Source organism: Plantactinospora sp. B5E13 (assembly GCF_039871775.1).
GTDB lineage: Bacteria > Actinomycetota > Actinomycetes > Mycobacteriales > Micromonosporaceae > Plantactinospora.
Genome location: NZ_JBDPLT010000006.1, coordinates 173,015 through 230,685, shown reverse-complemented (window position 1 = coordinate 230,685; position 57,671 = coordinate 173,015). Strand labels below are relative to the sequence as shown.

At 72.5% G+C, this 57,671-nt stretch carries 42 protein-coding genes (2 of these 42 running past the window's edge); 21 read left to right on the top strand and 21 right to left on the bottom strand.

The annotated features are described in order from the left end of the window. Both ABGB05_RS08390 and ABGB05_RS08385 read left to right on the top strand, forming a co-directional pair. Positions 1-167: the final stretch of an SAM-dependent methyltransferase gene (locus ABGB05_RS08390; RefSeq protein WP_347652623.1), read on the top strand. It extends 685 nt beyond the left edge of the window; 167 of the gene's 852 nt are visible here — the last part of the coding sequence; its start codon lies off the left edge, out of view; its stop codon occupies positions 165-167. Positions 168-325: 158 nt separating this feature from the next. Further along, positions 326-1,357: an SAM-dependent methyltransferase gene (locus ABGB05_RS08385; protein ID WP_347652622.1), complete on the top strand. Its 1,032-nt coding sequence runs from the start codon at positions 326-328 to the stop codon at positions 1,355-1,357. Between the two features lie 76 nt (positions 1,358-1,433). Here the strand turns inward: ABGB05_RS08385 and ABGB05_RS08380 are convergent, their stop codons facing one another. Next, a complete protein-coding gene (locus ABGB05_RS08380; protein WP_347652621.1) occupies positions 1,434-2,369 on the bottom strand; it encodes a peptidoglycan DD-metalloendopeptidase family protein in 936 nt (311 codons plus the stop codon). A 268-nt stretch (positions 2,370-2,637) separates the two neighbouring features. Here ABGB05_RS08380 and ABGB05_RS08375 point away from each other — a divergent pair, with 268 nt between their 5' ends. From ABGB05_RS08375 to ABGB05_RS08350, 6 genes are all read left to right on the top strand, one after another. Further along, positions 2,638-3,744: an L-dopachrome tautomerase-related protein gene (locus ABGB05_RS08375; RefSeq protein ID WP_347652620.1), complete on the top strand. Its 1,107-nt coding sequence runs from the start codon at positions 2,638-2,640 to the stop codon at positions 3,742-3,744. 242 nt (positions 3,745-3,986) lie between these two features. Further along, positions 3,987-4,247: an acyl carrier protein gene (locus ABGB05_RS08370; RefSeq protein ID WP_347652619.1), complete on the top strand. Its 261-nt coding sequence runs from the start codon at positions 3,987-3,989 to the stop codon at positions 4,245-4,247. Further along, positions 4,237-5,475: a beta-ketoacyl synthase N-terminal-like domain-containing protein gene (locus ABGB05_RS08365; protein ID WP_347652618.1), complete on the top strand. Its 1,239-nt coding sequence runs from the start codon at positions 4,237-4,239 to the stop codon at positions 5,473-5,475. Before ABGB05_RS08370 ends, ABGB05_RS08365 begins: the two co-directional genes overlap by 11 nt. Then, positions 5,459-6,685 carry a beta-ketoacyl synthase N-terminal-like domain-containing protein gene (locus tag ABGB05_RS08360; protein ID WP_347652617.1) on the top strand — a complete coding sequence of 409 codons (1,227 nt, stop codon included), beginning with the start codon at positions 5,459-5,461 and terminating at the stop codon, positions 6,683-6,685. The genes ABGB05_RS08365 and ABGB05_RS08360 overlap by 17 nt, the downstream gene beginning before the upstream one ends. Further along, positions 6,589-8,931 carry an AMP-binding protein gene (locus ABGB05_RS08355; RefSeq protein ID WP_347652616.1) on the top strand — a complete coding sequence of 781 codons (2,343 nt, stop codon included), beginning with the start codon at positions 6,589-6,591 and terminating at the stop codon, positions 8,929-8,931. Before ABGB05_RS08360 ends, ABGB05_RS08355 begins: the two co-directional genes overlap by 97 nt. Positions 8,932-9,046: 115 nt before the next feature. Then, a complete protein-coding gene (locus tag ABGB05_RS08350) occupies positions 9,047-9,769 on the top strand; it encodes a hypothetical protein (RefSeq protein WP_347652615.1) in 723 nt (240 codons plus the stop codon). A gap of 25 nt (positions 9,770-9,794) precedes the next feature. Here ABGB05_RS08350 and ABGB05_RS08345 read toward each other — a convergent pair whose 3' ends face one another. The 10 genes from ABGB05_RS08345 to ABGB05_RS08300 form a co-directional block, all read right to left on the bottom strand. Next, positions 9,795-10,655: an ABC transporter permease subunit gene (locus ABGB05_RS08345; protein WP_347652614.1), complete on the bottom strand. Its 861-nt coding sequence runs from the start codon at positions 10,653-10,655 to the stop codon at positions 9,795-9,797. Continuing rightward, positions 10,655-11,602: a sugar ABC transporter permease gene (locus tag ABGB05_RS08340; RefSeq protein WP_347652613.1), complete on the bottom strand. Its 948-nt coding sequence runs from the start codon at positions 11,600-11,602 to the stop codon at positions 10,655-10,657. The genes ABGB05_RS08345 and ABGB05_RS08340 overlap by 1 nt, the downstream gene beginning before the upstream one ends. Next, a complete protein-coding gene (locus ABGB05_RS08335; protein WP_347652612.1) occupies positions 11,599-12,840 on the bottom strand; it encodes an ABC transporter ATP-binding protein in 1,242 nt (413 codons plus the stop codon). Before ABGB05_RS08335 ends, ABGB05_RS08340 begins: the two co-directional genes overlap by 4 nt. A gap of 39 nt (positions 12,841-12,879) precedes the next feature. Further along, positions 12,880-14,094: an extracellular solute-binding protein gene (locus ABGB05_RS08330; protein ID WP_347652611.1), complete on the bottom strand. Its 1,215-nt coding sequence runs from the start codon at positions 14,092-14,094 to the stop codon at positions 12,880-12,882. A 112-nt stretch (positions 14,095-14,206) separates the two neighbouring features. Then, complete coding sequence (locus ABGB05_RS08325; RefSeq protein ID WP_347652648.1) at positions 14,207-14,635, bottom strand: hypothetical protein; 429 nt, start codon at positions 14,633-14,635, stop codon at positions 14,207-14,209. Between the two features lie 208 nt (positions 14,636-14,843). After that, complete coding sequence (locus tag ABGB05_RS08320) at positions 14,844-15,416, bottom strand: VanZ family protein (protein ID WP_347652610.1); 573 nt, start codon at positions 15,414-15,416, stop codon at positions 14,844-14,846. Position 15,417: 1 nt separating this feature from the next. Next, on the bottom strand, positions 15,418-16,287 hold the full coding sequence (locus ABGB05_RS08315; RefSeq protein ID WP_347652609.1) for an NAD(P)-dependent oxidoreductase: 870 nt from the start codon (positions 16,285-16,287) through the stop codon (positions 15,418-15,420). A gap of 199 nt (positions 16,288-16,486) precedes the next feature. Next, a complete protein-coding gene (locus ABGB05_RS08310; RefSeq protein ID WP_347652608.1) occupies positions 16,487-17,332 on the bottom strand; it encodes a hypothetical protein in 846 nt (281 codons plus the stop codon). After that, positions 17,329-18,069, bottom strand: coding sequence for a hypothetical protein (locus tag ABGB05_RS08305; protein WP_347652607.1), 741 nt, complete (start codon positions 18,067-18,069; stop codon positions 17,329-17,331). Before ABGB05_RS08305 ends, ABGB05_RS08310 begins: the two co-directional genes overlap by 4 nt. Before the next feature lie 67 nt (positions 18,070-18,136). Then, positions 18,137-19,804: a metallophosphoesterase family protein gene (locus tag ABGB05_RS08300; RefSeq protein ID WP_347652606.1), complete on the bottom strand. Its 1,668-nt coding sequence runs from the start codon at positions 19,802-19,804 to the stop codon at positions 18,137-18,139. Positions 19,805-20,053: 249 nt separating this feature from the next. On the opposite strand from ABGB05_RS08300, the gene ABGB05_RS08295 reads away from it, so the two are divergent. Then, positions 20,054-20,536 carry a hypothetical protein gene (locus ABGB05_RS08295; protein ID WP_347652605.1) on the top strand — a complete coding sequence of 161 codons (483 nt, stop codon included), beginning with the start codon at positions 20,054-20,056 and terminating at the stop codon, positions 20,534-20,536. A 38-nt stretch (positions 20,537-20,574) separates the two neighbouring features. On the opposite strand, the gene ABGB05_RS08290 is transcribed toward ABGB05_RS08295, so the two are convergent. Then, a complete protein-coding gene (locus ABGB05_RS08290) occupies positions 20,575-21,363 on the bottom strand; it encodes a glucose 1-dehydrogenase (RefSeq protein WP_347652604.1) in 789 nt (262 codons plus the stop codon). A gap of 349 nt (positions 21,364-21,712) precedes the next feature. On the opposite strand from ABGB05_RS08290, the gene ABGB05_RS08285 reads away from it, so the two are divergent. Continuing rightward, entirely contained in the window at positions 21,713-22,168 is a 456-nt protein-coding gene (locus tag ABGB05_RS08285; RefSeq protein ID WP_347652603.1) for a DUF296 domain-containing protein, read from the top strand. A gap of 237 nt (positions 22,169-22,405) precedes the next feature. Continuing rightward, positions 22,406-23,449: an LD-carboxypeptidase gene (locus ABGB05_RS08280; RefSeq protein WP_347652602.1), complete on the top strand. Its 1,044-nt coding sequence runs from the start codon at positions 22,406-22,408 to the stop codon at positions 23,447-23,449. A gap of 55 nt (positions 23,450-23,504) precedes the next feature. Here the strand turns inward: ABGB05_RS08280 and ABGB05_RS08275 are convergent, their stop codons facing one another. Next, on the bottom strand, positions 23,505-24,461 hold the full coding sequence (locus ABGB05_RS08275) for a methionyl-tRNA formyltransferase (protein WP_347652601.1): 957 nt from the start codon (positions 24,459-24,461) through the stop codon (positions 23,505-23,507). A 200-nt stretch (positions 24,462-24,661) separates the two neighbouring features. Between ABGB05_RS08275 and ABGB05_RS08270 the strand changes: the two genes are divergently transcribed. From ABGB05_RS08270 to ABGB05_RS08260, 3 genes are all read left to right on the top strand, one after another. Next, positions 24,662-26,050, top strand: coding sequence for a SidA/IucD/PvdA family monooxygenase (locus ABGB05_RS08270; protein ID WP_347652600.1), 1,389 nt, complete (start codon positions 24,662-24,664; stop codon positions 26,048-26,050). A gap of 135 nt (positions 26,051-26,185) precedes the next feature. After that, positions 26,186-27,661: a polyprenol phosphomannose-dependent alpha 1,6 mannosyltransferase MptB gene (gene mptB, locus ABGB05_RS08265; protein ID WP_347652599.1), complete on the top strand. Its 1,476-nt coding sequence runs from the start codon at positions 26,186-26,188 to the stop codon at positions 27,659-27,661. A gap of 22 nt (positions 27,662-27,683) precedes the next feature. Then, positions 27,684-28,337, top strand: coding sequence for a hypothetical protein (locus ABGB05_RS08260; RefSeq protein ID WP_347652598.1), 654 nt, complete (start codon positions 27,684-27,686; stop codon positions 28,335-28,337). Between the two features lie 16 nt (positions 28,338-28,353). On the opposite strand, the gene ABGB05_RS08255 is transcribed toward ABGB05_RS08260, so the two are convergent. Beyond that, positions 28,354-29,862 (bottom strand): hypothetical protein, encoded by a 1,509-nt coding sequence (locus ABGB05_RS08255; RefSeq protein WP_347652597.1) that lies wholly within the window; start codon positions 29,860-29,862, stop codon positions 28,354-28,356. 6 nt (positions 29,863-29,868) lie between these two features. Beyond that, complete coding sequence (locus tag ABGB05_RS08250) at positions 29,869-30,186, bottom strand: hypothetical protein (protein ID WP_347652596.1); 318 nt, start codon at positions 30,184-30,186, stop codon at positions 29,869-29,871. Between the two features lie 287 nt (positions 30,187-30,473). Between ABGB05_RS08250 and ABGB05_RS08245 the strand changes: the two genes are divergently transcribed. Further along, positions 30,474-30,761 (top strand): transcriptional regulator, encoded by a 288-nt coding sequence (locus ABGB05_RS08245; RefSeq protein ID WP_347652595.1) that lies wholly within the window; start codon positions 30,474-30,476, stop codon positions 30,759-30,761. 181 nt (positions 30,762-30,942) lie between these two features. Here the strand turns inward: ABGB05_RS08245 and ABGB05_RS08240 are convergent, their stop codons facing one another. The 3 genes from ABGB05_RS08240 to ABGB05_RS08230 form a co-directional block, all read right to left on the bottom strand. Then, a complete protein-coding gene (locus tag ABGB05_RS08240; protein WP_347652594.1) occupies positions 30,943-32,511 on the bottom strand; it encodes a trypsin-like serine protease in 1,569 nt (522 codons plus the stop codon). A gap of 201 nt (positions 32,512-32,712) precedes the next feature. Continuing rightward, complete coding sequence (locus tag ABGB05_RS08235) at positions 32,713-34,092, bottom strand: cellulase family glycosylhydrolase (protein ID WP_347652593.1); 1,380 nt, start codon at positions 34,090-34,092, stop codon at positions 32,713-32,715. Positions 34,093-34,100: 8 nt separating this feature from the next. After that, a complete protein-coding gene (locus ABGB05_RS08230) occupies positions 34,101-35,180 on the bottom strand; it encodes a LacI family DNA-binding transcriptional regulator (RefSeq protein WP_347652592.1) in 1,080 nt (359 codons plus the stop codon). A 400-nt stretch (positions 35,181-35,580) separates the two neighbouring features. Between ABGB05_RS08230 and ABGB05_RS08225 the strand changes: the two genes are divergently transcribed. From ABGB05_RS08225 to ABGB05_RS08210, 4 genes are read left to right on the top strand one after another with little or no spacing between them, the layout of a single operon-like run. Beyond that, a complete protein-coding gene (locus ABGB05_RS08225; protein ID WP_347652591.1) occupies positions 35,581-36,579 on the top strand; it encodes a sugar ABC transporter permease in 999 nt (332 codons plus the stop codon). Next, positions 36,572-37,444 (top strand): carbohydrate ABC transporter permease, encoded by an 873-nt coding sequence (locus tag ABGB05_RS08220; protein ID WP_347652590.1) that lies wholly within the window; start codon positions 36,572-36,574, stop codon positions 37,442-37,444. The genes ABGB05_RS08225 and ABGB05_RS08220 overlap by 8 nt, the downstream gene beginning before the upstream one ends. Positions 37,445-37,500: 56 nt before the next feature. Then, a complete protein-coding gene (locus ABGB05_RS08215) occupies positions 37,501-38,793 on the top strand; it encodes a sugar ABC transporter substrate-binding protein (protein WP_347652589.1) in 1,293 nt (430 codons plus the stop codon). Then, positions 38,790-41,003 carry a hypothetical protein gene (locus tag ABGB05_RS08210; RefSeq protein ID WP_347652588.1) on the top strand — a complete coding sequence of 738 codons (2,214 nt, stop codon included), beginning with the start codon at positions 38,790-38,792 and terminating at the stop codon, positions 41,001-41,003. The genes ABGB05_RS08215 and ABGB05_RS08210 overlap by 4 nt, the downstream gene beginning before the upstream one ends. Positions 41,004-41,031: 28 nt before the next feature. Here ABGB05_RS08210 and ABGB05_RS08205 read toward each other — a convergent pair whose 3' ends face one another. The 3 genes from ABGB05_RS08205 to ABGB05_RS08195 form a co-directional block, all read right to left on the bottom strand. Further along, on the bottom strand, positions 41,032-41,823 hold the full coding sequence (locus ABGB05_RS08205) for an ABC transporter ATP-binding protein (protein ID WP_347652647.1): 792 nt from the start codon (positions 41,821-41,823) through the stop codon (positions 41,032-41,034). Positions 41,824-41,932: 109 nt separating this feature from the next. After that, positions 41,933-42,997 carry an iron chelate uptake ABC transporter family permease subunit gene (locus tag ABGB05_RS08200; protein WP_347652587.1) on the bottom strand — a complete coding sequence of 355 codons (1,065 nt, stop codon included), beginning with the start codon at positions 42,995-42,997 and terminating at the stop codon, positions 41,933-41,935. Between the two features lie 5 nt (positions 42,998-43,002). Further along, positions 43,003-44,073, bottom strand: a complete 1,071-nt coding sequence (locus ABGB05_RS08195) for an iron chelate uptake ABC transporter family permease subunit (RefSeq protein WP_347652586.1) — start codon at positions 44,071-44,073, stop codon at positions 43,003-43,005. 436 nt (positions 44,074-44,509) lie between these two features. Between ABGB05_RS08195 and ABGB05_RS08190 the strand changes: the two genes are divergently transcribed. Both ABGB05_RS08190 and ABGB05_RS08185 read left to right on the top strand, forming a co-directional pair. Further along, the gene (locus ABGB05_RS08190) at positions 44,510-45,532 is read left to right on the top strand and encodes an iron-siderophore ABC transporter substrate-binding protein (RefSeq protein ID WP_347652585.1); all 1,023 of its coding nucleotides are present in this window, start codon (positions 44,510-44,512) and stop codon (positions 45,530-45,532) included. Between the two features lie 70 nt (positions 45,533-45,602). After that, positions 45,603-57,671: the 5' portion of an amino acid adenylation domain-containing protein gene (locus tag ABGB05_RS08185; protein WP_347652584.1), read on the top strand. Its footprint extends 5,448 nt past the window's final position; 12,069 of the gene's 17,517 nt are visible here — the first part of the coding sequence; the start codon lies at positions 45,603-45,605; its stop codon lies off the right edge, out of view.

Sequence of the window (57,671 nt, the reverse complement as noted above, 5' to 3'; positions counted from 1 at the left end):
CCGGCTGGGATGCGGTGGAGCCCGGCCTGGTCGACGTCAAGACCTGGCGGCCCGATCCGGGCCAGCCGCCGCTCGCGCCGGTCGACGAGGCGCTCCGGCCCTACCTCGGCCAGGGTGCGAACGAGACCCGGTTCTTCGAGTACGGCGGCCTGCTGCGCCGTCCCTGACCGGCGCCGCGACCCGGCCGGCCCGGGCCCACGGCAGGTTCACGCTGTCCTGGCGCAGGTTTCACCTTGTTCGTGCGCCCCGGTTAACCGTCCATCGGTTCCGCCCACCTCGTCCTCTACGATCATCCCGGCCGTTGACCAAGAATGCTGCAGGGGACATGGGCACATACACGTTGTTGATTCTTCCGTCGTCGAACCGGGTCTACGCGGACGCCTCGGTGGCGCTGACCCGCGCGGAACTGGCGGTGTTCAACCGGGCCGTCCTCGGCGGCCGGTTGTCGGAACCGGCGGAAACGATTATCGGCGGTGTCCGTTACGTCACCTTCACCGCCGACGGCCTCACTGACCGGGACGTGGCGTTCCTGGCCAACCTCTCGTCGATCTACACCCTGTTCGAGGTGGTCGACGGCCTGCTCCGTCCGGTCGAGTTGCACCGGCTCGACCGTTTCGACGACGATCTGGTGACCATTCCGAAGTATCCCGGGAAGACGAACGAGCAGTTCACCAAACTGCTGTTGAACGTGACGCTGCTCTCCTCGGACCTGGCCCCGGAAATGTTGGACCGCAGATTTCGGGTGCTCGATCCGCTCTGCGGTCGGGGCACCACCCTGAACCAGGCACTCATGTACGGTTTCGACGCCGCCGGAGTCGACCGCGACCAGCAGGATTTCGAGGCGTACGCGACGTACATCCAGACCTGGCTCAAGCGGAAGCGGCTCAAGCACCGGGCCGAGTCCGGGCCGGTGCGCCGGGAGCGGAAGGTGGTCGGCCGCCGGTTGCAGGTGTCGCTCGCGGCCGACAAGGAGGCGTACCGCGCCGGCGACACCCAGCGGCTGGACGTGGTGAACGCGGACACCACCCGGAGCCTGGAGTTCTTCCGGCCCGGCAGCCAGGACCTGCTCGTCGCGGACGCGCCGTACGGCGTACAGCACGGCAGCCGCAGCGGCGACCGGCTGGTCCGCAGCCCGCTCGAACTGCTCGCCGCGGCCGCGCCGGTCTGGGCCGACCTGCTCCGGCCCGGCGGGGCGCTCGGGGTTGCCTGGAACACCAACGTGGCCCGCCGGGAGGAGGCGGTGGCCGTGCTCGCCGACGCCGGGCTGGAGGTCATGACCGCGGACCCGTACCTGGACTTCGTGCACCGGGTCGACCAGGCGATTGTCCGGGACATCGTGGTGGCCCGGAAGCCGTAGCGCCGCCACTGTCAGGAAGGGCCCCTCCCTCGCCACCAGCTACCGCCCGGCGACCGGAGAGGCCCCTCTTGGCGGCTCAGTAGCTGCACCCGCTGGTGGGCAGGCTGCTCGCGGCCGGCGGGGTGACGCCGTCGTAGAGGGCCAGCAGGTACGCCTGCGGGCAGCGCAGGGTGCTGCCGGTCCGGATGCCGAAGTGCAGGTGCGGTCCGGTCGAGTTGCCGGTGTTGCCGGTCGTGCCGATCCGCTGCCCGGCGGTGACGGTGGCCCCGCTCGCCACCGACCAGGCGGAGAAGTGGCAGTACGTGTAGACCGCCCCGTCCGTACCGGTCAGGTTGATTCCCTGGCCGCAGCTGCTGTCGTTGACCCGGACCACGGTGCCGGCCCGGACCGCGTATGCCGGGGTGCCGGTCGGCACCGGCAGGTCGATCGCCGGGTAGTCGTGGTGCGGGTCGTCGTACTCGCTGCGGGGCAGGGCGGTCCGGGGCAGCGGCATGGCGAAGGTGGTGCCGCCGGTGGCCGAGGTGATCCGTACCGCGTCGGCGACGACGTAGCCGGTGCCGCTGGTCCACCGGCTGACCCCGACCGCGTTGTAGTCGCCGGCGGCCAGCGGGAACGTGCCGAGGCTCACCCAGCGCCCGCCGTTGCCGCGTTGGTCCACCGGAATCGTCTGGTTGCCGCCGGTCGTGACCACGACAAACGGCGTCGCGCTGTTGTAGCCGGGATCGGCGGGGTACCAGACCTCGACCAGGTAGCTGCCGGCGGCCGGTACGGCGATCTTGAACCAGGCGGCGTCGCTGGCCGTGGTGTCCGGGGTGGCAAACCGGTAGTCGGGGCCCTGGCGCTGGCTGGACCAGGTGGACGTACCCCAACTGGTGCTGGCGGTGAAGCGGCCGGCGGTGGCGTTGTCGACAGTCACGGTCGCCGCCGCGGCCGGGCTGGCCGGGACCAGGGCGACGGCGGTGAGCGCGGTGGCGAGCAGGACGGTGAGGCCGCGGGTGTATCTGTTCGGCATGGTGATCCTTCCCGACGCAGGGGAGCCTGACGTGAAGGTATCTAACCAATTTTAATCTGCTATGGTAAGACTCTTACATAGACCGATCTCGCTGCGCCGGCCCTCGTGTCCGGTACGAACTCGCCGATTCCGGTCATGGCGCAGCCGGTGCTGACTTAGGGTTGGCCCGGTGGTCGGGTGGGCGGCCCGAGGTCCCGGCGGGGTCGGCGGCCCGGAGTCCGGGTCGGACACGTTGGTTCCCGGCCGTGACGTCCGAGGAGAGGTCCGGATGAGCGACCAGTTGGCCGGCGCCGAGCCGATCGGTGAACTCGAGGTGGTGCACACCTTCACCGGGGCCATGCCGACCGGCGTCACCGTCTCCCGACGCGGCCGGATCTTCGTCACCTTTCCCAAGTGGGGCGACGACGTCGAGGCGACCGTCGCCGAACTGCGCGACGGCACCTGCCGGCCCTACCCGGACCAGGCCTGGAACAGTCCGTCCGGCGACGACGACGCCGGCGCGTTCGTCTCGGCGCAGAGCGTCGTGGTCGACCCGGCCGACCGGCTCTGGGTACTGGACACCGGCAGCCCACTGCTCCAGCCGGTCCGCACCGGTGGCGCCAAGCTGGTCCGGATCGACCTCGACACCGACACCGTCGCCCAGACGATCGTCTTCCCGCCCGACGTCGCGCTCCCCACGTCGTACGTCAACGACGTCCGCTTCGACCTGCGGCGAGGGCCGGCCGGCACCGCCTTCGTCACCGACTCCGCCATGAACGGGCCGAACGGGATCATCGTGGTCGACCTGGCCACCGGCGAGTGCTGGCGCCGCCTGCACGACGACCCGTCGACCAAGGCGGCACCGTTGTCCACGTTCCGGCCCATCGTCGAGGGGCGGCCCTTCCTGCAACGCCCGGCCGACGGTCCGCCGAGCCCGCTCACCTTCGGCGCGGACGGGATCGCCATCTCGGCCGACGGCAGCCGACTCTTCTACTGCCCGCTGATGTCCCGGCAGTTCTACAGCGTCGCGGTGCACGCCCTGGTGGACCGGTCGATGGACGACGAACAGGTGCAGGCGACCGTCCGGGACGAGGGTGACAAAAGCAGCGGCTCCGACGGACTGGAGAGCGACGACGCCGGCCGGCTCTACCTCACCGCGTACGAGCAGAACGCCATCCTGCGCCGTGAGCCGGACGACGGCTTCGAGACCCTGGTACACGACCCGCGGCTGCTCTGGCCGGACACCATGTGTGTCGCCGCCGACGGCTTCCTCTACGTCACCGCCAACCAGTTGCACCGACAGGCGACGTACTGCGGCGGGGTGGACCGCCGTCAGAAACCGTACGTGCTGTTCCGGGTCCGCATCGACGCCAAACCCGTGGCACTGCTGCCCTGACCTGCGGCGTCGGGTCGGCCACGAATGTCGCGGACCGGCCGGCGGGCCGTCGCGGGCCGCCGTTGTCGATGCGGTGCATCGACCTGATCGGATCGCGGCAACCGCCTGTTCGGTCAGCTCGATCGAACGATCCGGTCGCATCCGAAGTGAGTCCCGGTCGTTGGCCCCTCGGAAAACCCAGAGCGGAGCCGACCCGCAACTTCCACGGACGTGGCACGCGGTGATCGGGAGAGGAGCCGGACTTGGCACACAGGGACGCGGTCTCGGCCGCCGTACTACGGAACCTGGCGGCCGAGATCTTCGAGGTCAGCCCGGACGAGATCACCGAGCGGGCGGCCTTCTACGAGGATCTCGGCATCGACTCGGTGCAGAAGGTGGAGTTCGTGGTCCGCGTCGAGCGGCAGTTCGGGGTACGGCTCACCGACGAGGAGGCGGCCGGTCTGCAGGACTTCGGCGACGCGCTCACCGTACTCCGGAATCGGGGCATCTCCGTTGGACCGTGACCGCACGCGCGCCGCCCGGCGTCCCGCCGTGGTGGTCTCCGGGGTCGGCGCGGTCTCCGCCGCCGGGCTCGGCAGCGAGGCGCTGTGGCGGGCGGTGACCGAGCGGCGGGTGCTGACCGGACCGGTGACCCGGTTCGACCTCTCCGGCTACCCGGCGCGGTCCGCGGCCGAGGTGCCGTCGGAGACGCTGGCCGCGCTCGCCGCGCTGGTGCCGGCTGCCGGTTCGCTGGCGGCCCGCTACCTCGTCGCCGCCACCCTGGAAGGCCTCCGGGACGCCGGGCTGCCCGCCCGCACCCGTCGGCACCGGCTCGGTCTGTTCGTCGGCACGGTGATGGCGACCCGGCCGGGTCTCGACCGGGGCATCGGCCCGGGTCGGCTCGTGGTGCCGCCCGACGGCGGCTGGGCCCGCCCGGACGACCTGCTGGCGCCGGTGCGCGCGGCGGTCGCGGTCACCGGCCCCACCGTTCTGCTCGCCCCCGGTTGCGCGGCCGGGAACAGCGCCATCGCCGCCGGTTGCCGGGCGATTGCCGCCGGCGAGGTGGACGTGGCGGTCTGCGCCGGGGTCTCCGAACTCTCCCTGGAGATCCTCGCGATGTTCACCTCGTTGCGGGCGCTCGAACCGGAGACGGTCCGGCCGTTCGACGTCAACCGGCGGGGCACCATTCCGGGCGAGGGAGCGGCCGTGCTGGTCCTGGAACCGGCCGACCGGGTCGTGGCCCGGGGGCGCCTCCCCGCCGCCGAGGTGCTGGCCTGCGCCGCCGCGGCGGACGCGCACAACCCCACCCAGCCGCACCCGGAGGGGCACGGCCTGGTGACGACGCTGCGTGGCTGCCTCGACCGGGCCGGACTGACCGCCGACGACGTGGACTGGATCTGCGCCCACGGCACCGGCACGCCGGCCAGCGACGGGATCGAGGCCAGGGCGGTGGCTCGGGCGCTGCCCGGGCCCCGCCGCCCGGTGGTCTCCTCGGTGAAGGGACAGTTCGGCCACGCGGAGGGGGCGGCCGCCGCCCTGGAGGCGGTGATCGCGGTACGCGCCCTGGCCGAGGACCTCGTGCCGGGGAACGTGACCCTGGTCGAGCCCGACCCGGACTGTGCCGGCATCGACCTGGTGGAGCCCGGCGGCCGGCGTACCCCCGTGCGGGCGGTGCTCAGTCAGGCGTTCGGGTTCGGTGGCGGCGTCTCGACCGTCCTGTTCGGAAGGCCGAGCGGTGCGACGACCGGCTGACGGGCGGTGCGCCGACGGCGACTGGCTGGCCGTCACCGGCCTGGGACTCCGGCTGGCCGGCGTGACCCGGCCCGAGGCGCTCGGCCGGCGCTTCGGCGCGGCGGAGCCACCGCCCCCGGTGCGGCACCGCTACGACGCCCCGGGGACGGACCTGGCGCCGGTCGAGTGGCGGGTGACCGCGCCGGTCGAGCCCGATCTGCCGGCGAGCGTTCCGGCCCGGGGACTCCGTGCCCTGCCGCACGAGTCCCGGCTCGCGCTCGCGGCGGCGGTCTCGGCCGAGGAACAGACGACCCGTCCGGTCAGGGGCCAGGCGGCGATTCCGGCCGGGAGGCAGGCGGACGGCCCGCCGCCGGCGCCGCCCGGGGCCGGCCCGGAGGCAACCGCGATCGCGTCGGGGCCGGCTGCGGTGCTCTGGGCCAGCTCGACCTCGGGGCTCGCCGAGTACGGCACCGTCTGCGTCGAGGCGGCCACCCTGGAACCGGGGCTGTGCAACCCCACCCTCGGCCCGGCCTCCTCGTTCAACGGTCCGGCCGCGACGGTCTCGATCCGGCTCGGCCTCGACGGCCCGAACGAGACGGTCACCGGTGGCCCGACCGCCGGACTGTCCGCCCTGGTCGAGGCGGGACGCCTGGTCGCCGACGGCGCGGCGGTCCGGGCGCTGGTCGGCGGCTCGGCGACGGTGAGCCGGTGGAGCCTCGCCGCCCACAGCGGGCACCTCGTGGCGGCGGAGGGCGCCGGCTGCCTCGCCGTACGGCCCTGGCGCGACGTCGAGCCGGGGGTGCGACTCGGCCGGTTCCACCGGACCGGCCTGGCCGCCGGCGACCTGGTCAACCAGGCACGTGACCTGGTCCGGGGCGCGGTCGTCCCGGACGGGCCGGTACCGGGTCCGCTGGTCGTCTCGACCCCGGACGTCGAGCTGGTCGAGGCCCTGGCCAAGGACCATCCCCAGCCGGTCTGGCACCTGGAGCGGGTGCTGGGCGACTTCGGCGCGGCCGGGGGTCTGATCGCCGTGACCTGTGCCGTGGCCCACTGTCTCAACTCACCCTCGCCGACGGCTCTGCTCGTCCTGGCGGTCGAGCCGTGCGGAAACGCGGCCATCATGGAGGTGTCATCGTGGGGAGCGTCAACCTTGTCGAGCGGCTGCTCGGCCGACAACTCGCACTCGGACGGGGCGAGCGGCCGGCGTACGTCGACCCGGGCGGTGAGCTGAGCTACGCCCAGCTGTACCGGGCCGTCCGGTGGTATGCGGCGCGGCTCGCCGCGGCCGGGGTCCAACCCGGAACCCGGGGACTCGTGCTCGCCGACGACTCCGTCGCGACCGTCGTGGCGGTCCTGGCCCTGTGGTGGCGGGGCGCGGTCGCGGTCCCGGTCAGCCCGATGCTGACCGGAACGGAGATCAGCTTCATCGCCGGGAACTGCCGGGCGGGCTTCCTGCACGCCGACGAACGCGGCGCCGACCTGGCGGTCCGGGCCGGACTGGCCGGGTTACCCCGGGGCGGCGCCGACTGGACGGAGCCGGGCGCCGACCCGGCACCACCGCCGGCCAGCCATCCGCCGGCCGAGGTGCTGCTGATCCAGTACACCTCGGGCAGCACCGGCGACCCGAAGGGCGTACTGCACGCGGCCTCCGGGGTGGACGGTGTGCTGGACGGCTTCGGCCGGCTGCTCGACCTGCGCCCCGAGGACACCGTGCTCTCCACGGCGAAACTCTCCTTCGGCTACGGGTTCGGCAACTCTCTGCTGTTCCCGCTCGCGGCCGGTGCCCGGGTCGTCCTCCACCAGGGGCCGCCGGACGTGTTCCGGTTGGCCGCGACGATCGCCCGCCACCGACCCACGGTGCTCTGCGCGGTGCCGCGGATCTACGCCGCGCTGCTGGACCGGGCCCGTCGGTCGGAGACCGCCGAGCCGGGCCGGGAGCCGGCACTCGACCTCGGTTCGGTACGGCTCGCCGTCTCGGCCGGGGAACACCTGCCGGCCTCGCTCTGCGTGGACTTCGACCGGACCTTCGGTGTCCCGCTGCTCAACGGGCTGGGCGCGACGGAGGTGCTGCACATCGTGGCGTCGACCCGGAGCAGCCGGCCCGGTTCGACCGGGCGGGCGGTGCCGGATACGACGCTGACGGTACGCGACGACGCCGGCCGGGTCCTGCCGGTCGGCGCGGAGGGACGGTTGCACGTCGCCGGCCCCTCGGTCGCGGTCGGCTATCTCGACCGACCCGAGGCGAACGCCCGGACCTTCGCCGACGGCGGTGCCTACACCGGTGACATCGTCCGTCAGGAACCCAACGGTGAACTCGGGTACGTCTGCCGGCACGACGACCTGATCAACCTCGGCGGCTACAAGGTCTCTCCGCTCGACGTCGAGGCGGCGGTCCGCGACCTGCCCGGGCTGGCCCAGTGTGCGGTGGTCGGCGGGCGCGACGACACCGGGCTGGAACAGGCGGTCGCGTACCTCGTGCCGGCGCAGGGGACCGGACCGGAGGCGCTGCGCCGGGCGGCCAGGGCGGCGTTCCGGGCGAACCTACCGGCGTTCAAACGACCGGCCGTGGTCGAGGTGGTCGACGAGTTGCCGGTCACCTCCACCGGCAAGCTGGCCCGGTTCCGGCTCCGGACCCGCCCGGGTCCCGGTGCCGACCCGGTGACGCGTCCCGCCGTCCCCGCCGCCCGGCCCGGCGGGATCGCGCACCGGCCCGGCGAGGTCGGGGGAGCGGCTGGCGGGTCCGGAGGACCAGGTCAGGAGGCGGGGCAGGGCGGTGGGGCCGGACCCGTGGCGGTCCGGATGCGGATGCTCCGGGACGGGCCGGGCCGGACCCTGGTCTGCATCCCGTACGCCGGCGGCTCCTCCGGAGCCTTCACCCGACTGGCCCGCCACCTGCCGGAATCGTGGCGGGTGGTGGCGGGGGAGGCGGTGTACCACGACGGCGCCACCGTCAACGACGCGGCTCGGGCCTGGTGGCAGGCGGGCGCCCCGTACCTCGGCGACCGGTCGGTGCTGTTCGGCCACAGCCTCGGCGCGGTGCTGGCGGCGGCGGTGGCCGATGCCGCCGGTGACGGACTGGGCGGCGCACAGGTGGTCCTCTCCGCCCCGCCGGTGCTGACCGCGGGGCCGGACCGGCCCGTGCTCGTCTCGGACGACGACGACGTCCTGCTGGCCGGGCTGCGTGACGCCGGGCTGCTTCCGACGACCTCGCTGAACGCGGAGGAGATCAGCCGCCTGCTGCTGCCCCGGTTCCGTCGGGACATCTCGCTGGCGCCCGACGGCTTCCAGGGGGTCCGCAGCCGTCCGGTGCACGTGCTGCTCGGCACGGACGACCGGCTCTGCACCCGGGAGGCGATCGCCGCGCTGCTGCCCGCGCAGCGGATGGCGAGCCTGCACCTGGTCAGCGGCGACCACTACTTCGTGGCCAGCAACCCGGAACAGACCGCCCGGATCCTCGCCGGGATGTTCACCGACTGAATCCGCCGGCCCGTCCGGGCGCACCGAACACAGTGGAGTGATCGCAAGAGGTGACGAGATAAACTCGCTCTGTAGTAGGAGGTTCTGCGCGTACCCCCTGTCGCGAAGGGCTGCCATGACCCAGCCGGATCCGTCCCACGTCCCGCTCACGGCCGAGACGTCCGCGACCGTCGAGCCCGCACCGCCCAACGCCCCGCCGACGGCGTCCGTGGTGGTGGCATCCGGCGGGGCCGGCGGCTGGCGGACCGCGTCCCGGCACCTCGCCCGAACGCGTCACCGTCTCGCCCGGCTGCCCCGCCGGCTCGGCACATTCGCCAGGGAACACAAGGAGATCGCCGCCGCCGTTGTCGGGGGGCTGCTCGCCATTCTCGGCACCATCGTCACCAACGGGCTGCCCGGCGGTGCCGACGCCCCGTCCGACGCTGACCGGACGGTGGGCGCGGCGCCGCCCGCCGGCCCGGAGGTCGTGGTCACCGGCAACGCCTCGCCGGCTCATGCCGCTGTCGTCACGGCGACCGTGGTCAACACCGGTGGTGACGGCGTGTACACGTACGCGGGACCGAACACCCGGTCCCGGTACCGCGACGGGTACCTCGACAACGACCTCGTCCGGGTGGTCTGCCAGGAGCGGAACGGGCAGCTTGTCGCCGACGTGGATCCGGCGCCCGGCCAGCCGGCGCGGTGGCCGGTCTGGAACAGACTGGAGGACGGCCGATGGATACCGGACCTCTGGACGAACCTGCCCAAGGAGCCCGGGCCCGACCCGCCACACGGACTCCCCACCTGCCCGGCGACGCCGCCGGACACGACCGGCGCGAGCGGCGACCCGGGCGGTTGACCTCCGCCACCCGGGCCGCCACCGCTCACTCGACGTCCTCCTTCACCCGGGCCACCAACTGGGTCGGATTGACAAAACGCAGCGCGATCACCAGCAGCACCAGCATCATCGTGGTGTACATGACCGCCATCGCGTCGATGGACTGCTGGGCCCGGATCCCGGCCGCCGACATCGAGTAGTACAACGCCACCACCAGGGTCTGCGAGTCCGGCCCGGCGGTGAGGAAGGTCAACTCGAACATCCCGACGGTGCGGACCAGCACCAGGATCGACGCGGCGAGGATCCCCGGGGTGAGCAGCGGGGCGAGGATCCGGACGAAGATCTGCCGGGTCCCGGCCCCGCACATCCGGGCCGCCCGCTCCAGCGCCGGATCGATCTGCTCGATGAACGGCGTCATGGTGAGGATGACAAACGGCACCGACGGCACCAGGTTCGCCAGCACCACCCCGGACAGGTGCCCGGCGAAGCCGTACTTGTAGAGCACCGTGGCCAACGGGATGCCGTAGGTGATCGGCGGCATCAGGATCGGCAGCAGGAACAGCAGGTAGAGCAGCCGCCGGCCGGGGAACGACCGGCGGGCGAGCACGTACGCCGCCGGCACCCCGATCAGGACGGAGATGCCGACGACCAGCAGCGACACCTGCAGGGTCACCAGCAGGACCTGGAACAGCCCGAACTCCTGCCAGGCCTGGCCGTACCAGCGGGTGGTGTAGTCCTGCGGCAGCCAGGTGTCGTACCAGCGGCTGCCGAAGGAGCTGACCAGCACCGAGCCGATCAGCCCGGCCAGGTTGACGAAGAAGAAGACCACCGCGCCCCAGATCAGCCAGCCGGCCGGGCTGGCCACCAGGCGCCGCCGGCGGCGGGCGGGGGCGGGTACCGAGACCATCAGCCCTTCCCTCCCGCCGTCGAGCCGGTGTAGAGCAGTGCCCGCCAGCCGAGCACCGCCGCGATGACCAGCAGCTCCACCAGACCCATCAGCACCGCGATGGTGGCTGCCAACGGGTAGTCGTACCGGACGTACGCCGCGTCGTAGGCGGCGATCGAGATGACCCGGGTCGTTCCGGCCGGGTCACCGACGAGCACCGCCGAGGGGAAGACGCTGAACGCCAGGACGAACGTGAGGCAGAAGGTGGTCGCCAGCCCCGGCGCCAGCAGCGGCAGGGTGACCCGGCGGAACCGCTGCCACCAGCCGGCGCCGAGGGTCGCCGCCGCCCGTTCCAGGGTCGGGTCGATCCCCGACAGGTACGAGAGCACCAGCAGGAAGGCGAACGGGAACCCGGTGATGACGATGGAGAAGAAGACACCCCAGTAGTTGTTGGTCAGGCGTACCGGGTCGTCGGTGAGTCCGACCGTCATCAGGATCCGGTTGAACCACCCGGTCGGACCGAGGAAGTTCAGCAGCCCCTGGGCGGTCAGCACCGTGCCGAGGGTGATCGGCACCACCAGCACCGTGGTGATCAGCCGCTTGCCCCGGAACCGTCCCCGCAGCCGGTACGCGATCGGCACCGAGGCCGCGACGTTGAGCAGCGCCGCCGGCAGCGACAGCCGCAGCGTCGTCCAGATGGTGTCCCGCTGGTACGGGTCGGAGAAGAACTCCTGGTACGCCGCGAACGGCCCACCCTCGGTGGGCTGGAACGACAACCCGACGCCGTACCCGAACGGGTAGATGAACAACACCAGGATGAACACGGCGGCCGGGACGAGCAGCAGGAGTTGCCGGTCCACGCCACGCTCGGCGAGCCGGTGCCGCAGCGCGACCCGGGCCCGGGGCCGGACGTCCAACCGTTGCCCGGTCGGCTCGTCGGTCCGTCCCGGCGTTGTGGTCGCGCTCACCGGGTCCCCCCGATGCTGGCCCCGCCCGCCGCCTCGCCGGCGGCAGCGCCCTCGACCGGCCCGGCGGCAGCGCCCTCGACCGGCCCGCCTGCGGCGGCCTCACCCGCCGGCCCGGCAGCGCCGGTCGCGGCCGCCCCCTGCGGAGCGGCCATCTCCGCAGCCGCCCCATCCGCAGCCGGCGCGTCCGGATCCGCTGGAAAGACCAGCAGCCGGGCCGGGTCGACGCTGATCCCGATCCGGTCGCCGACCGCCGGCCGCTGCTCGGTACGCAGGTTGAACTGCACCCCGTCGGTGGTCCGTGCCTCGACCGCCACCTCCCGGCCCTGGTACTCGACCACCTCGACGGTGGCCGGCACACCCGTTCCCGGGTCGGTGATCCGCAGGTCCTCCGGGCGTACCCCGGCGATCACCTCGGCCCCGGCGGCGACCGTCCCCACCGCGGTACCGACCAGGCGCAGGCCCTGGCCGGTCACCACCACCTCGTCGCCGGTACGCTTCCCGGCCCGCAACCGGAACAGGTTGCGGTAGCCCATGAAGTCGGCGACGTGCCAGTTCGTCGGCCGGGTGTGCAACTCCTCCGGACTGCCGACCTGCTGCACCCGGCCCGCCCGGAGCACCACCAGCCGGTCCGCAAGGGAGAGCGCCTCCTCCTGGTCGTGGGTGACGTAGACCGTGGTCAGCCCCAACGACTGGTGCAGGCGTCGGATCTCGGTCCGCATCTCCAGCCGCAGCTTGGCGTCCAGGTTGGACAGCGGCTCGTCCATCAGCACCAACGACGGCTCCAGTACGACCGCCCGGGCGATCGCGACCCGCTGCTGCTGACCGCCGGAGAGCTGACCGGGGAGCTTGTTGGCGTGCTCCTCCAGCCGGACCAGCCGGATCGCCTCCTCGGTACGACGGCGGACCTCGGCCCGGGGCAGCCGGCGCATCTGCAGCCCGAACGCCACGTTCCGGCGTACCGACATGTGCGGGAAGAGGGCGTAGTTCTGGAAGACCATGCCGAAGCCCCGCCGCTCCGCCGGTACGGTGTCCAGCCGCGTGTCGTCGGACCAGATGCTGCCCCGGGTCAGCGGCAGCAGCCCGGCGAGACAGTTCAACGCCGTCGACTTGCCGCAGCCGGACGGCCCCAGCAGGGCGATGAACTCTCCGCGTCGGACCGTCAGGTTCAGGTCGACCAGGGCGTCGTGGCCGGCGAAACTGCGGGTCACGTCCTCCAGCCGCAGCTCAGCAAAGTTCACTGAATCCCACCTCTTGCTCGCGACCGCCGGGCTCGCGCCTCACTTGGACACCTTGGCGCCGCCGATTTCGCGGTCCCACCGGCTGAACGCCTCGACCAGCGCCTTGGCGTCCAGCGGTACCTCCAGTGGGTTGTTGGCGATCAGTTGCTCGTACTCGGGGCGGCCGTACCGCTCGATCGCCTTGCGGCTCTCCTCCGGCGCCATCGACAGCGGCACGTCCCTGATCGCCGGCCCGGGGTAGAAGTAGCCCTGGTCGTACGCCTTCGCCTGCTGCTCGGGGGTGAGCATCCAGTTCAGCAGGGCGAGGATCGCGGCCTGCTTGTCCGTCGAGACGCCCTTCGGCACGACGGCGTAGTGCGCGTCGGTGACCCAGTGGAAGCCGGCCAGGGTGCCGATCCTCGCCTCCTCGGGCACGGTGCCGAGCACCCGCGGGTTGATGTCCCAGCCGGTCGTACTGACGATGACCTTCGCGGAGCCGTTGGCCAGGTTCTTCATCGTGTCGCCGGTGCCGGACGGGTAGAGCTCGACGTACTTGTTCAACTCGGCCAGGTACGCCCAGGTCTTGGTCCAGCCGTTCACCGGGTCCTTCGGGTTCGAGTCACCCAGCAGGTACGGCAGACCCATCAGGAAGGTCCGGCCCGGCCCCGAGTTCGACGGGCGGGCGTACTGCACCGCGCCCGGGTTCGCCTTCGCGTACTCGAGCAACTCTTCCGCGCTCTTCGGCGGGTTCGGCACCTTCGACGGCAGGTACTCGATCAGCGGACCGGACGGGTAGTAGGTGACGGTCACCCCGAAGTCGCCGGCCAGCTTCTGCATGTTGGCCGCGCCGGGCAGGTAGTTCGCCATCCCGGTCAGCCGGTTGGCGTGGGTGGGCAGCAGCGGGGTCCAGAGCGACTGGTCGATACCGGCGGCCAGACCGTCCACCCCGGTCAGCACCAGGTCGATCTCCACCCGGTTGGCGTCCTGCTGGGCCTTGACCTTGCCGACCAGTTCCGGCGCCGGGGACTTCGAGTACGTCACCCGGGAGACCGTGTCCGGGTTCTTCGCCGCGAACTCGTCGATCATCCCCTGGGTGAGCTGCAGGTTTCCGGCGACGTCCAGGATGTTCAGCACCACCGGCGAGCCGGGCTTGTCGGGCACCGGGCCGCCGGTGGACGCCGGACCCGATCCCTCCGGCGCGCCACATCCGGCGACCAGGCCCAGAGCGGTGGTCAGGGCCGTGGCGGTGAGCAACCGCCGCAAACTTCGACGCATGCCGATCTTTCCTTTCCAAGTGGTGTGCGGCCCGCCCCGACCCTCTCGGATCGGAACGGACCGCGTGGTTGGTGTTGTCGGCTGAGGTGTCGGTACGGGGGACTGAGACGTTTTAGTGGCCGGCCCGGAAACTCTCCGGCGGGCCCAGGTAGCTGGGCCGGAGTCCGCCGGTGTCCACCACCAGGTGCTGCAGCACCACGGTCGGGTCGACCATCCAGAACGTCAGGGTGTGCCGCCCGGGCCGGTCGACCAGGTGAGTGGTGGCGGTGACGTTGACGTTGTCGGAGGTGTTCCGCTCCCACTGCCGGTTCATCGAGGTGTCGTTCGCCCCGGTCGCCGTGGTCACGTTGACCACCTGCGGCGGGCCGTCGTCGAGCGACACCGCGTACCGGAGCCCTTGGGCGGGCAGCACGTTGTTGCGCGGTGACAGGTACGTCAGCACTCGCACCGGCCCGGTGGTGGTGAGGGTCAGGTCGTACTCCAGCCGGGGACCGTCGCCGCCCGGGACGCGACCGGGCGCGGTCAGCGGTACGGGCGAAATTTTCAGAAGCGTTCCGGAATGAGAAATCTAAACACATCTCCGGGTGGGGTCAAGGCCACTGTGGATGCTCCGCCGTCACGTACCGCCGTCACCTGCGACAACCGCGGCACCGTCCGGACGGGAGAAGTCTTCGGCACCTTCCGGTGGATACTCGGTCTGGATTGTTCCCGGAGCGGCTCAGAAATAGTTCAGAGTGTGATGTCCGGGTTCACCGAACGGAGTGTTCGACGCCCGCCCCTGTCGTGGTCGGCGTGGGGGTATCGCTGCTCCGGCATCGGAGGGACCGGGTCGCCCACGCGGCCAGCCCGGCCCCGGCGGCGTTCAGCAACACGTCGTCGACGCTGGTCACCCGACCGATCTGCGCGGCGTACTGGAGCGCCTCCACGGTGACCGAGGCGCCGGCGGCGACGACCAGCACGGTGCGGACGCCGATCCCCCACCGTACCGGGGCGAGCGCGCCGAAGGCGGCGAAGACCAGCAGGTTGCCGCCGATCTGCACCACGGCGGTGCTGGGGTCCCCGGCGAGCTGCGCGACCAGTTCACGCAGCGGCACCGGGGACAGGGCCCGCCCGTCACCCCGGGGCGTCAGGATCATCCAGAGCCACGGCGCCGTGCCGAGCAGCATGCCGAGCTCGGTCAGGGTCGCCCGGCGGGCCCGCTCGGGTGACACGCCGGCGGCGCGACGGGTGGCGACGATCAGCGCGGCGAGCAGCGCGGTGACCGGGACGGCCAGCGCGGAGACGGTGAGTACGTCGCCCCACTCGGCCCAGACCTGACCCACGTCAGTGCTGGAGCGCGCGGGTGATCACGGTGACGTCCTCGTCGCCGAGGCCCCGGTCCACCGCCCGCTGCCACTGCCCGGCCAGGCTGCCGGCCACCGCGAACCGGTCGACGTCGACCTCACGCAGGGCGAGTCTGACGTCCTTGAGCCCGAGCGCCAGCGAGTACTGCGGGTGGTACTCGTCCCGGCCGATCCGGTCCAGTTTCTCGGCCGCCCACGGCGAGACGAGCGGGCTGCCCCGCAGCGCGCCGAGCACCGCCGACCGGTCCAGGCCCAGCGTCTCACCGAGCGCGACCGCCTCGGCGATGCCCTCGGCGAGAAAGGCGAGCAACAGGTTGTTGACCAGTTTGATCCGGGAGCCGGCTCCGACCGGACCGGCCCAGACCGTCCGCTGGCCGAGCACGTCGAACACCGGTGCTATCCGGTCCCGGACCTGTTCCGGTCCGGAGGCGAGGATGACCAGCTGACCCTGCGCGGCCGGGCCGCGGCTGCCGGCCACCGGTGCGTCGAGCAGGACGACGTCGGGGCGTTGCTCGCTGACCAGTCGGGCGAGGCGTTCGGTGCCGGCGACCCCGATGGTGCTCATCTGGGCCCAGATCGCGCCCTCCGGCATCGCGGCCAGCATGCCCTGGTCGGCGGCGATGGCCTGCACCGCGTCCGCGTCGGTGACCATGGTGATCACCACGTCCGCGTGCCGGACCGCCTCGGCCGGGCTGTCGGCGACCTCCGCCCCCTGCCCGCCGAGCTGTCGGGCCGGCCCGGGGCGGCGGTTCCAGACGACGGTGGACAGGCCGGCCCGGATCAGGTTGGCGGCCATCGGCTGGCCCATGCCGCCGAGCCCGAGTACGGCCACCCGCAGTCCGTCCGCCATCGGTTGTCGCCTCCTGGAATACGCGGTTGTCCTCTCCGGCAGCCTAGGACACGGTCCGGGATCGCCGACCGGGAATCCGGCCCCTGCCGGGCGGGTGCCCGGTGTTGCTCCGACTGCCGGTTCGACCCTGCCGTTCGGGCAGTGACGTCAGCGCGGGAGGTCCGGGGGATGCCGGGCCGCCGCGCGGGCCACGGCGGTCCTACCCGGCCGGACCGGAGAGTACGGAGATCGCGGCGACCAGATAGAGGCAGCCGCCGACACTCACCGCGACCCCGGCGACCGTCGGCAGCCACGCGATCGCGGTTGTCGCCGCCGGCCAGCGCCGGAGACCACCGGAGATCAGGGCGGAACCACGGATCGTCACCACCCCGACACCGGTGAGGGTGTCGGCCATCCCGATACCGAAGGCGAGGACCAACAGCACCGCGTCGACGGCACGGCCGGTGAGCAGACCGCTGACCAGGACCAGGAAGGCCGACGGCGAGGGCAGGAGCCCGCCGGAGAGGGCGAGTACCACCAGCCCTCGCCGGGACCAGGGGTCGGTCAGCAGGGTCGGGTCGTGCTGATGACCATGCCCGGGGACGGGGACGGGGACGGGGACGGGGACGGGGACGGGGACGGGCGGACGGTCGTGGGTCGGGTGGGTCTGGGCCGGACGGGTGTGCTTGTGCGCGTCGTGGTGACCGCTGCGGCGCAGGTGTCGCCAGGTGAGGTGGGCGCCGACACCGATCACGAGCAGCCCGGCGGCCACCTGCATCCAGGCGGTCAGCGTCTTCGTACCCAGACTCGCCACCCCGCTGAGCCCGACCCAGACGAGCGCCAGCACCAGGACGGAGAAGGTGTGCATCACCGCCACGATCACGCCGAGCCGGACGGCGTCACGGTGCCGACCCCGGGTGCCGAGCAGATACGCCGCCGTGATGCTCTTGCCGTGGCCCGGGGCGAGCGCGTGCGCCGCCCCGACGCCGAGTGCCACCAGCAGGGCCAGCCAGAACACCCCTCGACCGTCGAAGAGCGTCACCAGTCGCTGGTCGAGCCCGTTCACGGCCGGCTCCGGGACCGGCGTAGCAGCCGTACCGTGACCAGGGTGGCCAGCGCGGTGAACAGGGCGACGCCGCCGCCGACCAGGGCACCGCGTCGGCCGGCGCCTCCGCTGTCCGCCCCGTCCGACGTGAACCGCAGTCGCTGGGTCGGCTCCGTCGAGGTGAACAGGGTACGGCCGGGGTCGGCCGGGGTCTGACTGGTGAGCATCGTCCGGTACGCCTCGTTCAGATCGGTCAGCGCGCCGAGCGTGACCTCGACGTCGACCACCTCGGTGGGGCAGTCGAAGTCGAGCTGGGCGCCCTCGTCCAGCAGCCGGTCGAGCGCGGCGAGCCGGCCGGGGCACGGCACACCGTTCTGTCGGATGGTGATCCGGTCCAGCAGGTAGTCGTGGACCCGGGTGGAGCGTTGCAGCTTCTGCTCGCCGGTCAGCTCGCCCGCCACCGCGGCTAGCGCCGGATCGTCGAAGGCACCGAGTGACCGGCCGAGGGCGACCCAGTCGTCCTCGGCGGCGATCCAGGCGATCGCCACCCGGGAGCCCTCGACACTGATCCGCGCCGTGGACGGCGGGCCGAACGGATGGGCGCCGGCCGGGTCGGCCGGTCCGGCGAGGGAGATCAGGGCGCTGGCGCCCAGCGCGACGGCAACAGCGGCGGCGGTGCGACCGGCGCGGTGGGCGGCACCGGCGGCGCGAACGGTGCGGCGGGTGGTGACCGGACGGGTCCGGGTACGGGCAGTCACGGGCGCGTTCTCCTGAGCGGCGGGACCGGGCGCGGCCGGCCGACCGGCCGACCGCGCCCGGTGGGGATCACTTGGTCACGGTGATGACCGGGCTGGTGATCTGCTGGTTCTCGCTCTCCAGGTAGACCACGTGGGTACTGTTCTTCTTCGCCGACGGCGGCAGCGCGAAGCCGTACTCCAACCGGCCCAGCTCGTCCGCCTTCCGGTAGCCGATGAAAACGCCGTCCTTCTCGGCGCCGTCCCTGGTGTCGCGCAGGTAGACGGTGACCTCCTCGCCCGGGTCGTAGCCGTACGCGGCGACCTTCACCCGGCCCTTGGCCTCGACGATGGTCTTGTTGACCGTGGCCTGCTCGCCGGTGGTGTTCTCCGGGGTACGGAACTCGTTGACGGTTCGCTCGCCGGCTGCGTTCTTCCGGATCGTGACGCCGTCGTGGAGTTGGCCGTTGGCGTACCGGGCCTCGTACCGGATGGTGTCACCGGTGACGTCGATCAGCTGGTAGAGCTGCTTGTCCTCGGCCTGGCTCATGATGTCGGCGCCGTTGCCGGTCCAAACCGAACCGTCGACGTCGTACATCTTGCCGCCGGAGACCGAGACGGCGTACACCGTGCTGTCGTGCACCGACAGCGACCTGCGGGAGGAGCTGACGCTGCCCCGACCGTAGGTGTGGTCGTGACCCTGCAGGACCAGGTCGACACCGTACTTCTCGAACAGCGGACCCCACTGCGCCCGGACGACCGGGTTGTTCCGACCCTCCGCCGTGGAGTAGACCGGGTGGTGGAAGGTGACCACGGTCCACCGGTTGGGGTTGTTCTTCAGCTGCTGTTCCAGCCACGCGGTCTGGGCGGCCATGATCTCCGGAATGCCCTGCACGTTCGTGTTCAGGCCGATGAACCGTACGCCCTGGTAGTCCACCGTGTACGCGGTCCGGTCCAGCTCGGCCGGCCAGTCCGCCGGCCCGTTGTCCGGGTACGGGAACTGCGGCGCCCAGAACGAGGAGAGCGCACCGCCGCTGTACTCGTGGTTACCGGGGATCGAGATGTTGTTGATCTGGCCGTCGATGAAGCCGCCGGCCTGGTACCACTGCCCCCACTGCTCCTCGCTGTTCGCCGAGTCGATGAGGTCACCGGCGTTGACGATCAGCTTCGCCTCGGGTCGGTCGGCGAACGCCTGCCGGAACACCCGGGGCAGCGCCGAGTCGAGGTAGTTCTGCGCGTCGCCGTAGTAGATGAACGAGAACGGCTGGAGGTCCGCGGCGGCGGTGGTGAAGTCCGTCCACGCGCTCCAGTTGGTGCCGTCACCGACCCGGTAGGTGTACCGGGTCCCGGGCTTGAGGCCGGTGAACTCCACCGTGTGGTACGTCGAGTCGTACCCCAGCGAGGTGGTGACCGGCGTGGTCGCCATCGCCCTGACGACGGTGACCGCACCGGCGGCCGGCGCCACCTGGCCGAGCGCGGCCGGCGCCGCCAGGATCTCCGCCTGCGCCCACTCGGCGCTGGCCTCGGCCCGCCACGTCACCCGCTGTGAGGTGGACGGCGTGCTGGTGGGGGTGAGGATGATCCGGTCGGGCACCGGGGACGGCCGGTGGATCTCCGCCGCCGGGTACTTGCCGGGCGCGGCGTCACCGAACGCCACCGGGGTCAGGGCGAAACCGCCGACGAGCAGGGCCGCGGCGCCGATCGCGGTCAGCCGCGCCCGTCGCGAACCCACGATCCAGGGTCGCTTGACGTCACTCAACGAAAGCCACCTTCCAGGTGAGGTTGGCACTCGCCACCGGCCGACGGCCGGTGGATCACGCGCATTCACCCAGAGACGATCAAAAGTCCGTGGACGTCAATCTGACCGGAACGTGAACTACCGTCGTCCGCCGTCGACACATCGGGAAGCTTCACGCTCCGGGCGAGCTCCCGTCATCCGCGGGTGGCCGACGGTTCACCCGGGCCCACCTACGATCACCGCCGTCGCCGGTCGAGAGTTCGGAGCCCGATGAACCTGCCGTCCCGCCGCTGGGCGGTGGCCGCCACCGTCGGCGCCCTCGCCGCGCTCTTCGCGATCGAGCCGTCGGTGTCGGCGCCGCTGACCAAGACGGACACCTTCATCACCGCGGAGACCAGCGGCATCCTCACCATCGAGGGCGGGGAGTGTTTCACCGACCCGGCCTACTCGGCCCGGGTGGCCGAGGTGATGGTCCGGTACCAGCCCTGCGAGGAGGGTGCGGACAACCAGTCGTACGCCTTCCTGCGGGCCGCCGACGGGCCGTGGGACCGACCGACCCTGGCGGCGTACGCCTGGCAGGGCTGCGGCGGGTTCTTCGACCGACGCTGGCCGGACGGTGACCGGGGCACGCTCGACTTCTATCCGGTCCTGCCCACCGCCCAGACCTGGGCCGACGGCGACCGTACGGTGATGTGTGCGGTCTACCGGCCGGGCGGGCGACTCACCGACTCGGTCCTGCCGCTGCGCCGCTGACCGGGCCGCCGGCCCCGACCGGGTGGAATCGGCCGTGCCTAGGCGCGCAGGCCGCCGTCGACCGGCAGACAGACGCCGGTGACGAACGAGGCACGGTCGCTGAGCAGCCAGGCGGCCACCTCGGCGATCTCCTCCGGTTCGGCGGCCCGGCGCAGCGGGGTCAGCGAGTTGAGCCGGTCGACCGCGGCCGGTTCCTCCTCGGCCCAGCGACGGATGACCCCGGTCATGGTGGTGCCGGGGGCGATCGCGTTCACCCGGATCCCCTCCGGGCCGTACTCGGCGGCGGCGGTCTCGGTGAGGCTGTTGACGGCCCGCTTGGTGGCCGCGTACGGCCCGAGGCCCGGAGCGCCCCGGAAACTGCCGACGCTGCTGTTGTTGACGATCGCCCCGGAGCCGGCGGTAGCCCGGATGGCCCGGATCTCCGCGGTCATGGAGAGGAAGACACCCTTGTAGTTGACGGTGGTGACGAGGTCGAAGTTCTCCGTCGTCGCGTTCACCATCGGGGTGTGCGGAATGGAGACCCCGGCGTTGTTGAAGGCGACGTCGAGCCGGTTGTGCAGCCGGATCACAGCGTCGACGGCGGTCTGCACGCTGCCCGGATTGGTCAGGTCGGTGAGTACGTAGTCCGCGGTCCCGCCGTCGGCCCGGATCAGGTCGACCACGTCGGCGAGCTGGTGTTCGGTGCGGGCGGCGAGCACCACCGCGGCACCCTCCCGGGCGAAGAGCCGGGCGGCGGTCGCGCCGATGCCCCGGCCGGCGCCGGTGACGAACGCGACCTTGCCGGCGAGCAGCCCGCCCGGGCTGCCGAACGGGTTCGTTCCTGTCATGGCCCACTCTCTCGTGCAATGGTGCGCCTGTGCCCGTAGGGCCGAGAGGCCGCGGCTGCTGCTGTCCGTCAGCCTAGGCAGCATCCGCCGGGCGACGGCGGGGAAACCGGAAGCTGGCGACCGGCGGGTGTCCGTTCCGGGCGGCGCACGCCCACCCGTCCCCACCGCGCCGTTTCCGTTGTCCGGCGTCGGCCTGGGACGGTTTCGCCGGTTCGGGTCGTCCGACCCTACGGCGCCGGTCCTCCACGGGACGCCAGGGCAGGCATGTGGTGGGCAAAGCCGGGCAGAAGGGGAGGGGACCCGTAGCGGCGATGGGCGGGCGGCTGACGGACGCGCGGAGGAGGACGGGATGCGGGACGTGGAACTCTCCGGCGACGACCGGCGGGTTGTGGTGGTGGTCCTCGACCAGGGCGACGAGGCGGTCGCGGCGGTCAACGCGGTGGCCCGACGTCGGGGAATTCTCGCGGCCCAGGTCACCGCGGTCGGCGGCTTCAGCACCGCCGAGGTCGGTTACTTCGACTGGCGGATCCGGGACTACCAGCGGATCCCGGTGCCAGAACAGGTCGAGGTGCTCGCGCTGACCGGGGATATCGCCGAGTTCCGGGGCGAGCCCGCGCTGCACGTGCACGCGGTGCTCGGCCGGCGCGACGGCAGCACGGTCGGCGGTCACCTGCTCCGCGCCGAGGTGTGGCCGACGCTCGAGGTGATCATCACCGAGGTCGCCGAGAGCCTGGCCAAGCGGGTCGACCCGGAGACCGGTCTCGCCCTGCTCTCCGGCACGGCCCGGAGCCGGCAGACCGGCTGACCCCGCCGGCGCGGCGACATCCGCACCGTGTTCGGGCTGCCGTCCCGTGACGTCCGAATCGTGCGTCGCTCTGCTCTTCGAGGCGAATCGGGTCTGGAACCTCGGCCATCGTCGGTGCACGATGGATTGCCGGCGGAGATCGACGCCGGTTCGGCGACGACGAGGGGGCGCCCGGTGCACGACGGTCAGAGGAACGGCCACGGTCAGCGTGAACACCACGACGAACAGCGTTCCGAGGTGGCGGGCACCGCCGTCTCCCGGCGGCGGATGCTCGGGGTGGGGGCGGCGGCCGCCGGCGGGTCACTGCTGCTCGGCGCGGCGCCGGCGGTGCCGGCCCAGGCGGGTCCGAAGGGAGGCGTCCGGGCCGTACGTGCCCCGGCGCTGCGACCGGGGGACCGGGTCCGGGTGGTGGCGCCGGCAGCCAGCCCGAACCCGACGAACATGGCAAGGGGGATCGAGATCCTGCGCGGCTGGGGCCTGGAGGTGGAGCTCGGCGAGCACGTCTACGCCCGGTACGGCTACCTGGCCGGCACCGACGACGAACGGCTGGCGGATCTCGACGCGGCGTTGGACGATCCCGGGATCCGCGGTGTCTTCGCCGCCCGGGGCGGGTACGGCACCCAGCGCATCGTCGACCGGATCGACCTCTCCGGCCTGCGCCGCGCCCCCCGGGTGGTGGTCGGGTTCAGTGACATCACCAGCCTGCACGGCCGGCTGTGGCGGGAGGCGGGGCTGGTCACCTTCTACGGCCCGATGGTCAACTGGACCGACAGCCGGACCGGTCCGGAGTCGGTGGAGTCGCTGCGGCGGGCGGTGATGACCACCGACCCGGTGGTGATCACCCGCGATCCCGGCGAGACCGCCGCACCGGTGCTGGTGCCGGGCCGGGCGACCGGGCGGCTGCTCGGCGGCTGCCTGACGATGCTCTCCACCTCGATCGGCGCCGCCGACGTGCCGAGCTTTGACGGCGCGCTGCTCTTCTTCGAGGACGTGGACGAGCCGCCGTACAGCATCGACCGGATGCTCACCGAACTGCGCCGGACAGGGGTGCTGCGCCGGATCGCCGGGGTGGTGATCGGCCAGATCACCAACAGTGTCGGCGCCCCGGACCAGTGGGACGCCGTCGCGGTGCTGCGGGATCGCCTCGGCGACCTCGGGGTGCCGGTGCTGGGCGGGCTGCGCCTCGGGCACGGTCCCGGGCAGTTGACCGTGCCGCTCGGAGCACGGGCCACGATCGACGCGGAGGCGGGAACGCTGACCGTGGAGCCGGGGGTCCGGTAGTCGGTTGGTCGGTCGGGGAGCCGCGTCCGGCGGGACGCGGCTCCCGGCGGCCGACCTACCGGCGGTCCGGGTGGGCGGTCAGGTAGCCGCCCATGCTGCGGAAGTAGTCGGTCGCCGCGTGGTCCCGGCCGTCGTCGGTGCGTACCCGGGTGATGGCCAGGCCGTGGTTGCGGCCGCGGTGCGCGTCGGGCCCGGCGACGACCACCACGCCGTCGCCCTCCCGGTAGAAGATCCGGCCGGGCGTGCCACCGTAGCGGCCCTGCGAGACCCGGGCGCCCAGGATCCGCAGGCGCGCACCGTCGTGGTGGGTGAAGGCGTTCGGGTACGGGTCGGACTGGGCCCGGACCAGGCGCTCGATCTCGTCGGCGGGGCGGGTCCAGTCGATTCGGCTGTCCTCGACCGACCGCTTGTGGAAGAAGCTTGCCTTCGACCGGTCCTGCTTCACCCAGTCGGTCCGGCCGGTGGCGATCAGGGCGAGCGCGTCGACGGTGATCGGGCCGAACAGTTCCAGGGTCCGGTGGAAGAGGTCGGTGGCGGTGTCGGTCGGTCCGACCGGGACGGCCCGCTGCAGCACGATGTCACCCGCGTCGAGGGTTTCGTCCATCATGTGGGCGGTCACCCCGACCTCCGGCTCACCGTTGATCAGCGCCCAGATCAGCGGGGCGAATCCGGCGTACGCCGGCAGCAGCGAGTCGTGCACGTTGAGGGTGCCGCGCGGCGGGAGGTTGAAGATCTCCGGCGGGATCCAGGTGCGCCAGTTGGTGGCGACGATGATCTCGGGTCGCGCCGCGCGGAGCCGGTCCAGCAGTTCCGCGTCGCCGGGACGTTGCCGGACCAGCACCGGTACGTCGTGCTTCTCGGCCAGTTCCGCGACGGAGTCGTCCCAGATCCTCTCGTAGGCGTGGTCGCTCTTGGGATGGGTGACGACCAGGCTGACCTCGTGTTCGGAGTCGAGTAGCGCCTGCAGCGTCCGGTGTCCCCAGGTCTGGTAGCCGAACATCACAACCCGCATCGGCGGTCTCCTCCTTGACGTTCCCGAGCTTGGCCGACCCGGAGTGAATGCCGGATGGTCCATGTTGTTCTCGGCCAGGGCGTAGGTTAGCCTAACCTAAATCTTGTGGCTGGTCGACTGCCTGGCCACCGCACCGGTTCCGACGGATCCGGCCCTCGATCACCCCGCCCGGGCCGCCCGGCAGAGGAGATGGGACAGGTATGTCACAAACCGATCGCAGCACCGACGTTCCGGTGTACGACCTGCTCGGCATCGGCTTCGGCCCGTCGAACCTCGCCCTGGCCATCGCCGTCCGGGAGGCGGACACCGACCCGGCCGGCCCCGCCGGTGCGGCCGACCTTGCCGGCCGTGCGGTCTTCCTGGAACGTCAACCCCGGTTCGGCTGGCACCGGGGCATGCTGCTGGACGACGCCACCATGCAGGTGTCGTTTCTCAAGGATCTGGTGACCCTGCGAAACCCGGCCAGCGGATTCAGCTTCCTCTGTTACCTGCAGAGCCGGGGCCGGCTGATCGACTTCATCAACCACAAGAACCTCTTCCCGTCCCGGGTCGAGTTCCACGACTACCTGGAGTGGGCGGCGGCGCAGGTCGACGACCTGGTCCGGTACGGGCATGAGGTGACCGAGGTCCGTCCGGTCCGGGTCGACGGGATCGTGGACCACTTCGAGGTGCTCGCCAGCACCGGCGGCTGCGCCTCCGACCTGGTCGTCCACCGGGCCCGGAACCTGGTGCTCGGCACCGGCCTGCGGCCGTACCTGCCGGACGGCATCACCCTGGACACCCGGATCTGGCACAACCGCGACCTGCTGCCGAACCTGCGGAGTCTGGTGCCGTCGGCACCGACCCGGTTCGTCGTGGTCGGCGCCGGGCAGAGCGCCGCCGAAACCGTCGAGCACCTGCACTCCCGCTACCCCCGGGCCGAGATCTGCGCGGTCTTCGCCCGGTACGGCTACAGCCCGGCCGACGACAGTGCGTTCGCCAACCGGATCTTCGACCCGGCGGCGGTGGGGGAGTACTTCACCGCGCCGCCGGCGGTGAAGGAGATGATGCTCGGCTACCACGCCAACACCAACTACTCGGTGGTCGACCAGGACCTGATCAACGAGTTGTACCGGCGGGTCTACCAGGAGAAGGTACGCGGCATCGAGCGGCTGCGGATCCTCAACCTGTCCCGGGTCACCGAGACCGTCCGCACCCCGGACGGGGTACGGACGGTGGTCGAGTCACTGGTGACCAACGAGAAGACCGTGCTCAGCGCCGATGTGGTGGTCTTCGCCACCGGCTACCGGCCGGCCGACCCGTTCGCCCTGCTCGGCGACGCGGCGGGGCTCTGCCTGCGGGACGAGGCCGGACGCGCCCAGGTCGACCGGGACTACCGGGTACGCACCCGACCGGAGGTCCGCGCCGGCATCTACCTGCAGGGCGGCACCGAGCACAGCCACGGCATCTCCTCCTCGCTGCTGTCGAACACCGCCATCCGGGCCGCCGAGATCCTCACCTCGATCGCCGCCCACGCCGCCGACTCCGACCAGCACCGTCCGGTCACCGCCCGCCGTCCCGTCTACGCCGGCGCCGGCTGTCTCAGTTGACCCGGTTACCGCCGACGCCGACGCCGGCTGTCTCAGCTGACCCGGTTACCGCCGACGTCCGGTGGTCGGACGCTGTTCGTCGGCCGGTAGCCTGTCCCGCCCGGGGCCTTCACCCGCCCCGGCCACGATGCCCCCATGCAGGGCTCCGCGACGCCGGCCGGGCTGCGCTGGCTGGGTCTGGTTGGCGCCACCGCGATGGCGACGAGTGCCCACCTCGCCGGTACGCCGTCTTCACGCGGACCGGGCTGGATCCTCGGCGTCGCGCTCTGGACGGCCGGCGTCGGCGGGCTGCTCGCCGTCTGGTGGCGGCTGCGGACCGTCACCGACCTCCGGTGGCTGCTGGTCACCGGCACACTCTGGGCCCTGCCCCTGCTACTGGCACCACCGCTCGGCAGCCACGACAGCTACGCGTACGCCTGCCAGGGTGAACTCGTCGCGGCCGGACTCGACCCGTACCGGTCCGGGCCGGCCGCGCTGCCCTGTCGGTGGCTGGAGCACGTCTCCCCGACCTGGCGGGACAGCGTCAGCCCGTACGGCCCGCTCTGGTTGGTGGTGGAGCGCCTCGCCGCCTCCGCCGGCCTCCTCGGTGCCGGCGGACTGCCGGTCGCCCTGACCGTGCTGCGGCTGGTCGCGATCGGCGGCACCCTGCTCGCGGTCGTCGCCGGCACCCGGCTGGCCCGCCGGTGCGGCGGCGACCCGGCCCGGGTCGGCTGGCTCGCCGCGATCAGCCCGTTGACCCTGGTCCACGTCGTCTCCGGCGCACACAACGACGCGCTGCTGGCCGGGCTGGTCGTCGCCGGGCTGGCGGCGGCCGCCACCGAACGGGTGACCGTACCGACCCGGTTGGTGCTCGCCGGTGCCGCCTTCGGTGCGGCCGCCTCGGTCAAGGCGACCACGCTGGTGGTCGTACCGTTCGCGGTCGCCGTCGTACCGTGGGCCCGGACCGGCCGGCGTCGGCTTGCCGCCGGCCTGGTCGTGCTCGGCGCGACCAGCGGGACCTTCGGGCTGCTCGCGATGCTGACCGGGCACGGGTTCGGGTTCCTGCACGGCTGGTCGGCGACCGCCGGCAACGTCCAGTGGTCGTCGATCCCGACCGGGATCGGCATGGCGGTCGGCTACGGACTCAGGGTCGCGGGCCGCCCCGATCTCTTCGGCGACGCCGTCACCGCCGCCCGGGCGGCCGGACTGGTGGCCCTCGCGACCGTCCTGGTGCTGCTGCTCCGCCGGGCGGTACGCGGCGGACCGGGCGCCGCCGTCCCCGCCGCCGGACTGGCCCTGCTGGCCACCGCCCTGCTCGGTCCGGTCTTCTACGCCTGGTACGCGCTCGCCGGTGTCGCCGTGCTGGCCACCGCGCCGAAGCGGCCGGGACGACTCGGCGACCTGGTCGACGCCGGCTCGGCGGGTTTGGTGCTGCTCACCCTGCCGGACAGCCTCGGACTGGTGACAAAGACCAAGGTCGCCGGTGCGCTGTTGGACGTGGCCCTGGTGCTCTGGACACTGGCGGCGCGGCTGCGACCGGCCCGCTGGTCGGCTGGACGACGGACCGTCGGACGCCCCCGGATCCCGTTGTTGCGGCTACGGGACTCGGGTGCGGCGGGTCGCCCCGGTTGAGCCGGTACGCCACCATGGGGCGGTGCTGGTTGACGGGGTGGGCCGTGGTCTCCGACTGGCGGGCCTGGTCCTGGTCCTCGGGCTGCTCACCGGATGTCCGGGGCGGCTCGGAGAGAGCAAAGTGGATAACGAACGGGCCGAGCTACTGGCCGCGGACCCGATCTTCGCCGACGCGGAGAAGCCGGTCCGGGTCCGTCCGGGGTGGGAGATCAACGACACCAGTTGGCGGCGGTCGGAGGCGAGCGCCGGGCTCGCCACCTGGCAGGCGCCGGTTCCTGGGGGCATCTCCAGCGCGGAAGCAGAGTCGCGGGTCGGCGCGTTGCTGCAGTCGGTTCGCGATGCTGGCTGGACAGTGCTGCACACCCGATGTGCCCTCGAAGAGGGCGAACGTGAATTTGTCGTCTTCGCGTACAAGGTGACGTCCGGGGTGGGACTGTTCCTGGATCTGCGGGCCGAGGTGTGGTCGAACGGGAAGGGCAGCGCTTCGGTCGAGCTTCGCGCGCCGAATCGTCGCGACCCGGCGAATCCGTTCGCCGACGTGCCACCAGGCCTGGCCGTGGGCGGGAGCTGTATCGAGCGGCCGGGCGATCCAGATCCGGTCGAGGAGGACGGGACCTATCTGGAGCTGGATTCCAGCCACACCGGCGGTGCGGCTCCGAACCCGTCGGTTCGTTAGTGGTCAACCGGCCGGCCTAGCTGGGCAGTGCCACACCGTTGGCGTGCCGGAAACCCGCTGCCGCGCCGAGGTTGCCGTTGCGGAAGTCGTCCTGGCCCACCCGGCCCACCTGCCCGTTGCCAGGGTTGTAGACGACCAGATCCGAGCCCTCGTGGCCGATGAGTAGCACGTAGTGCGCCGGATACGAGTCGCCGACCAGCACCGGTACGGTGTGCCCGGCGTTGACGGCGGTCACCGCGTCCCGCAGCGCCGGGTTGACGCTGCCGGCGTCGGTGTCGTCGACGAGCCGGAACTCGTACTCGGTGCCGAGGGTGTCGGCGTGGCTGTTGAGTTCGCCGATCAGTCCCCACGGCGGAGTGCCGAGCTGCGGAGGCCAGTTTCGGGTGGACCGCTCGTAGGTGGCCTGCTGCTCCTCTTCGAGTCGCCGCTGCACCGCCTCGATATTGGTGAGTTCTGAATTGTCGGGCTGACCACCGGTGGTCAGGTGAAGCGCGTACAGCGGATCGGCCATGGACCGCAGGACCACCGTGGTCATCGATCCGCAGGTCACGCCGTTGTACTGATCCAGCCTCTTACCGTCGTACATGGCGGTGCCGGTCTGGCCGGGGTTGACCAGGCTCAGGTGCTGGTGCAGCCAGGACTCGGTCCGGCCGTTGATGGTCCGGCCGAACGCCACCACGTCGTCGATCGGATGGCCGGCGGCGAGTGCCTTGAGCAGGTACGCCCGGTGGGCCTGGCTGGGCGCCTGACTGAGCAGTTCGTCGAAGCGTTTACGGTCCTCCGGACCGAGTTGGCCGTACCGGTCGGCGGCCCGGGTCGCCTGAGCGCCGGCGAGGATCGCATTGTCTCCGTTGAGGCTGCCGTCGACGCCGCTGCCGGTGGTGAGCACGATTGTCGCCGGTGGCAGGTTCGAGTCGGCCATCGCGCCGGCCCGGGCCTTTCCGGCGACGTCGCCCAGTGCGATCGCGAGCGCGTCACCCGCGACGACGTACCGGTCGTACACCTCGATACAACCGGCGATGAGTTGGGCCAGACTGCGGGCCAGGTCGTCCAGGGCGGTCGGGTCCGGGACCGGAAACCCGGCGATGTGGGTGGCGTCCCGCCAGGCGTCGTGCAGCGCCGCGTGCAAATCGGCGTGCTGGGTACGCAGGGTCCGTAGTTCGGCGGCGTACGCCTCGAGTGCGCCTCTGGTCCGGGTGAACTGTGGTGTGGTCTGTTCGACCAGCCGGCCGGTGGCGATCATCAGCTCGGCGGCGCTGACCCCGGCCACACCCCGCCAGATCTCCGGGAGCCTCTGCGTGCCGAGCCGCTGCACGTCGGTGGCGACCGGCCCGACGTCGCCGGCGGCCACGGCGAAGGCGGTGGCGAACTCCTCGATCCGGTCCGGGTCACCCGGGGGCGGCTCGGACACCATGCCGATGACGGTGACCACGGCGCTGACCGCGTTGGCCGGGTTGAGCGCCTCGAGGACCTGCCGTAATCGGTTGATCAGTGTGCTGACCTGGACGTAGTCGGTCGTGGTCATGACGGCTCACACCTTCTTGGCCGGGTCGTCGTCGCCGAGCCGGGTGGACGCGTTGTCGTCGCTGGTCGTGTACTCGTCGGCGGAGAGGACAACACCCCGACACAACTCCTCGAGCAGCCGAATGTGTACCGAGAGCTCGTCGTACCACCGGTCGTGCAGGTTGTCGAAGGCGGTGGCCACCTCCACCAGGCCGAGGGCGTCGCCCGGCGAGCCGACGACCGTGTTCCACCGGTCCCGGACACCGCGCAGCTCGGCCGCGAGTTGGCAGGGAATCTGCCCGGTCTGGCGTAGCAGTTCCGGCCTGACCTGTATCGACTCGGTCATCCTCGTCCCCCCCCCGACGCTGTCCGGTATCCGAACCGTAACAGCGTGTCGCCACCGTCGATGTCCCGCTCTTGTCGGTGGTGCGCCATGGGTCGGTGCCGGTCACCGCGATGAAGGTTGTTGCCCGCCTGGCACGGAGCGACCCGGTGTCGGGGTCCCGACAAGGGGCCCGGCCGGTGGGCCAGCCTCTACTCGCGAGAGCGGCCCGGCCACACCGTGGTGGTACGCCTAACCGGCTACGAGCGCCGTTATGCCGGGCCCGCCGCCAGGACTCGGGCGCGTCTGTCATGATCGACGGGCTGGATCCGGTCATCCACGTGCCCAAGCGCCTGGCGGCCATGGCCGCACTGGCCAACGCGCCCACCGTCACGTTTCGGTTTCTGAAGGAACACCTGCGGATCAGCGATTCGGACCTCTCCCGACAGATGTCCACCCTGGAGTCCGCCGGCTACGTCAGCTCGACGGAGGTCGGTTACGGCCGAGGAGGTGGCACGACCTACCGGATAACCCGGGCAGGGCAGACGGCCTACCAGAACCACTGTGCGGCCTTGAGGCCACTGATCGGCGACACCTGACGGTCCACCCGACCTCAGGGCCGTCCGACCCGTGCTCCGGCCCGTCGCACCCGATCGGTGGAACGGGTCCCGAGGTCGCCATACCCGTTGCGAAGTGATCCACGACGGTGGGCCGCCGTGCCGAACCCCCGGCACGGCGGCCCACCGTCGTCGCGCTGACCTGTCCGGGGGACCAGCGTGGCTACCAGCCCCAGCCGATCCGGACCGGCGGGGTCGTCGACATGCCGCGGCGGCTCTCGCCCGGGTAGAGCCACAGGTCGCCGGTGGTGTTGTTGCGGGTGACGACGTCCTGGTGGCCGTCACGGTCCCAGTCGACGGCACCGAAGAGGGTGTAGCCGGTCCAGCCGTTGCCGATCCGCACCCGTGGGGTCGTCGACATGCCGCGGCGGCTTTCGCCCGGGTAGAGCCACAGGTCGCCGGTGTCGTTGTCCCGGGCGACAACGTCCCGGTGGCCGTCGCCGTCCCAGTCGGTCAGTCCGTACGGGCTGTACGCGTTCCAGCCGACGCCGATCTGTACCCGTGCCGTGGTTAGCGGAGCACGCGAACCCGTACCGGGTTGCAACAGGAGGCTGCCGTTGCCGTCCTGCCGGACGACGAGGTCCCGGTGGCCGTCGCCGTCCCAGTCCGTCACCCCGAACGGGGTGTGACCGGCCAGACCCGTGGTCAACCGTACCGGTGCGAGGCTGGAGTAGCCGCGTCGGCTCTGGCCGGGGTAGAGCCACAGGTCACCTGTGGTGTCGTTGCGGGTGAGGATGTCCTGGTGGCCGTCGCCGTCCCAGTCGGCCGCGCCGAAGAAGGTGTAGCCGTTCCAGCCGTTGCCGATCCGCACCCGTGGGGTCGTCGACAGGCCGCGGCGGCTCTCGCCCGGGTAGAGCCACAGGTCACCGGTGGTGTTCTCCCGGGTGACGATGTCCTGGTGGCCGTCGCCGTCCCAGTCGAGCGCCCCGAACGGGGTGTAGGGCATCGCCGGGAGTTTGCTGAGTACCCAGATGTGGTTCCCGCCCGCGCCGACCTCGCTGTAGGAGGCGGCACCCGTACAGCTCGCCCCCTTGAGCACGCCCGCCTGTACCAGCGTGCCGCCGGCGGAGACCAGCAGCGGGCCGCCGCTGTCACCCTGGCACGGCCCACGGTCCACCATGATCCGCTTGATGCCGAGGCTGTCGGGCTGCGGCGGGGTGATGAACACCCCGACGAACTGGAGCCGGTTGGGCAGGCCGCCCGAGCCGTCCCGGCCCCAGCCGGTGGCGATGCCCTGGTCGTACTGGGTGAAGGGGCCCGCCTGGTAGCCGTCCCACAGGGCACCCTCGACCGGTTTCGCCAGCCGCACCGGGGCGATGCTGGTCACCGGCGAGCTGAGTTCGAGCACCGCGAGGTCGTTGTGCCCGCCGACGTACTGCGGGTGGCTCGCGATCCGGGCGATCCGGCGGACCTCGCCACCGGTGCCGGAGACGGTGTTCCCGATCCGGACGCTCACGTCACCGACCGAGGTGGGTGCCGCGCAGTGCGCGGCGGTGAGCACAAAACTGGGGTGGACGAGCGAGCCGGTGCAGAGACCGCCGACGGCGGTGTTGCGGACCTCGGCCACGAACCGCAGGTCACCGTCGACGACCGGGTTGCCGCCGACGATGGCCTGGGCCGGGGACGGGGCGAGTGTGGGCAGGGCGCCGGCGAGCAGCGCCGCCGCCAGGGCGACGACGCCCCGGCGGCGTCCGCGTGCGACGGGCGGGCGTACCGGTCGGATGTGCGGCATGGGTACCTCCTGGTCGGTGTGCCGACCGCCACCCTCGATACCGGACGGACAGGGTGGCGGCGGGGCTCTGCGGACCAGGATGGGAGCACCGGGTGAGATCAGGTGGTCGCGGCGGGTGATGTGGCGCGAAACCGTGAGTCGACCGGGTCACCCGGCGAACCACCGCACCGGAGCCACCCGCCCACCTACCGCACCAGAGAGCTACCTGGCCAGGTGACTGCGCAGCGTCTCGGCCAGCCGCTCCCGGCGTACGCAACCGTCGTAGGCGAACGATCCGGCGAGCGTCTCCGCCTCGTCCGGGGTGACGTCCGCGAAGGCGCGGCCGAAGTCCCGCACGAGCGGCTCGGCCAGCAGGATGTTGCGGACCAGCAGGTTGATCCAGGCCTTCCGACCCCAGGGGTACGGGTCGAAGTCCGGGAACTCCTCGTCGAACAGCGCCTCGACCGGATCGAGGAGATGGCGTACCTCCCGGTCCACCCCGCCCCAGGAGTCCGCGCCGAGCCGCTTCTTCTTCGCCAGCACCGGGGCGATCCGCCGCAGGTACGGGCTGTCCGGATCGGCGTACACCAGGCCCTGCAGCCCGATGTCCTTGTACGTCCAGAGTGCCCAGCTCGCCCCGTGCGCGGCGTAGATCTCGAGTTGGTCGCGGAGCAGTTGGTACCGCTGGGCGTCCCGCTCCGGCTCGCCGGTGTAGACCGGCCCGAACTCGCCGATCCAGATCGGGGTGCCGGTACGTCGCATGAACTCGGTACGCCGCAGGAACGACCGCTCGACCACCGCGCGGTCGAAGTACTCGCCCCGGGTCGTCCCCGGGTACTCACTGCCGGCGGCGATGCCGGGCAGCGCGTAGTCGTGTGCGGTGTAGACGGTGTTGTCGTACGGCTCGGTGAACATCGAGAAGTCGGTGGAGTAGCGGTTGCCGTCGAGGAAGAGCACGTGCCGGGGGTCGACCGCCCGGATCGCCCGCTCCAGCCGTTCGTAGAACGGGCCGATGACCTCGCCGGAGGCGTCGGCAGGTTCGTTGACCGGGTTGTAGCCGGCGACCGCCGGGTTGTCCCGGTACCGGTCGGCGAGCGCCTCCCACAGGTGCACGACCCGGTCCTGGAAGTGCCGGTGGGTCCAGAAGTGCGCCCAGTGGGTCGGGTTGTCGCTGTGCCAGTTCTGGTTCTGGTGTCCGGGCACCGCGTGCAGGTCGAGGATGGTGTGGAGGCCGGCCTCGGCGCACAGGTCGACGACCCGGTCGAGCCGGCGGAACCCCTCCTCCTTCAACTCGAACGGCCGGTCGTCGTCCTCGAAATGCCGGTAGTTGAACGGCACCCGGACCGAGTTGAGGCCGAGCGAGGCGAGATATCCGGCGTCGGACTCGGCGAAGAAGTCGGTCAGGAAGCGGTCGAAGAACCGCCGGTAGGCCTCGGCGCCGAGGGCCGCGTACAGGGCCCGCCGCTGCTGCGACTCGGTGCCGGGGTAGCCGGTGATGAAGTTCTCCATGTTCAGCCAGCCACCGAGTCCGACACCGTGCAGTGTCACGGTCCGGCCGGTCCCGTCGACGAGCCGGTCGCCCTCGACCCTGATCCAGTCCACTGCTGCTCCTAGTCGCTGGTCGGCGCGGGCCCGGTGCTCTCCCGGACCAGCAGTCGGGGTTGGAAACGGACGTTGTGCCCGGCGGGGCCGCCGTCGAGCAGTGCCCACAGCCGGTCCCAGGCCTGCCGGCCCAGCTCGTTGCGGGGGATCGAGGCGGTGGTCAGCGGCGGGTTGGTGTAGCGGGCGAACGGGATGTCGTCGAAGCCGGTGACGGAGATGTCCCCGGGTACGGCGAGCCCGAGTTCGTGCAGTCCGCTCATCGCCCCGAAGGCCACCATGTCGTTGAACGCGACGACGGCGGTGGCGCCGGTGCCGACCACCGCCCGGGCCGCCGCGTGTCCGTCGTCGAAGGTGGAGCCGCAGTCCAGTTCGGACAGCTGACAACCGGGGTCGGTGGCCCAGGCCGTCCGCAGCGCCACCCGCCGGTCCCGGTCTGAGGTGCTGGCGGGTGGGCCGGCCAGGTAGGCCAGGCGTCGGTGGCCGAGTTCGCGCAGGTGCTCGACGATCGCGTTGATCCCGGCGGCGTAGTCGACCGACAGCGACGGCACGGTGCTGCCCGGCAGTTCCCGGTTGAGCAGCACCAGTGGGGCGAGGCGTTCGCTGAGTGCGCGGAGTTCCGGCTCGGGGACCCGGGACGAGGCGAGAACCAGACCGTCCGAGCGGCGTCGGGCCTCGACGGCGAGGATCGCCTCCTCCGCGACGTTCTCGTTGGACTCGGCGACCAGCAGACGGTGACCGTACGTCCCGGCCGCCTGACTGAGGCCGCGCAGCACGTCCTGGAACATCGGGTTGGCCAGATCCGGCACGATCAGCGACACCGTACTGGTCCGGCCGAGGGCCAGGCTGCGGGCGACCGGACTGGGCTGGTAGTCCATCGCCTCCGCGACCGCTCGGACCCGGGCGGCGAGGTCGGGGGCGACGGTGGGGCTGCCGTTCATCACCCGGGACACCGTCGCCCGGGACACCCCGGCCGCCTCGGCGACCCGGCCGATCGTCGCCGGGGCACGGTCCGCGCCGGTGCGGCCCCGGCCGGACGTACGCGGCACCGGCCGGTCCGATCCGGTGGGACGTTTGCCGGTCAGGCTCATCTCGACTCTCCCCATGCGCCGGCACGTCGCCTGCCACCCGGTCAGCCGGGGACCCGGTGCGGGCGTGGGTCACCACCGGCCCGGCCTCCGGCGCGACGGATCCGGTGCCCGGCGGTGACACAGGTCTGGTCGGTGGCCCGGGTGGTGGCCCTCGGCGTCTTGCGGAACGCCGTGCGGCCACCGAAGATACCGGTTACCCGATCTTGGTGGCAACCGGTTTCCTGTGCCCTTTCCGGGCTGCTGTCACGACGTTTTCACAGCTAGTCGACTTGTGGTCGAGTCGTTGACAGTTGATGTTGGCTTTGTTAGAAACTGGTTACTCAGCCCGGGTGTGGGCCCTGCGGGTACGACGCGCGCACGGTCGATCCTCCACTCGCGACATATCCCGAAGGGTGCTCTGATGAGCGATCGCATGGGCACACGTCTCTCCGATCCGGTGTCGGAACCCGTACCTCCGACGCCGTCCCCGGCGGCCGGTGCGGCGGTCCGGCTCCGGCGGTCGGACGGAGCACGGCAGGCCGGTCTCCGGCGCCACGAGAACCGGGTGGCGTACGGCTTCCTCGCGCCGTGGATCGTCGGCATGGTGGTCTTCACCATCGGACCGATCCTGGCCTCGCTGTACCTCTCCTTCACCGACTACACGCTGCTGAGTCCGCCGCAGTGGCGGGGGTGGGAGAACTACCAGCGGATGCTGGAGGATCCCCGGCTGCACAAGTCGCTGCTGGTCACCTTCCAGTACGTCTTCGTCTCGGTGCCGCTGCAGCTGGCGTTGGCCCTCGGGTTGGCGCTGCTGCTCAACCGGGGCGTCCGGGGCCTGAGCTTCTACCGGTCGGTGTACTACCTGCCGTCGCTGCTGGCCGGAAGCGTCTCGATCGCGATCCTGTGGCGGCAGATCTTCGGCAGCGACGGACTGATCAACCAGGTGCTCGGGCTGTTCGGCATCGAGGGCACCAGTTGGGTGGCGCATCCGGACTTCGCCCTCGGCACCCTGGTGGTGCTGAACGCCTGGACGTTCGGCGCGCCGATGGTGATCTTCCTGGCCGGGCTCCGCCAGATCCCGGGCATGTACTACGAGGCGGCGTCGGTCGACGGGGCCGGCACACTGTCGCAGTTCTTCCGGATCACCATCCCGCTGCTGACCCCGATCATCTTCTTCAACATGATCCTGCAGATGATCGGCGCCTTCCAGAGCTTCACCCAGGCGTTCGTGGTCAGTGGCGGTTCCGGCGGACCGGCCGACTCGACCCTGCTCTACACGCTCTACCTGTACGACCGGGGCTTCGGCTCCTTCGAGATGGGCTACGCCTCGGCGATGGCCTGGGTCCTGCTGGTCATCATCGCCGTGCTGACCGGTCTCAACTTCCTCTTCGCCAAGCGATGGGTCTTCTATGGTGACTGACACGACGACCTCGGACGCCGTACGGCCGGGGGGCGGTGGCTCGGCGACGCGTCGGGTCGCCAAGCACGCACTGCTGATCGTCTGTGGCGTGGTGATGATCTACCCGTTGCTCTGGATGCTCTCCAGTTCGTTCAAGCCGACGGAGGTCATCTTCCGCGACCCGTCGCTCTGGCCCGGGGAGTTCGACCTGACGAACTACACCGAGGGCTGGACCGCGCTGGGCAAGCCGTTCCAGCACTACCTGTGGAACTCGGCGGTGGTCGCGATCGCCTCGATCGTCGGCAACCTGCTCTCCTGCTCGCTGGCGGCGTACGCGTTCGCCCGGCTGGAGTTCCGGGGGCGGAGGATCCTGTTCGCCGCCATGCTCGCCACGCTGATGCTGCCGATCCATGTGCTGATCGTCCCGCAGTACGTGCTCTTCTCCCAGCTCGACTGGATCAACACCACGCTGCCGTTGATCGTGCCGAAGTTCCTCGCCACCGACGCGTTTTTCATCTTCCTGATGGTGCAGTTCATCCGGGGTCTGCCCCGGGAGTTGGACGAGGCGGCCCGGTTGGACGGCTGCGGACACCTCGGGATCTACTGGCGGATCATCATGCCGCTCTCCGTGCCGGCGCTGGCCACGTCGGCCCTGTTCACCTTCATCTGGACCTGGAACGATTTTTTCAGCCAGCTCATCTTCCTGACCAACCCGGACCTGTACACCGTCCCTGTCGCGCTGCGGTCGTTCATCGACGGCCAGGGCGAGAGTGCCTGGGGGCAGCTCTTCGCCATGTCCGTCGTCGGGCTCGCGCCGATCTTCGGCTTCTTCCTCGCCGGGCAGCGCTACCTGACCCAGGGGCTGGCGACGACCGGCCTGAAGTGAACCGCTTGTTGTCCGTGACTGAACCGTTTCAACCCACCATCCCCCAAGGAGTTCCGATGAGTGCCAGATCGTTCCGACACCGCCTCGCGGCGGTCTGCGTCTCGGCCGTGACACTGTTGGCCACCGCCGCCTGTGGCGACTCGGGCGGCGACGGCGGCCCCGTCCAGTTGCGCTTCTCCTGGTGGGGCAACAACGACCGGGCGGCGACCACCCAGAAGATCATCGAGGCGTTCCAGGCACAGCATCCCGACATCAGGGTCACCGGCTCCACATCCGACTTCAACGCGTACTTCGACAAGCTCGCCACCGAGGTCGCCGCCGGTGACGCGCCGGACGTGATCACCCTTGGCGGCGCCTACCCCCGAGAGTACGGCGGCCGGGGCGCCCTGCTCGACCTGGCCAGGGTCGGCGACGTCCTGAAGACCGACAAGATCGACGCCGCCGCGCTGGGCAACGGGAAGTTCGACGACAAGCAGTTCGGGGTGCCGACCGGCGTCAACAGCTTCGCGGTCGTGGTCAACCCGGCGGTCTTCGAGGCCGCCGGCGTGCCCCTGCCCGACGACAGCACCTGGACCTGGCAGGACTTCGTCCGGATCGCCAACGAGATCAAGGCGAAGGCGCCGAAGGACACCTACGCGGTCGCCGACCCGACCAAGCCGGACACCCTCGACCTCTACTCCCGGCAGCGCGGCGAGGGCCTCTACACCCCGGACGGCGCAGTGGCGATCACCAAGCAGACCCTGGTCGACTGGTGGACCATGACCACCGGGCTGCGCGACTCCGGCGCCGCCCCGCCGGCCTCGCTCACCACCGAACTGGAGGGCCAGCCGGCACCGGAGCAGACCCTGATGGGCCGTGGCCTCGCCGCCATGCAGTTCGACTGGAGCAACCAGCTCGGCGCCCTGCGCAAGGCCTCCGGCAAGCCGCTGGAACTGCTCCGGGCACCGGGGGAGAGCGCCGGCCGCCCCGGCATGTGGCTGCAGGCGTCGCAGATCTACACCATCAACGCCCGGACCAAGCACCCGAAGGAGGCGGCGAAGTTCGTCGACTTCCTGATCAACAGCCCGGAGGCCGGGAAACTCGTCCGCACCGACCGGGGTATCCCGGCCAACCACGACGTGCTCGCCGCGGTGACCCCCGAACTCGACCCCGACCAGGCCGCCCAGGCGAAGTTCATCGAGAAGATCGGCCCGCTGGCCGGCCCGCCACTGGTGATCGGGCCGACCGGTTCGACCGACACGCTCGGCATCCTGCAGCGGCTCAACGCCGAGGTGCTGTTCAACCGGCAGCCGGTGGGCAAGGCGGCGGACGAGTTCATCAAGCAGGTGGCGGCGGCGATCCGCAGGTGAACAACACCGGGGAGAGGTCCGGAATCGACCGGCGCGCGCTGGTCGACCGGCACGCGGTCGAGGTCACCCGCATCCTGCCGGCCGCGCCGCTGTCGGTGGGCAATGGCGAGTTGTGTTACACCGTCGACGTCACCGGGCTGCAGACCCTGCCGGACCTCTACCCGGTGGCCGGGCACGGCGACGCCGCGCCCGGCACGCTGCTCGCCACCCAGTCCCAGTGGGGCTGGCACAGCGTGCCGGGCGCCCGGCGGTACGACCTCGCGGAGACCGTCCGCGAATACCAGACCCCACGCGGTCCGGTGCCCTACGTCGACATGCGCGGCGAGGTCACCGGCACCGGCGAGGCGCCGGAGTCGGCCGCCGAGTCCTGGCTGCGTAACAACCCGCACCGACTCGACCTCGGCCGGATCGGGCTGGTGCTGACCGGCCGGGCCGCCGACCCGACCCGGGCCGGCGCCGGAACCGCCGACGGTGTTGCCCCGGCCGGGCCGGTACGGGCTCCCCGGGCCGACGAGCTGACCGACCTCCACCAGCGGCTGGACCTCTGGAGCGGCACCATCACCAGCCGGTTCCGGCTGGCCGGCGCGCCGGTACGGGTCGAGACGCTCTGCCACCCGGACCGGGACGTCCTCGCGGTGCGGATCGAGTCCGGGCTGCTCGCCGACGGCCTCGCGATCCGGATCGCCTTCCCGTACGGCGCCGAGGCGTGGAACAACGCCGCGGACTGGTCCCGGCCGGAGGCGCACACGTCGACGTCGTACCCCACCGGCCGGGGGCACCTGGTGCGCCGGGTGCTGGACGACACGACGTACGAGGTGGGAGTCGAAGCCTCGGCCGAGGCCCGGTTCGTCCGGACCGACCGACACGAGTTCCTGGTCAGCACTGGTCGGAGCGTCCTGGAACTGGTCATCGGCTTCACGCCCGGCGCTGGAGGCGTTCCGGTCGGTGTCGGCCCGGCTGGCGAGGGAGCCGCCGGCACCCGTCCGACCGAACTGCCGTCCTGGGACGCGGTGGCGGCGGCGTCCCGGCGGCACTGGCCCGGCTTCTGGTCCCGGGGCGGCGCCGTCGACCTGGCCGACAGCCACGACGGGCGCGCCCCCGAACTGGAGCGGCGGGTGGTGCTCTCCCAGTACCTCACCGCGGTGCACTGCGCTGGATCCCTGCCGCCGCAGGAGACCGGCCTGATGGTGAACAGCTGGCGTGGCCGGTTCCACCTGGAGATGCACTGGTGGCACGGCGCGCACTTCCCGCTCTGGGGTCGGGCCGACCTGCTGGAACGCAGCCTCGGCTGGTACGCCCGGATCCTGCCCCGGGCCCGGGAGACCGCCCGGAGCCAGGGCTGCGCCGGGGCCCGGTGGCCGAAACAGGTCGGTCCCGACGGCCGGGAGAGCCCCAGCCCGATCGGGACGTTCCTGATCTGGCAGCAGCCGCACCCGATCTACCTCGCCGAACTGGTCCGCCGCACCACGGACTCGGCGACCGCGCTCCGCCGCTACGCCGACGTGGTGCTGGAGTCGGCGGCCTTCATGGCCGACTACCCGGTCCGCGGCGTTCGCGGATACCAGCTTGGGCCGCCGCTGGTCCCGGCCCAGGAGTCGTACGCCTCGCTGCGGGCGACGGCCACCAACCCGACGTTCGAGCTGGCGTACTGGGCGTGGGGACTGCGGGTCGCCCAGCGTTGGCGCCGACTGCTCGGCCTGCCGCCCGAGCCGGCCTGGGAGAAGGTCGCCGCCAACCTGGTCCGCCCGCACGTCCGGGACGGCGTCTACACCGCGATCGACGTGCCCCCGTACACCGTCCGGGACGACCACCCGTCGATGCTCTACGCGCTCGGCGTGGTGCCGCCGACGGACCTGGTCGACCCGGAGATCATGCGGGCCACCCTGCACGCCGTGCTGGCGGACTGGAACTGGGACTCCACCTGGGGCTGGGACTACCCGGCCATCGCGATGACCGCGACCCGGCTCGGTGAGCCGGCGACCGCGCTGGACGCCCTGCTGCACCCGGCGGAGAAGAACGGGTACCTGCCCAACGGACACAACCGGCAGACCGACCTGCTGCCGATCTACCTGCCCGGCAACGGCGGGCTGCTCGCCGCGGTCGCGCTGATGACTCGGGGCGCCGACGCCGACGCCGGCCGCCCCACGCCGGGTTTTCCCACCGACGGCAGCTGGACGGTACGCCACGAGGGGCTGCACCCGATGCCGTGACCGGGCCGGACGAGCACCCGCCGCCGGGTCATCCCGCCGAAGCGGTGTGGTGCCGGCTGGTCGGGATGACCAGGGGAGTACCGGTCAGCGGGTCGACGGTCACCGCGCAGCGGACGTCGAAGACCTCCTCGACGAGGTCCGCGGTGACCACGTCCGCCGGAGCCCCCTGGGCGACGATCCGCCCGGCCTTCATCGCGATGACGTGGTCGGCGTACCGGCACGCCTGGTTCAGGTCGTGCAGCACCATCACCACGGTCCGGCCGTCCCGCCGGTTCAGGTCCACCACGAGGTCGAGCACGTCGATCTGGTGCGACAGGTCGAGGAAGGTGGTCGGCTCGTCCAGCAGCAGCACCGGGGTCTGCTGGGCGACCGCCATCGCGATCCAGGCCCGCTGCCGCTGCCCGCCGGAGAGTTCGTCGACCGGACGGTCGGCCAGGTCGGTGACGCCGGTGGCGGCCAGCGCCTCGGCGACCGCCGTCTCGTCCGCCGTGGACCACTGCCGCCACCAGGTCTGGTGCGGGGACCGGCCGCGACCGACCAGGTCGAGCACGGTCAGCCCGTCCGGGGCGACCGGTGCCTGCGGCAGGATGCCGACCTGGCGGGCCACCTGCCGGGTGGGCAGGGTGTGGATCGCCCGGCCGTCGAGCCGTACGCTGCCGGCGGTCGGGTCGAGCAGCCGGGCCAGAGCCCGGAGCAGCGTCGACTTGCCGCAGGCGTTGGCGCCGACGATCACACTGATCTTCCCGGGTGGGACCACCAGGTCGAGGTCGTCGACGACGACCCGGTCGCCGTACGCCAGGCGTAGGCCCTCAGCCCGCAGTTCGGGGTGTGCTCCGGCCGGCACCGTGGCGGCGGGGGTGGGCGGGGGAGCGGTCAGCGACGCGGGCGTGGCCGGGTCGGTCCCGGTCAGCAGCGGATGAAGGGTCACGTCAACCTCCAGAACCGGCACGGTTGGTCCGGACGAGCAGCCAGAGCAGGAACGTGGCGCCGAGCGCCCCGGTGACCACCCCGACCGGCAGGTCCACGTCGGGAATGAGCCACCGGGCTACCAGGTCGCTGGCGGAGACCATCAGCGCGCCGGTCAGCGCGCTGGCGACCACCGGGGGTGCGGGCAGCCCGGCGAGCCGTTGGGCGATCTGCGGCGCGGCGAGGGCGACGAAGAGCACCGGACCGGTCGCCGCGGTGGCGAACGCGACCAGCGCGACGCCGACCAGCACCAGGCAGAGCCGGGCGAGTTGGACCGGGGTGCCGAGGCCGCGGGCGACGTCGTCGCCGAGGTGCAGGGTGCGGGTCCACCGGCCGAGCAGGATCGCCGCCGGCAGCAGGACGACCACCGCGACGGTCAGCGGGCGTACGCTCTCCCAGCCCCGGCCGTTGAGGTTGCCGACCAGCCAGCCGACCGCGCTCTGCGCCTCGGTCAGTTGGGCCCGGGTCAGCAGGTAGTCGGTCGCGCTGGCGCACATCCAGGAGACCGCGATGCCGACCAGGACGATCCGGTATCCGGTCGCGCCGCGTCGCCAGGCGAGCAGGTAGATGAGTCCGGCGGTGGCCAGCCCGCCGGCCAGGCCGAGTGGCGGCAGGGCCAGTCCGCCCCCGCCGAGCACGATTCCGGCCACCACGGCGGTGGTGGCGCCGGCGTTGATGCCGATCATGTCCGGACTGGCCAGCGGGTTGCGGGTGATGGTCTGGAAGATCGCGCCGGAGACCCCGAACGCGGCTCCGGCCAGCACCGCGGTCAGTGCCCGGGGCAGGCGCAGCTCCTGGACGATGAAGACCTGGCCGGCGTCGCCGGCGCCGAACAGCGCGGGTACGACCCGCAGCGGGCTGACCGGGTAGTCGCCGGTGGCGATGCCGACGCAGAAGACCACGAAGAGCAGCGCGGTGACGCCGACACAGCAGAGCAGCAGCCGGGGGCGGACCACGCCGGAGACCGCGGGCCGGGCGAGCCGGAACGTGGTGCGGCCGGCGGTCCGGGACAGTTCGAGCAGACCCATCCGGCTCACAGCTCCGCCAGCCGGCGCCGGCGGACCAGCGCGATGAAGAACGGCCCACCGATGAACGCGGCGATGATGCCGACACCGACCTCGCCCGGCCGGGCGACCACCCGGCCGACCACGTCGGCCAGCAGCAGCAGGCTCGGGGCCAGCACCATGGTGAGCGGCAGCAGCCAGCGGTGGTCGGGGCCGGTGATCAGGCGGGCCACGTGCGGGACGACGAGTCCGACGAAGACGATCGGGCCGGCGACCGCGACCGCGGCCCCGGCCAGCAGGGTCACCGCCAGGGTGCCCTGGAGGCGGACCAGCCGGACCCGGCGGCCCAGCGCGGTCGCGACGTCGTCGCCGAGCGCGAGGCTGTTCAGGGCGGGGGCGGTGGCCAGCGCCAGGACCGTGCCGATCGCGAGGAACGGCAGCACCTGGAGCACTGTCGTGCCGTCCGGTCCGGCGAGCGAACCGGCCGCCCAGAACCGGTAGCGGTTGAGCGACTCGGGGTCGCGCAGCACGACGGCGTTGGTCACCGAGTTGAGCAGGAAGGTGATCGCAACCCCGGCCAGCGCGACCTTGACCGGGGTGGAGCCGCCCCGCCCGAGGCCACCCAGGAAGTAGACGACGAGGCTGGCGACGAGTGCGCCGACGAAGGCGAACCAGATGTAGCCGTAGATGGCGGCGATGCCGAAGCCGCCCACCGCGACGACGATGCCGAGCGCGGCGCCGGCGCTCACCCCGAGCAGGCCCGGGTCGGCGAGCGGGTTGCGGGTCAGCCCCTGCATCAGCGCCCCGGAGAGCCCGAGCGCCGCGCCGACCAGCAGGCCGAGCAGGGTACGGGGGAGTCGCACGCCCCAGATGATCGCCTCGATCTGCGGGTCGATCCCGGGAGCGTGCCGGTCGACCAGGGCCCGGACCACCTCGTCGAGCGGGATGGACCGGCTGCCGACCGCGATGGAGACCAGTGACAGGACGACCAGGACGGCGGTGGCGACCAGCAGCATGGCCAGCGGGCCGGTGGGTCTGCGGGCCGACGGGCCGGGCCGGGGCGGGCCGAGGCCGGTCGGGGCTGCCTGGTCAGTTGTCACGCGGTCCTCACGTTGGCTCAGGGGTCTGTTGTGCTCAGGGGTAGGACCGACCGGAGGGGCGATCTTATTAGGGTAGGTATACCTTAGTTCGCCGCTCGGACGGGTCCTGCTGTGCGGAAATCCGAATCGGTTGAGGTTAGGTAAGGATTACCTTACTATCACCCGGAGCGGGCTCGCTGACCCTGGTCGACCCGGCGCCGGGTCGACGTCGACCCGGCGTGTCCGCAGCCCGATCCGACGCTTCCGCACCGGGCCCCGGGGGACCACGCGCCGGTCCGGGTGACCGCACACCAGACCGGGTGACCACCCGGGCCCGGCGACCCACGCCGGCGCCGGTCGCCGCTCACCACGCTCGCCTGTCGTTGTCCCCCGGCACCCTCGGTCGCGCCGACCGTCGGTCCCGGACGTCCACTAGCCGACCCTCGAAGAGGAGCCGATGTCCAGCACACCCGCCCGCCCGATCCACCGCCGGCCGGTCGGCCGGTTGGCCGCGGCCCTGGTTGCCCTCACCCTCGGCCTCGTCGGCTGCGGCGGCGACACCAGGAAAGACGAACCCGGGCCCGCCCCGGCCCCCGGTGCCTTCCCCGTGACGGTGGACCACAAGTACGGCAGCACCGAGATAACCCGCCAGCCGACCCGGGTGGTGACACTCGGGCTCAGCGACCAGGATCCGGTGCTCGCCCTCGGGACCGTGCCGGTCGGCGCCGTCGACTGGTTCCTGGAACGGCCGTACGGGAAGTGGCCCTGGGCGCAGCAGCTGTGGGGCGGCACCCCACCCGAGATCGTCGGCGAACGGGACGACTACAACCTGGAGAAGATCGCCGCGCTCCGGCCGGACCTGATCATCGGTCTCTACTCCGGCATGACCGAGCAGCAGTACCAGCAGCTGTCCCGGATCGCGCCCACGGTCGCACAGCCGAAGGGCCACGCCGACTACGCCGCGCCGTGGCAGGAGCTGACCCGGCAGGCCGGCCGGGCCCTCGGCAGGGCGGACCGGGCCGAGCAGTTGATCGCCGACGTCGACGCGCGGTTCGCCAGAGCCCGCCAGGAACATCCGGAACTCGCCGGGAAGACCGTCGCGGTGGTCGAGCCGTACGAGCCGGGCAAGTACGCGGTCTTCGCGCCGAGCGACCCGAAGGTGGTCTTCATGACCCAGCTCGGCCTCACCGTGCCGCAGACCATCGTGCAGGCCGCCGGCGACGAGTACGCCGCCGAGATCGGCTCCGAACGGCTCGACCTGGTCGACGTCGACCGGCTCTTCTTCCTTACCTCGGACGCCTCCGCCGAGCCCCGGGTCAGGGCCGACCGGGTGTACGCCACCCTCGACGTCGCCAAGCAGAACCGGGCGGTGTTCCTGCCGTACGAGAATCCACCGCTCGGCGCCGCGCTCTCCTTCAGCACCGTGCTGAGCGTCCCGTACGCGCTGGACCAGATTCTGCCGCTGCTCGGTACCGCCTGAGCCGCCCGCCAGGTCTCCACCTCGTCCACCCGGTCTCCGGCCACCCGCTCCCGAGAGGCGGTACCTCGTCGTGCCCACGATCGACCTGAACAGCACCGACGACGAACTGAACACGGTGGAACGACACCGGATCCTGGTGGAGTGGAACGAGACCGTGACACCGGCGCCCCCGACAACCTGGCCGCAACTCTTCGAGGAGCAGGTCCGCCGGGCGCCGGAGGCGGTGGCGCTGGTCTTCGAGGAGACCGAGTTGACGTACGCCGAACTGAACCGGCGGGCGAACCGGCTGGCCCACGCGCTGATCGTCCGGGGGGTGGGGCCGGAACGGGTGGTCGCGCTCTGCCTGCCCCGCTCGATCGGGATGATCGTCGCCGAGGTGGCGGTGCTCAAGGCCGGCGGCGCCTACCTGCCGCTGGACCAGGACTATCCGGCCGAGCGGATCGGCTACATGTTGGCCGATGCCCGCCCGGTCTGCCTGGTCACCACCGTCGAACTCGCCGCCACCCTGCCGGCGACGCCGGATCTGCCCCGCCTGGTCCTGCCGGACGAGGCGGAACCTGGTCCGGCCGCCGGTCCGGTCGACGGTGCCGTGACCGGCACCGGTTCGACCGATGTGGACCCGGACCGGACCGAGGACCCGACCGACGCCGACCGGGGTGTGCCGCTGACACCGGAGAACACGGCCTACGTCATCTACACCTCCGGCTCCACCGGCCGGCCCAAGGGCGTCGTGCTGTCACATGCCGGGGTCACCCAGCTGGTCGCCACCCAGCGCGCCCGGCTCGGCGTCGGCCCGGAGAGCCGGGTGCTGCAGTTCGCCTCGCCCAGTTTCGACGTCGCGTTCTGGGACCTCTGCCTCGGCCTGCTCTCCGGCGGGCGGCTGATCGTCGTACCGGCGGAGCGTCGGGTGCCCGGCCCGGCGTTGACCAGCTACGCGCACCGGCACGGCGCGACTTTCATGATCCTGCCGCCGGCGCTGCTCGCCGCCCTGCCCCGGGACTGCACACTGCCGGCCGGCGCGACCCTGCTCGCCGGCACCGAGCGGGTCTCCCCGGAGCTGGTCGCCCGCTGGGCGGTCGACCGGCCCATGTTCAACGCCTACGGGCCGACCGAGGCGACGGTGAACTCGACCCTCGGCGAGTGTGATCCGCGGACCCCGCCCGGCGGGGTGGTGCCGATCGGCCGGCCCGACCCCGGTACCCGGTGCTACGTGCTCGATGCGGCACTGCGCCCGGTGCCGGTCGGCCAGACCGGCGAGCTGTACCTCGGTGGTCCGGGGCTGGCCCGCGGTTATCTCGGCCGGCCCGGACTGACCGCCGAGCGGTTCGTCGCCGACCCGTACGGGCCGGCGGGTGGGCGCCTCTACCGCACCGGCGACCTGGTCCGGTGGCTGCCGGACGGGCGGTTGGAGTTCCTCGGTCGGGCCGACGACCAGGTGAAGATCCGTGGTTACCGGATCGAGCCGGGCGAGGTCGAGTCGGTGCTCGCCCAGCATCCGGCGGTCGGCCAGGTGGCGGTGGTGGCCCGCCCGGGACCGACCGGTGAGCAGCGGCTCGCCGCGTACGTCGTACCGGCGTTGGAACGCGGGGACCGACCCGTCCCGGTCACCGGACACTCCCCGGGGCGGGATGTCGAGGTCGAGTCCGACCGGGTCGCGGACTGGGAGCGGCTGCACGAGCAGCTCTACGCCGCCGGGCGTACCGAGGAGTTCGGCGAGAACTTAACCGGCTGGCACAGCAGCTACGACGGGTTGCCGATCCCGCTCGCCGAGATGCGGGAGTGGCGGGACGCCACCGTGGAGCGGATCCTGGCGCTGCGCCCGCGTCGGGTCCTGGAGATCGGGGTCGGCAGCGGGTTGCTGTTGGCCGGGGTGGCGCCCCGGGTCGAGGCGTACTGGGGCACCGACCTGTCCCGGGCGGCGGTCGAGGCGGTGCGGGCGCAGGTGGCGGGCCGGCCCGAGCTGGCCGGGCGGGTGGAGTTGCGTACTCAGCCGGCCGACGTGCGCGACGGGCTGCCCGCCGGGTTCTTCGATACCGTCGTGCTCAACTCCGTCGTGCAGTACTTTCCCAGCGCCGACTACCTGCTCGACGTCCTTCGTGGACTGACCAGCCTGCTCGTCCCGGGCGGGGCGCTGTTCGTCGGCGACGTCCGCAACCTGCGGACGCACCGGTTCCTGCGAGCCGCCATCGAGATCGCCCGGCGGCGGCCGGACGAGGCCGGCCGGACCGCCGCCCGGACCGCCGCCCGGGCCGCCGTCGAACAGGGCCTGGCCTGGGAGGGGGAGCTGCTGCTCGACCCCGACTTCTTCCCCGCGCTGGTCGGGGCAGTACCCGGGATCGACGTCGTCGACCTGCGGGTCAAGCGCGGCCGGGCGCACAACGAGCTGACCCGCCACCGGTACGACGTCGTGCTGCGCACCGGATCCGACGTCGTGCTGCGTACCGGTTCGACCGCCGGCGGCCCGGCTCCCGCCGCGCCGCCCGGCACCGTCGCCGTCCGGGAGGTCACCTGGTCCGAGGTGGCCGGCGGGCTGGCCGGCCTGGCGGAGCTGCTCGACCGCGTCGACCTGACCGACGCGACAATCGACGGACTGCGGGTCACCGGCGTGCCCAACGCCCGGCTGACCGCCGACCGGCACGCGCTGCGGAGCCTCACCGACCCGGACCCGGTCACCGGGCCCGCACCCGCTGCCGCCGGCCCGGCCGTCGACCCGGAGGCGGTGCACGAGCTGGCCGGCCGGTACGGCCACGAGGTGGTGGTGACCTGGTCGGGCGACGGTACCGAGGGCGAACTCGAGCTGCTCTTCACCCCGCTCGGGACGGTGCCCCCGCCGGCGTACCGGCCGGGGCGGGAACTGACCGCCGACCCGACCCGGTACGCCAACCGCCCGGCCCCGTTCCGGGACGTCACCGCTCTGATGGCGGAGCTGCGCACGTACGCCCGGGGTTGGTTGCCGGAACACATGGTGCCGGCGGCGTTCGTGCCGCTGCACCGGCTGCCGGTCACGCCGAGCGGCAAGCTGGACCGGGCCGCGTTGCCGGCCCCCGACTTCGCCGCCCTGACCGGCGGCACCCGCCCCCGGGACGCCCGGGAGGAACTGCTCTGCGCGCTCTGTGCTGAGGTGCTCGGGCTGCCCGAGGTCGGGGTGGACGACGACTTCTTCGCGCTCGGCGGGGACAGCATCGTCTCCATCCAGCTGGTCATCCGGGCCCGGCAGGCGGGTCTGGTGCTGACCCCGCGTCAGGTCTTCCAGCTGCGTACCGTCGCCGAGCTGGCCCCGGTCGCCACCTCGGCGCCGGGGCGGGCCGGCGACGACCCCGAGGCCGGCGTCGGTTCGCTGCCGCTCACCCCGATCCTGCGCTGGCTGGACGAGTGCGGTGGTGAGATCGACGCGTTCAACCAGTGGCTGCTGGTCAGGGTTCCCGCCGAGGTGACCGCCGACGGGCTGGTCGCCGCGCTGCAGGCGGTCGCCGACCGGCACGACGTCCTGCGGTCCCGGTTGGTCCGATCCACACCGGATGGTGCCGGTCGGCTGGAGGTGCCGCCGCCCGGCACCGTCCGGGCCGCCGACTGGCTGCACCGGATCGAGGTCGGCGAGCTGGCCGGGGCGGCACTGCGGGCCCGGGCCGAGGACGCCGCCCGGCAGGCCGGGCGACGACTGGCCCCGGAGTCCGGCCTGATGGTCCAGGTGGTCTGGCTCGACGCCGGCCCGGAACGGCCCGGACACCTGGTGGTGCTGGTGCACCACGCGGTGGTCGACGGCGTCTCCTGGCGGATCCTGCTGCCCGATCTCGCCGCCGCCTGGGCCGACGTCTCCACCGGCCGTACGCCCCGCCCGGCACCGGTCGGTACGCCGCTGCGGCGCTGGTCCGAGCTGCTGCACGCGGACGCCCACTCGGCGCGGCGCCTGGCCGAGCTGCCGCTCTGGACCCGGACGCTGCGCGGCCCCGACCCGGCCCTGGCGGCGCGTCCCCTCGACCCGGTCGGCGACCTGGCGAGCGTGTCCCGGCTGACCCTGCGGCTGCCGGCCGACCGGACCGCTCCGCTGCTCGGCACCGTGCCTGCGGTGTTCCACGCCGGCGTCAACGACGTCCTGCTGACCGCGTTCGCCCTGGCCCTGGCCGACTGGCGGCGTCGCCGGGGCGTGACCGAGCCGGTGCCCGCCCTGGTCGCCCTGGAGGGACACGGCCGGGAGGAACAGGTCGCCGACGGCGTGGACCTGTCCCGGACCCTCGGCTGGTTCACCAGCGTCTTCCCGGTGCGACTGGAGACCGGGCCGATCGACCTGGACCGGGCGCTGGCCGGCGGCCCGGACGCCGGCACCGCGCTGAAGCGGGTCAAGGAACGGCTCCGGGAGATCCCCGACCACGGGCTCGGCTACGGCCTGCTGCGCCACCTCAACCCGGAGTCCGCCGCCCTCCTCGCCGCGCTGCCCACGCCGCAGATCAGCTTCAACTACCTCGGCCGGTTCGCCGTGCCGGCCGACCCGGACACCACCTGGAGTCCGCTGCCCGGGATCGGGCTACTGGCCGGCGGCTTCGACGACGCGATGCCGGTGGCGCCGTACACCCTGGAGGTCAACGCCTTCACCGAGGACGGCCCGGACGGGCCCGGGCTCGGGGTGACCTGGGCCTGGCCGGCGACCCTGCTCGGCGAGGCGGACGTCCGGGAACTCGCGAAGGGCTGGTTCACCGCGCTGGACGCGATCGTCCGGCACGCCGCCGCGCCGGGCGCCGGTGGGCACACCCCGTCGGACTTCCCGCTGGTCCGACTCGACCAGCCACAACTCGACGCGCTGGCCGCCGCCGTACCGGGGCTGGTCGAGGTGCTGCCGCTGACCCCGTTGCAGGAGGGGTTCTACTTCCACGCGGTCGCCGACGGCCCGGACGCCGGGGCGGACCCGTACCGGGTGCAGCAGGTGATCGAGCTGACCGGCCGGCTCGACGCCGCCGCGCTGCGGCGGGCACTGCGCGGCGTACTCGACCGGCACGCCCCGTTGCGGGCCGCGTTTCCGCAGCTCGCCGACGGGCGACCGGTGCAGGTGGTGGCGGACCGGCTCGACCCGCCGTGGCGCGAGGTCGACCTGACCGGGTACGCCGCCGACGAGCGCGACGCCGCGTTCGCGGCGCTGGCGGACGCGGAGCGGGCCGCCCCGTTCGACCTCGCCCGCCCGCCGCTGCTGCGCGGCGTACTGGTCCGGTACGCCGGTGACCGGCACCTCCTGCTGCTCACCCACCACCACATCGTGACCGACGGCTGGTCCGCCGGACTGACCCTGCGGGATCTGCTCGCCGGCTACGCACCGGACGGCGAGCCGGACCGCCTGCCGCCGGTCGCCCCCTACCGGCGGTACCTGGAGTGGCTGGCCGGCCGGGACGACACGGCGGCCCGGGAGGCCTGGCGGGTGGCGCTGGCCGGGCTCGACGACCCGACCCGGCTCGCCACCGGTGCCGGCTGCGCCGACGCCGCCACCGGTGCCGGCGACCCGGTTCGGCCCGGCGGCGCCGCCCGGTCCGACGTGGCACTGCCGGCCGAGGTCGCGACCGGACTGCGGACGCGGGCCCGGGACGCCGGACTGACCCTCGGCAGCGTTGTCCACGCCGCCTGGGGACTGCTGCTCGGCCAGCACACCCGGCGGCGGGACGTCGTCTTCGGCAGTACGGTCGCCGGCCGGCCGGCCGAGGTGGACGGTGTCGAGGCGATGGTCGGCCTCTTCATCAACACCCTGCCGGTTCGGCTGCGCTGGAATCCGGCCGAGCCACTCGCCGAACTCGTCGCCCGACTCCAGCGCGAGCAGGCCGAACTCCTCGACCACCAGCACCTCGGGCTGCCCGCGATCCAGCGGCTGGCCGGGATCGGGGAGCTCTTCGACACCCTCGTCGTGGTGGAGAACTATCCGCCGACCGGCGACCTGCGGGACCGGTCCGGCCTCGTCGAGCTCAACGGCGTCGAGTTCCGGGAGGCCACCCACTATCCGGCGACCCTGCTGGTGTCGGCGGCCGACCAGCTCAGCCTGACCATCGAGTACGACCCGGCCAGGATCGGCGCGGCGACCGTACGGCGGCTCGGCGCCGGACTGGCCCGCATCCTCGACACACTCGTCACCGACCCGACCCGGCCGGTCGGCCGGATCGACCTGCTGCCGGCGGAGGAACGGTCCGCCGTCCTCGCCCGGCTGGCCGGGCCGACCGCCCCGCTGCCGGGGCTGACCCTGGACGCGGTCGTCGCGGCCCAGGCCGCCGCCACCCCGGACGCGGTGGCGCTGATCGACGGCGGGCGGGAGCTGAGCTACGCCGACCTGCACCGCCGGGCCGCCGCGTTGGCCGGACGACTCGTCGGCCGGGGAGTCCGACCGGGCGACGTGGTCGCGGTGGCGGTGCCCCGATCGGCGGAACTGGTGGTCGGGATGCTCGCCGTGCTGCGGGCCGGGGCCGCGTACCTGCCGGTCAACCTGGCGGACCCGCCCGGCCGGCTCGCCGCCGTGCTCGCCGACTCCGGCGCCCGGGCGGTGGTGGCCACCGTGGACAACCTCGACCGGGTGTCGGGCCCGGCGGACCTGACACGCCTGCTGGTCGACGGGGACGTGACGCCGGGCCGGGACGACCTCCGTCCGGCCCCGCCGAGGGATCCGGAGCTGCCCGCGTACCTGATCTACACCTCGGGCTCGACCGGACGCCCGAAGGGGGCGCTGGTCAGCCACCGGGCGATCGTCAACCAGCTGACCTGGTCGCAACGCGAGTTCCGGCTCGGCACCGCCGACCGGATGCTGCAGCTCGCGCCCCCGCACTTCGACACCTCGGTCTGGGAGATCTTCTGGCCGCTGACCGCCGGCGCCGCCGTCGTACTGCCGGGTGCGGACGACCTGCGTGACCCGGCCCGGCTGGCCGGACTGGTCCGGCGGCACCGGGTCACCGCGGTCACCTTCGTACCGTCGATGGTGGAGGCGTTCCTGCTCGACGACGAGGTCGCCGCCGATCCCGGCTGGGCGGCCAGTCTGCGCTGGGTCTCCAGCGGAGGCGAGGCGCTCACCCCGGAACTCGCCCGGCGGTGGCGGACCCGGACCGGCACCGCGCTGGACAACTTCTACGGGCCGACCGAGACGGCGGTGCAGGTCACCTGGTGGGCGAACGACGGCGAACCCGGGCCGACGGTACCGATCGGCCGGGCGGTCGCCAACACCCGGCTGTACGTGCTGGACGACTGTCTGCGGCCGGTCTCCGCCGGTGTCCCCGGTGAGCTGTACGTCGCCGGGGCGCAGCTCGGGCATGGCTACCACCGGCGACCGGCGATCACCGCGGAACGCTTCGTCGCCGATCCGTTCGGGACGGCCGGGGAGCGGATGTACCGTACCGGCGACCTGGTGCGGTGGCGGGCCGACGGCGTCCTGGAGTACGTCGGTCGTACCGACCACGAGATCAAGATCCGTGGTCACCGGGTCGACCCCGGCGAGATCGAGGCGGTGCTGTCGGCGCAGCCCGGGGTCGGCCGGGTGGTGGTGACGGTACCGGCCGGGGCCGGACCGTCCCGTCTGGTGGCGTACGTCGTCCCGCTGCCGGGGGCCCGGCCGGCGATCGGGGCGCTGCGGGAGGCGGCCCGGGCCGGGCTGCCGGATGCCCTGGTGCCGGCCGCGTTCGTGCTGCTCGACGCGCTGCCGCTGACGCCGAGTGGCAAGCTCGACCGGGCGGCGCTGCCGCCGCCGGCCGAGCCGGACGGGTCGCTGCCGCCGCCGGTCGTCGCGCCGGACCGGGCGGGCCGGGGCGGGCCGGTGCCGCCCGAGCCCGTCGGGTCGGGCGGGCCGGCGGCGGATCCGGCGGTCGGGCAGCTCGCCACGATCTTCGCCGAGGTGCTGGGCCGCTCCGGGGTCGACGCCGACGACGACTTTTTCGCGCTCGGTGGCGACAGCATCCTCAGCATCGCGGTGGCGAGCCGGGCCCGGCGGCGCGGACTGGAGATCCGTCCCGGTGACCTCTTCCGGCACCGTACGCCGCGTACCCTCGCCGCCGCAGTTCCGTCCGGCCCGGCAGTCTCCTCCGGCCCGGCAGTCTCCTCCGGCCCGGCAGTCTCCTCCGGCCCGGCAGTCTCCTCCGGCCCGGCGGCGGCCGGACACCAATCGGCGGCCCCGCCGGCCGGTGCCCCGGAGATGTCGGTGCAGACCGGTGACGGGATCGGCCCGGTTCCGCCGCTGCCGATCGTGCACTGGCTGCGGGAGACCGGTCAGCCGATCGACCGGTTCACCCTGCCGGCGCTGCTCGTCACGCCCGCCCGGTCGACGATGGACACACTGGTCGCGGTGCTGCGGGCGGTGCTCGACCGGCACGACGGGCTCCGTCTGCGGCTGCGCCGGATCGCCGGGGTGCTCTGGTCGCTGGAGGTCCCGCGGGCCGGGCAGCTGGATCCGGCCGGACTGCTGCGCCGGGTCGACGTCGCCGGTCTGGACGACGCCGAACTGCGGGCCACCATCACCCGGGAGTCCGAGGCCGCGACCGGGCGGCTCGCGCCGGACACCGGGACGATGGTCCAGGCGGTCTGGTTCGACACCGGGACGCGACCCGGACGCCTGCTCCTCGCCACCCACCACCTGCTGGTCGACGGCGTCTCGTGGCGAATCCTGCTCGCGGATCTGGCCGAGGCGGCCCGGGCGGTCACCACCGGCCAGTCGCCGGCACTCGCCCCGGTCGGCACCTCGCTGCGGCACTACGCCCAGCTGCTGACCGAGCAGGCGCAGCGTCCGGAGCGGCTGACCGAACTTGCCCACTGGGCGGAAACCCTGGCGCCCGGCGCCGAACTGTGCGCGGACCCGGTCGAGGTGTCGGATCGACCCGGGCGCCAGCATGTCGTACGACTCGGGCCGGCCGGGACCGCGCCGCTGCTCACCGCCGTACCGGCGGCGGTCGGCGCGGACGTCACCGAGATCCTGCTCGCCGCGCTGGCGCTGGCGGTGAACCGGTGGCGTGGCCGCAACGACGACCTGCTGGTCGAGCTGGAGCGGCACGGTCGCGAGGAGATCAACCCCGGAGTCGACCTCTCCCGCACCGTCGGCTGGTTCACCAGCGTGCAGCCGGTCCGGCTGCCGGCCGGCGCCGACCCGTTCGACGTGCTCCGGGGCGTACGGGAGCGGTTGCGGGCCGTCCCGGACAACGGCCTCGGGTACGGGCTGCTGCGTCACCTCAACGCGCAGACCGCGCCGATCCTCGCCGGACTGTCGACGGCGCAGGTGCTGTTCAACTACTACGGGCGGGTCCCGGGTGAGTCCGAGCGGGACTGGGCGCCGGCACCGGAGTCGGCGGCCGTCGCCACCCTCAACGGGGGCCTGGCCCTGTCCCATCCGCTGCAGGTCGACGTGGTCTGTGCCGACACCGCCGACGGCCCGGTGCTGACCGCGACCTGGACCTGGCCGGACGGGGTGCTCACCGAGTCCGACGTCAGCACGCTGGGCGCCGGGTGGATCACCGCGCTGGCCCAGCTGACCGCCGCCACGGCAACCGCCGCCACGACTTCCGACGCCGGGTCGGTGGCGGTGCCCGTCGCGGCGGGTGCCGGCGCCACGGGTTCCGGGCCGGTCAGGAGCGGGTCGACCGACGGCCCGGTGTCCGGGGCGACGGTCGACCTCAGCCCGGCGGAGGTCGACCAGGTCGCGCGGACCAGCGGGACCCCGGTGGCGGAGATCTGGCCGCTGTCGCCACTGCAGGAAGGGCTCTTCTTCCACGCCAGCTACGACACCGGCGCCCTCGACGTCTACACCGCACAGGACGTCTTCGACCTCGACCACCGGGTGGACCTGGCGCGGTTGCGTCGGGCCGGCGCGGTGCTGCTGGCCCGCAACCCGAGCATGCGGGCGGGTTTCACCGGCGAGGGACTGTCCCGGCCGGTGCAGTTCGTCACGGCGGCGGCCGAACTGCCGGTGACCGAGGTGGACCTCTCCGGACTGGATCCGCAGGTCGCCCGGGAGCGGATCACCGAACTGCTGGCCGTGGACCGGCGCCGTCGCTTCGACCTGACCCGGCCACCGCTGTGCCGACTGCTGCTGATCCGGCTCGCCGACAACCGGGACCGGCTGGTGGTCAGCCACCACCTGGTGCTCTGGGACGGCTGGTCCGAACAGCTCTTCGTCGAGCAACTGTTCACCCTCTACGAGCGCGACGGTGACGACCGGGCGTTGCCGCCGGCCGGGTCGTACCGGGACCACCTCGACTGGCTCGCCGCCCAACCCTCCGCGCCCGCGGTCCGGGCCTGGCGGGACGCGCTCGCCGGGCTGGCCGAACCGTCGCTGGTCGCGCCGGAGGCGACGCTGGCCCCGGTGGTCCCGCAACGCCGCCGGACCGAGCTGCCGGCACCGCTGGGCGAGCGGTTGCGGGCGGCGGTACGCCGACAGGGCCTCACCCTGAACACGGTGCTCACCGCGACCTGGGGACTGGTGCTCGGCGGCTACCTCGGCCGGACCGACGTGGTCTTCGGCATGACCGTCTCCGGCCGGAACCCGGAGGTCCCGCACGTCGAGCAGATCATCGGACTGTTCCTCAACACCGTGCCGGTACGGGTCGCCGTCGACCCGTACGAGTCGGTGCCGGGGCTGCTGCGTCGCCTGCAGGAGCAGCGGGCCGAACTGATGCCGTACGACCACCTCGGTCTCGGCGAGGTGCAGCGGGCGGTCGGACAGACCCGGCTCTTCGACACCCTCTACGTGCTGCAGAACTTCGTCGACGAGGAGGAGTCGGCCCGGCTGCGGGAACGGCACGGCATCGTGGCGGCGGCCGGGGTGGACGCCACCCACTACCCGCTGACCCTGGTGGTCACCCCGGCGCCGCGGATCCGGGTCGCGCTCGACCACCGGCCGGACGTCGTACCGGGCCCGGTGGCCGGGATCCTGCTCGACCGGTTCGTCGCGGTACTGGACCGGATCGTCGACGCACTCGACGAAGCCGGTGACCCGGGTGGTGTCCGCGACGCGGCCGGTGACCCGGCGCCGCCGGTGGGCCGGCTGGACCTGCTCACCGAGCCGGAACGTGCCGAGCTGGCCGCGGAGTGGGCGTCGACCCGGCGTCCGGTGGGCACCGAGTCCGTCGCCGACCTGCTGGCCGTCCAGGCGGCCCGGACCCCGGACGCCGTGGCGCTGGTCTTCGCCGGCGGCCGCGGCCGGACCGCCGGCCGCCGCGACGGGGAGGAGGGTGCGGGCGACCTCCGTGCCGCCGCCGGCCGCGAAACCGGCGGCGACGGAACGGGAACCGCGACCCTGACCTACGCCGAACTCGACGCCCGGATCAACCAGCTGGCCCGGCTGCTGATCGCCCGGGGCGCCGGACCGGAGCGGGTGGTGGCACTCGCGCTGCCGCGCTCGACCGACATGGTGGTGGCGCTCTTCGCGGTACTGCGCACCGGAGCCGCGTACCTGCCGCTGGAGCTGGACCATCCGGCCGAGCGGCTGGCGTTCGTGCTCGCCGACACCGAGCCGACGGTCCTGCTCTCGGTCACCTCCGTGCTGCCCGACCTTCCGTCGAACCTGCCGCCGACGGTACTGCCGCTCGACGGTCCGGCGGTCGCCGCCGAGCTGGCGGCGCTGCCCGGTGCCGCCCTCGACGACACCGAACTGCCGGCCGGGTTCGCCCGGACCGATCCGGAGCGGCTGGCACACCCCGCGTACCTGATCTACACCTCGGGGTCGACCGGCCGTCCGAAGGGCGTGGTGACGCCGTACCAGGGGTTGACGAACATGCAGCTCAACCACCGGGAGGCCATCTTCGGCCCGACGGTGGCGGCGGCCGGTGGTCGGCGGGTGCGGATCGCGCACACCGTCTCGTTCGCCTTCGACATGTCGTGGGAGGAACTGCTCTGGCTGGTCGAGGGGCACGAGGTGCACGTCTGCGACGAGGAACTGCGTCGTGACGCCCGGGCCCTGGTCGGCTACTGCGACCGGCACCGGATCGACGTGGTCAACGTCACCCCGAGCTACGCCCAACTGCTGCTCGAGGAGGGCCTGCTCGACCGGGACGAACCGACCGACCTTGGCGTGGGGCGACGGCATCGACCGGTGCTCGTCCTGCTCGGCGGCGAGGCGGTCTCCGAGACGGTCTGGGACCGGCTGCGGGACACCGACGGCACGGCCGGCTACAACCTGTACGGGCCGACCGAGTACACCATCAAC

Bases quoted from the DNA above. Each gene is read 5' to 3' on its own strand.
- ABGB05_RS08385 (WP_347652622.1), top strand. From the start codon at position 326: ATGGGCACATACACGTTGTTGATTCTTCCGTCGTCGAACCGGGTCTAC.
- ABGB05_RS08380 (WP_347652621.1), bottom strand. From the start codon at position 2,369: ATGCCGAACAGATACACCCGCGGCCTCACCGTCCTGCTCGCCACCGCG.
- ABGB05_RS08375 (WP_347652620.1), top strand. From the start codon at position 2,638: ATGAGCGACCAGTTGGCCGGCGCCGAGCCGATCGGTGAACTCGAGGTG.
- ABGB05_RS08350 (WP_347652615.1), top strand. From the start codon at position 9,047: ATGACCCAGCCGGATCCGTCCCACGTCCCGCTCACGGCCGAGACGTCC.
- ABGB05_RS08345 (WP_347652614.1), bottom strand. From the start codon at position 10,655: ATGGTCTCGGTACCCGCCCCCGCCCGCCGCCGGCGGCGCCTGGTGGCC.
- ABGB05_RS08330 (WP_347652611.1), bottom strand. From the start codon at position 14,094: ATGCGTCGAAGTTTGCGGCGGTTGCTCACCGCCACGGCCCTGACCACC.
- ABGB05_RS08315 (WP_347652609.1), bottom strand. From the start codon at position 16,287: ATGGCGGACGGACTGCGGGTGGCCGTACTCGGGCTCGGCGGCATGGGC.
- ABGB05_RS08295 (WP_347652605.1), top strand. From the start codon at position 20,054: ATGAACCTGCCGTCCCGCCGCTGGGCGGTGGCCGCCACCGTCGGCGCC.
- ABGB05_RS08290 (WP_347652604.1), bottom strand. From the start codon at position 21,363: ATGACAGGAACGAACCCGTTCGGCAGCCCGGGCGGGCTGCTCGCCGGC.
- ABGB05_RS08285 (WP_347652603.1), top strand. From the start codon at position 21,713: ATGCGGGACGTGGAACTCTCCGGCGACGACCGGCGGGTTGTGGTGGTG.
- ABGB05_RS08275 (WP_347652601.1), bottom strand. From the start codon at position 24,461: ATGCGGGTTGTGATGTTCGGCTACCAGACCTGGGGACACCGGACGCTG.
- ABGB05_RS08270 (WP_347652600.1), top strand. From the start codon at position 24,662: ATGTCACAAACCGATCGCAGCACCGACGTTCCGGTGTACGACCTGCTC.
- mptB (WP_347652599.1), top strand. From the start codon at position 26,186: ATGCAGGGCTCCGCGACGCCGGCCGGGCTGCGCTGGCTGGGTCTGGTT.
- ABGB05_RS08255 (WP_347652597.1), bottom strand. From the start codon at position 29,862: ATGACCACGACCGACTACGTCCAGGTCAGCACACTGATCAACCGATTA.
- ABGB05_RS08250 (WP_347652596.1), bottom strand. From the start codon at position 30,186: ATGACCGAGTCGATACAGGTCAGGCCGGAACTGCTACGCCAGACCGGG.
- ABGB05_RS08245 (WP_347652595.1), top strand. From the start codon at position 30,474: ATGATCGACGGGCTGGATCCGGTCATCCACGTGCCCAAGCGCCTGGCG.
- ABGB05_RS08240 (WP_347652594.1), bottom strand. From the start codon at position 32,511: ATGCCGCACATCCGACCGGTACGCCCGCCCGTCGCACGCGGACGCCGC.
- ABGB05_RS08230 (WP_347652592.1), bottom strand. From the start codon at position 35,180: ATGAGCCTGACCGGCAAACGTCCCACCGGATCGGACCGGCCGGTGCCG.
- ABGB05_RS08225 (WP_347652591.1), top strand. From the start codon at position 35,581: ATGAGCGATCGCATGGGCACACGTCTCTCCGATCCGGTGTCGGAACCC.
- ABGB05_RS08215 (WP_347652589.1), top strand. From the start codon at position 37,501: ATGAGTGCCAGATCGTTCCGACACCGCCTCGCGGCGGTCTGCGTCTCG.
- ABGB05_RS08200 (WP_347652587.1), bottom strand. From the start codon at position 42,997: ATGGGTCTGCTCGAACTGTCCCGGACCGCCGGCCGCACCACGTTCCGG.
- ABGB05_RS08190 (WP_347652585.1), top strand. From the start codon at position 44,510: ATGTCCAGCACACCCGCCCGCCCGATCCACCGCCGGCCGGTCGGCCGG.